This is a genomic window from Streptomyces sp. NPDC012935, assembly GCF_042900345.1.
Lineage (GTDB): Bacteria > Actinomycetota > Actinomycetes > Streptomycetales > Streptomycetaceae > Streptomyces.
This window is the reverse complement of sequence record NZ_JBIBBC010000007.1, coordinates 1-57,671: the sequence shown is the minus strand read 5'-3', so window position 1 is coordinate 57,671 and position 57,671 is coordinate 1. Positions and strand designations below refer to the sequence as shown.

Sequence of the window (57,671 nt, the reverse complement as noted above, 5' to 3'; positions counted from 1 at the left end):
CGTGGTGAACGACCCGGCGCTCGTGAACTCGGCCCCCTTCGAGGGCGGCTGGCTGTTCAAGGTGCGCATCACGGAGGAGCCGGCCGACCTGCTCTCCGCCGACGAGTACGTCGCCCACACCGCCGGCTGAGGAGTTACACCCCCTTATGTCTGACAAGTCGCTTCTGAACACGCCCCTGCACGAGCTCGACCCGGCGATCGCCGCCGCGCTCGACGCCGAGCTGGAGCGCCAGCAGTCCACCCTGGAGATGATCGCCTCCGAGAACTTCGCGCCGGTCGCGGTCATGGAGGCGCAGGGCTCGGTCGCCACGAACAAGTACGCCGAGGGCTACCCGGGCCGCCGCTACTACGGCGGCTGCGAGCACGTCGACGTCGCCGAGCAGATCGCCATCGACCGGGTCAAGGAGCTGTTCGGCGCCGAGTACGCCAACGTCCAGCCGCACTCGGGCGCCTCCGCCAACCAGGCCGCCCTGTTCGCGCTGGCCCAGCCCGGCGACACCATCCTGGGCCTGGACCTGGCCCACGGCGGCCACCTCACGCACGGGATGCGGCTGAACTTCTCCGGCAAGCAGTTCAAGGTGGTCCCGTACCACGTGGACACCGAGACCGGCCTGGTCGACATGGCCGAGGTCGAGCGGCTCGCCAAGGAGCACCGCCCGAAGGTGATCATCGCCGGCTGGTCGGCGTACCCGCGCAAGCTGGACTTCGCCGAGTTCCGCCGGATCGCCGACGAGGTCGAGGCGTACCTGTGGGTCGACATGGCGCACTTCGCCGGTCTGGTCGCGGCGGGCCTGCACCCGAACCCGGTCGAGCACGCGGACGTGGTCACCTCCACCACGCACAAGACGCTCGGCGGCCCGCGCGGCGGCATCATCCTGGCGAAGAAGGACTTCGCGAAGAAGCTGAACTCGTCCGTCTTCCCGGGCTTCCAGGGCGGTCCCCTGGAGCACGTGATCGCGGCCAAGGCGGTCTCCTTCAAGGTCGCCGCGAGCGAGGACTTCAAGGAGCGCCAGCGCCGTACGGTCGAGGGCGCGCGGATTCTCGCCGACCGTCTGACCGCCGCCGACGCCCGCGAGGCCGGTGTGAACGTGCTGTCCGGCGGCACCGACGTGCACCTGATCCTCGTGGATCTGCGTGAGTCGGAGCTGGACGGCCAGCAGGCCGAGGACCGCCTCCACGAGGTCGGCATCACGGTCAACCGCAACGCCGTCCCGAACGACCCGCGCCCGCCGATGGTGACCTCGGGTCTGCGGATCGGCACGCCGGCGCTGGCGACCCGCGGTTTCACGGCCGAGGACTTCGCCGAGGTCGCGGACGTCATCGCCGCGGCGCTGAAGCCGTCCTACGACGCGGACGCGCTGAAGGCCCGGGTCAGGGCGCTCGCGGACAAGCACCCGCTGTACCCCGGTCTGAACAAGTAGTTCCTTTCTGTGGGGTGTCCCGCACACTCGTAGGTGAGCGGGACACCCCACGCCCCTGTTCCACCCCGTATTGAGGAGTCCCCCGTGGCCATCTCGGTCTTCGACCTGTTCTCGATCGGCATCGGCCCGTCCAGCTCCCACACGGTCGGCCCGATGCGCGCGGCACGCATGTTCGCACGCCGTCTGCGCAACGAGGGTCTGGTGGACTCCGTCGCGTCCCTGCGGTGCGAGCTGTACGGCTCCCTGGGCGCGACCGGCCACGGACACGGCACCCCGAAGGCGGTGCTGCTCGGCCTGGAGGACGCCTCGCCGCGCACGGTGGACGTGGAGAGCGCCGACGAGCGGGTGGAGGCGATCAAGAGTGAGGGCCGGCTGCGGCTGCTCGGTGAGCGCGACATCCCGTTCTCCTTCGACGAGGACCTGATCCTGCACCGCCGCAAGGCACTGCCCTACCACGCGAACGGCATGACGCTGTGGGCGTACGACGCGTCCGGCGGGGAGCTGCTCTCCAAGACCTACTACTCGGTGGGCGGCGGCTTCGTCGTCGACGAGGAGGCGGTCGGCGCGGACCGGATCAAGCTGGACGACACGGTCCTGAAGTACCCCTTCCGTACGGGCGACGAGCTGCTGCGCCTGACACAGGAGACGGGTCTGTCGATCTCCGCGCTGATGCTGGAGAACGAGCGGGCCTGGCGCACGGAGGAGGAGATCCGCGCGGGCCTGCTGGAGATCTGGCAGGTGATGCGGGAGTGCGTGTCGCGGGGGATGTCGCGTGAGGGCATCCTGCCGGGCGGCCTGAAGGTGCGCCGCCGTGCCGCGAACACGGCCCGCAAGCTGCGCTCCGAGGGCGACCCCAAGGCGCTCGCCATGGAGTGGATCACTCTCTACGCGATGGCCGTGAACGAGGAGAACGCGGCGGGTGGCCGCGTCGTGACCGCCCCGACGAACGGCGCGGCCGGCATCATCCCCGCCGTCCTGCACTACTACATCAACTTCGTGCCCGGCGCGGACGAGGAGGGCGTGGTCCGCTTCATGCTGGCCGCCGGCGCGATCGGCATGCTCTTCAAGGAGAACGCGTCCATCTCCGGCGCCGAGGTCGGCTGCCAGGGCGAGGTCGGCTCGGCCTGCTCGATGGCGGCGGGCGCGCTGGCGGAGGTGCTCGGCGGTTCCCCGGAGCAGGTCGAGAACGCCGCCGAGATCGGCATGGAGCACAACCTCGGCCTGACCTGCGACCCGGTCGGCGGCCTCGTCCAGATCCCGTGCATCGAGCGCAACGGCATGGCCGCCGTGAAGGCGGTCACGGCGGCGCGGATGGCCATGCGCGGGGACGGCTCGCACAAGGTGTCCCTGGACAAGGTCATCAAGACCATGAAGGACACGGGCGCCGACATGTCCGTGAAGTACAAGGAGACGGCCCGGGGCGGGCTGGCGGTCAACATCATCGAGTGCTGATCCACGCTGACCGAGGGCTAGACGAAGAGCATCAGGGCGACTCCCAGGAGTACGGCGATCACGACGAGGCTGGTTGTGATGAAGCAGCCCGGGTTGTTCATCAGGTCGGAGACGCGTGCCATGGCGGTGGGCGGCTGCGGTCTGAAGGCGGACGGCTGCGCGGGTGCCGCTGGCGCCAGGGGCACCGTCGTGGGGCGGGGCAGGGCGGGTGCGGGCGGCAGCCCCTCGTTGCGGCTCATGGCATCGCGCAGGAGCTGCCTCCACAGCACCGGCGGCAGGTCGGGGATCTTGCCGTTCGCCGGTTCGATGATGCTCTGCCGGAGCCAGTTGCCGGTGGTGGGGTGGGGGTCGCGGCTCATGCGGTAGAGCAGTTCCTGCAGGTCGCGCAGATAGCGTTCGTCGCGGGTGAGCGGGGCGACGGCCCACGTGAAGAGGTCGGCCGAGAGATCGATCATGGCCTTCCTCGACGGGTGTTCCCCGTTGGCCGTCTGCGGGGTGAAGTACAGGTCCTTGCGCAGCACCTCGGCGCACAGCTCGTGTCGCAGGTCCGGGTGACGCACGTTGGCACGGTCCGGCCTGCCCAACTCGTTCAGCAGCAGTTCCACCGAGTCCCGCGGCAGTTCGCCGGAGCGCAGCTCACCGAGGAGCACCTCGTCGGGCCGCATGCGCAGGTCCGCCATCAGGATGCTGCGCCGACTCCCGTCCCCGCGGCGGTACTCGCGCAGGTCCCGGCGCAGGGCAGAGGGTGCTGACGCCGGGGAGGGTGCGAGTGCCGGGCTCGCATACGGTCTTCCGTACGGCTCCGGAGAGGGCTCGGCGTACGGCTCGGCGTACGGCTCCGAGCGTGGCTCGGCGTACGGCTGCGGGCGAGGCTCGGCGTACGGCTCCGGGCGAGGCCCGGTGTACGGCTGCGGGCGTGGCTCGGCGTACGGCTCCCGGCGAGGATGCTCGTACGACTCGGTGTGTGCCTCCGCGTGGTGCTCGGCGACAGGGTGCGGGTACGGCGCTGTCTGCGGCGCCGGGGCGACGGTGGCGCGGGCGGCGGCCGGTGTCGGGGGCCTCTCAGGGCCCGGATCCCGATCCCGCGCTCGTCCGGCTTCCCGATCCCGATCCCGATCCTGCTCCCGTTCCCGCTCCTCCCCCAGGATTCTCCAGAGCCGGTCACGGCGTCGCTCCCAGTCCAGGGCCGCCCCGTCGGGAAGTTCCTCGACGAGTTGCGGTACGCCAGGGGCCTCCTCCCGGTGCGCCAGGAGGTAGTCGACCAGCCGGGCCGCCGCCTTGTGCTCGAAGCGTGGATTGTTGTGCGGGCGGCCCATGACCCTGGCGAGCGGGCCGGAGCCGCCCGTGTCCGGTTCCCAGCGCGGGACGGCCATCAGCCGCAGGGCGTGGGTGTCGACGGAGTCGCAGGTGGCGAACGTCCACTCCTGCCCCAGCCAACGCCCGAACAGCAGGTAGAGCCCGAGACAGACCAGTGGTACGGCGTCCCGGTCCGGCCAGTCGCGCGGGGTCTCCTCCTCCAGGAGCAGCGACACCCGCTGCGTGGGATCGCGCAGCAACTCCGCGGTGGTGAGGATCAGCGCGTGCGCGACCTTGGGCAGCCGCTCCAGCATCTCCGGCAGCCGCTGGTGCGCGAGGTCGTCGAGTCTCGCGGGGTCGATCTCGGGCAGCCGGCCCGACGCCTGCTCGGCCTTCTCCTGCTTGCGCCAGCCGCGGTACGCCAGCCCCAGGCACTCCCGGACCCCGAGGGTGCCGCGGTCGCCGATGAGTACATGGCTGACCGTGCTGGGCCGGCCGCCCCGGTCGGTGGTGGGCCAGCGCTGGACGAGCAGGACGTCACCGTCGCGGGACACGGTGCGCACGACGCTCGGCCGTGCCGCCGCCGCGCCGGACACCCACAGCAACGGGCCCAGTTCCCGGCCGAGTTCCTCGGCACGCGCGGGCTCGCAGGAGTGTGCGACGGCGTTCATGCCGGTGCCCTGACGGCCGTGGTTGCCGTCCCAGCGGAAGACGGCCTGGTGCACCGGGCCCCGGTCCTGGAATTCGCTCACCGATGTTCCCCTCCCTCGGATCCCTCGGGCTCCTCGGGCCCTTCAGACCTCTCGATTCCTGCGGACATCGCCTCGAATGCCCCGGCTTCGTCCCACGGCACCGCCTCCAGCGCGGGCGCCTCGCCCACGGCCAACGCCTCGGCGCCGCCCGGCACTTGAATCAGCCCGTGCATCGCCAGCAGCGCGACCAGGGGCTCCAGCACCCGCCGGGGTCCCGCGCCCGCCGGATAACGGCCCTGGTCCTCCTGGCCGCCGGTGGCGGACGCGACGTGCAGGGTGCAGCGGCGGATCGCGTCGAAGGGGCGCAACCACGCCTGGCCGGCGTGCCGGCGCAGCAGCCCGTGCACGTCCCGGCTCTCCTCACGCATCAGTTCCGGGTCCAGGGAGGTGGCCGGCGGGCGGGTCAGCCACCGGTCGACGGGCGGCTGGAACCTGAGGAGGTCTGCCTTGCCCAGCACCATCGCGGCGGGCACGTCCACGTACGGGCCGTTCTTGGGCAGCCGGTCCAGGACGGTGCCGAAGGCGAGGTCGCCGTCCCGGTTCACCTCGACTCCCCAGCGTTCCCTGGCGTGGTCCAGCTGCGGCAGCGGAAGTGCCAGCGCCGGGTCGACGACGAAGACCAGGGCGTCGACGCCCAGCAGGAACCGCAGCGCCGCGTCGGTGCGTACGAGGTCCTCGCCGCCGAGGTCGAAGAAGGCGACGGGGCGCACCTGCCCGCGGGCGTCGGTGATGAGCAGGGACTCCACGAAGCGGGCGAAGTCGTCCAGGCCGAGCGCGGCCGTGTGGTCGAGGACCTTGCCGTTGCGCAGCGGCTGCACCCGTTCCCGTACGAACCGGGCGTGCTGCTCCGGGTTGACGGACTGCCACTTCAGGCCGTACGGCTCCAGCCCGCCGTCGGTGACGGCCGCGATCATCTGGGTCAGCAGATGACTCTTGCCGGTGGAGGACTGGCCGACCATCGCGACGGTCAGCGGGCGGCCGTACGTCAGATAGGGCACCGGGATGAAGTGCTCGGGGAAGTCCTGGTCCGCCGTGCACTTCTGGACGGCGCCGCGCATGATGTCGGTCCGCCGCACGGGGTTGGTGATGCCCGCGAGGTCCAGTGGCTGGTACTGCATGCGGCTGTCGGTGACGAACAGCTTGGTGAGGTCGAGCCGGATGGTCTCCAGGCAGTACGGGCACAGCACTTCGCCGTCGCCGCGCACCGCGCCGTCGCTGCGCCCGGCCGGTGCCTCGCGCTTGAGGCGCAGCGCCTCCTCGAAGGCCTCGTGGTGCGGGCGCGTCTCGTCGGGCGGCACCGCGAGCCGGACGCGGCGGGCGGCGCCCGGCTTCACCAGGTCGAGCACCTGGGCGGGTGTCGGCCGGTCGGCCGCCCGCGGCGCGAAGGCGTCCCGCAGGGTCCGGTCGAGCCTGCGGTGTTCGGCGAGGTCGGGAGGTGTCCGGTCGGCCGGTCCGGGCCGTCCGGTCACCAGCTGGTAGAGCACCTGGGCCGCGCTCCACACCGCGTCCCGGGAGTCGGCGAGCCCCTCGCCCCGTCGCTGTTCCGGCGGGCAGAACGGCGTCCGGCCCCACGGGCGCCTGGGCCGCCCGGTCCGGGTCACCGACTCCAGCCCCCACAGCTGCACCTTGGCGCCGTCCCAGCGCACGGAGTTGGGGGAGATGTCGCGTGGCACCAGGCCCTGGCCCTCCAGCAGGCACAGGGCCAGCATCAGATCCCTGGTGAAGACGTCCTGGTCGGTCGCGGACATCACGTGGATCCGTGCGACGGGCGTGCCACGCGGCGGGTCGTACAGCAGGAACGGCTCGGCCGTGTCCAGCTCGTAGCCGACGATCCTCGGGAAGAGCGCGGCGAACTCCGTGTCGCCGAGCAGTTGTTGCAGGTGCAGGGCGGTGCCCGCCTCCGTGTCCAGCAGGGCGCGCGCCGCTGGGTTCGCCGCGTCCTTGGCGCTCAGGCGCACCTGCACGCACTGCTGTCCCTCGTCGTCGAGCCTCGCCTTGCGGATCAGCTGGGGCAGCGGCCGGTCGCGGCGGACCTCCCGGCCCACGCGGACCGGGGTGACCCGGCGCCGCCCCGAGGGCACGGTGAAGGCGAGCTTGTCCGGCGGCGGACCGCCCGGCCCCTGCGGGGGATACGGGGTGCTGCTCACCGGCGGTCCTTTCGTTCGTGCGTGAGCACCGGAGTGTGCGGGTGCACCGGAGTGTGCGGGTGCACCCGGTCGGGGTGCGCGAGACGGATCACCAGGGGTCGCCGTCCGTGTCGGGCCAGTCGTACGACTCCGTCCGTCCCGGGCGGTCGTGGGAGCCGGTCCGCTCGTGGCGGTTCACCGGCTCGTCCCGGTCGGCCCTGTCGTACGCGGTCGTCGTGCCGTACGTCTCCGGCGCGTCGTCCGTGTCCAGTACCGCGTCGCTGTCGGCCCCGTCGGGCTCGGCGCCGTGCCGGGGGCGGACGGTGTGCACCACGCCGATCCGGAGCGGGGTGAGCCGTATCAGGCCGGCGTAGCGTCCCGACGACGTCCACCGGACGTCGTCCGGGTGGACCGAGCCGCTCGAACGCCAGGCCTTCTCGACCTCGTCGCGTACCGCCCTGGGGGCGAACCTGAGCCACACCGCGGCCGCCGGGTCGCGGCTGAGCAGTGCGCCCTGTTCGGGCGAGGACAGCTGCACGACGGCCTGCCGGTCGGCCTCGGCGCCGACCAGGTCGGCCGGTCCGTGCGGGTCGGTGCCGAGGAGGTTGGCCGAGGTGGCTCGGACGCGGCGGGCAGCGGCGAACGGGGGTGGGGCCAGAACGCCGTTGTGCTGCAGGTGATGACGGGCCGTCGACAGCAGCGCGCGGACCCGTTCCTCGGTGCGCCGGACGGCGAGGGTGCCGGCCTGGCCGCGTTCGACGGCACCCCAGTAGGGCTTCATCGCCTCCAGGGCGGCGTCCGTCAGATCGGCCGACAGGGTGGCGACCAGGTCGGGCCCACCCTCCCCGCTCTCCCGGTCCAGCCAGCGCGGAACCCCCTTGGAGCGGTCCGGCGACGGGGCGGCGTAACTCTGCTGCGGGGCCGTCTCGTTCCCCTTCTCCTGCGCGGGCTCCTCCCACGAAGGACCGTCGTCCCAGGCGTACACGCTCGCCCAGTCGCTCTCACCGTCGTCGGACCCGGAACCGGCGTCGTCCGGTCCGAGGTCCAGGTCGTCGGAGAGCCAGTCGTCGTCGGCGGGCGTGCGGGCCCCGGGCACGTCGAAGCCGCCGGGCACCCCGGCCGCCGAGAGCCGCGCCGGTTCGGGCACCGCCTCGGCCTGCGCCGCTGCCGCCGTCGCCCGCAGCATGCCGGCGACGGAACGGGCGGCGTCGGCGCAGTACAGGCGCTCCTCGACGGCCCAGTGCTCCCGGACCGCCTCCGCCAGCAGGGCGTCGAGCCCGTCAAGGGCCCGGCGCAGTACGGCGGTCGTGTGGCCCGGCGCCCAGTCGGCGGCCGCCGCCCGCCAGATCCGGCGCACCGTCTCCAGGGCGACGCCGAGGCCGAGCAGCAGCCCGATCGTGCCCAGCCAGACCGGGGGTTCGATGGCGTACGACACCCCGGCCCCGACGGCCGTGCCGCCGACCGCCGCGACCCTGGGGGCGACGGCCCAGCGGCCTGGGCGTCCCGCACCGCGCAGCCGGGCCGCCCCGAGCATGGCCATGCCGACGAACAGCAGCGGCACGACGACCGCCAGGGCGAGCAACGGCCCCCACCACAGCGCACCGAGCAGGCCCGCCCAGGCCGCCGCCAACGGCCCGGCCACCGGGAGGCCGGCGCCCGCGGCGTCCGCCGTCCCCGTCTGCCGGGCCACCGCCTCGGCGGAGTACGGGGCGAGCCTCGGCAGCAGCGCCGTACCCGGCAGTGGCTCGGCGCGCCCGGCCAGGCCGGTGAAGCGCTGCGCCACCGACCGCAGGGCGAGCCCCTGGCCGAGCAGTTTCTGGGCGAACTCCTTCAGCCCTTCGCCGATCCGCTCGCCCATGCCCTCGGCGGACGGCACCCGCAGTCCGAGGGCCGCGAGCCGGGTCGCCGACTCGGCGGCGGACGCTGCCGTGCCGCCGCCGCTGCGCAGGGCCGTGGCGACGAGATCCCGGTAGTTGTCGAGCGCCTGGCGTGCCTGGTCGACGTCCGCCTCGAAAGCCTCCCGGCGCGAGGCGCGCAGCAGCCCGGGCAGGGTCCGCAGCCCGGCCAGCGCGTCCTCTGCGTGGTCGAGGGCGTCCGCGCAGGCGCGGTGGGCGTCGTCCGCCACTCCGCCGGGCTCCCGGTGTCCCAGGTCCTGCCCGCCGCGGCCCACCACCAGGCGGCGCAGCGGCTCCGGCAGATCGGCGCCGGAGGAGGCGGTCAGCACGACGTCCGGGGCGAGTTCGGTGTCATCGCCGGCGAACCGGGTGAGCGCGTCGCGCCAGGCCCGGTCGCGCACCTCCGGCGGCAGGTCCTGCTCCAGCAGCCGTACGCCGGGCGCGGCGACGGCCTCGGGCAGCGACTGGACGCCGTGCAGCACGCTGAGGTAGACGTCCGGGACCGACAGCACGTCGACCAGGACCGCCAGCGCGTCCGGGTCGTCGGCTGCGGGCTGCTCCAGCGCGGTGCGCGCGGAGCGCAGATCGCCGGCCCACAGCAGCCCGCTGCCCGGCGCCCGCAGCACCGAGGGGCGCAGCAGCCGGCGGTCGGGCTGGAAGCCGCCTTCCTCGCCCGCGAACGAGCCCGGCGCGCTGCCGACCAGCAGCACCAGAAGCCTGACCTCGCCCACGGCCCGGTAGCCGGTGATGAGTTCGTACTGCGGCCGGTGATCGGTCAGCCCGGCCGGGGTGTCGACGACCAGGAACAGCGGGTCGTCGGGTTCGGGCAGCCCGGCCCGGCCCAACTCCTGGGCGACCCTGGCCCGCAGCGCCGACGGGCTGTGCAGCGCGGCCGCCCCGGCCCGCAGGTCGAGACGGATGACGGCACCGAAGTCCTGCGACACGCTCACAGCACGTCACCGTCCCAGGAGCCGGTGCGCCGGGCGGAGTCGTCGTCCCACGGCGCCGGAGGCAGGTCGTCACGGTTTCGGGCAGTGGTCCTGGTCCCGTACTCCTCGCCGCCCTCGCGCCGCCGAGCGCCCGGTCCCTCGCGGTCCTCGTCGTCCCGCCGGTCACCGTCCCGCCGGTCGTCGCCGCCGGGCTCGTCGTGATCGCCGTGTGCGCCTCGACGGCTGTCGTCGCGGACCCCGGCGCGGCCACTGTCACGAGGGTCGCCCCAGAAGTCCCGCTCCTCGCCCGGTTCGGCACGACGGCGCTCACTGCCGTGCGGCCGGTCGTAGTCGTCGTCACCCTCGTGGCGGCTGTAGGCGCGGGTCCCGGTCTCGCCGGCGCGGCGGGTGCCCCGGTCGTCCCGGCCTTCCGGGTCCCCGTGGCCGCGCTCGTCGCCGAACGGCCGGTCGTAGGCGTCGCTGTGGTCACCGGCACGCGGTTCGGCGTCGCTGTCACGACGCGTGCCCCGCCTGTCCCGGCGGTCCCGCTCCGCCTCGCCGCGTTCGCCGCCGTACGGCCCGTCGTCGCCGCCGTACCGCGCCCCTGCCCGCGTGCCCCGCTCGTCGGCGTCGTCGTCCCGGTCACCCTGATCGCGTCGGGAGGTGTCGAGGGAGTCGAACGAGTCGACCGGGGCGGTGCCGAAGTCGTCGTCCCGGGGGCGGCGGCGGGGTTCCGCGAGGCCGTCCGGGGTGCGCGGGCGGGCCGGGGTGCCGCCTCGGACGTGTTCCAGCAGGGTGCGCAGGGTCGGCTGGACGGCACGCTGGTCGCCGAACTCGGTGTCCAGGGCGGCCGGGAGGGTCTCCGCCCAGAACTCCCACAGCGGCCGCACCCAGCCCTCGACCCGCTCGCCGCCCTGTTCCCGGCGGTCCGCCAGCAGCTCCAGCTGACGCGGGGCGATCTTCTCGACGAGGTCAATGAAGAGGGGGTGCGGTTCGCTGCCGGTCCGGGCGAGGCCGGACGGCTGCGCCCCCATCAGCTCACGGCAGTAGTCCTCGACGGTCCGCTCGTCGTCGAGCACCGTCCAGCGTTCGTACGCGCGCAGCAACTCGGCCCAGCTGGACACCCCGCCGGGGTAGTCCCCAAGCCGCAGCCGCACGCCCGGGACATGGGCGCCCTTCTCGGGGAACAGCCGCAGCCGCACCCGCTCCGGCGACGCGGGGTCGCCGTCCACCACGTCGACCTGGCCGTTCCACATGCAGCACAGCAGCCGGTGCATGATGACGCGCCGGTCCTCCTCGCTGCTCACCATCCAGCTGTCCCGGAAGCCGAGCCGCTGCCGCCACCGCAGGACGTCCTGGGCCTGCTCGGAGTCCTTCGCGCGGGCCCACTGCCGCAGCACCTTGCGGGCCTCGGGCACCTGGGTGAGGCTCATCTCGCTGCGGAAGAGGACCACGGTGACGGAGTCGCTCTCCACGCCCCGGTACTCCACGGAGTTCTTCGCGTCCGTGGGCAGCCGCAGCGTCTTGCCGAGGTATTCCTGCACCTCCTCCACGGCCTGCACCCGTGGATGGGTCACCAGCACCCGCAGCAGTCCGGTGCCCTCCGGGGTGAACCCGACCGGCAGCAGCCCGGCGAGCTTGCGGCCGAAGAGGTCGAGGGCCTCCTTGCTGACCTGTTCGGTGGCGTCCGCGTCGCCCGCCGCGGCGGCCAGCAGCATGCCCATCGACGGCAGCAGCGGCCGCTCCTCCAGGTGCGCGCCGCTCTCCGCGAACAGCCGGGTGATCCGGGCCTCCAGCTGCCCCTTGACCCGGGCCACCGCGCCCTCCGGGTCGCGCCGGCTGAGCGTGTGGACCTGACGCCAGGTGTCGCCGTCGACCAGCTTGAGCAGCAGCGCGGCCTCGTCATCGTTCTCCCGCAGGCCCTCCCGGCGGATGAGCCGGGTGACGACGTCCTCGTAGAAGTGGTTCAGGGTGCGCTGCGGCGGCAGCAGATACGAGATCCCGGTGCGGTCCTCGTACAGTTCGCGGCCCTTCTGCTCGGCGGTCTTGCGCTCCTGGTCGCTGTGCGTGCGGAAGGCGTTCACCAGGCGCACGATGTCGGCGCCGGCCGCGTCCGCGTGGGGCTGCCAGTGCTGTTGCTGCTCCCGCCAGGCCTCGTGCCACACCGTGCGGCAGCGCCACTGGTACCAGGCGTCCTGCTCCTGGATGGCCGCCTGGACGTCGTCGTCACCCCAGCGGGCCGGTGCCAGGCCGCCCAACTGGCCCTTGATCCGGGGGATCTTGGGCGGCTGCTCCTTGACGCCGGGCGGGCGCTGCGGGGTGCGGGCGCGGTTGTCCAGCATGCCGAGGAAGCCGAGCCGGGCGATCGGCTCGTCGCTGTCGGGGACGCCCCTGACGACGCGCTCGGCGAGGAAGGGGTCCACGCTCTGCAGCAGTTTGTCGATGGCGGGGCGCGGGGCGAACCGGTCGGCCATGGCGGTGGCCGCGCGGTCGGCCTCGGCCCGCAGGTCGGACAGCAGCCGCTGCATGTCCGCGACCCGCTCCCCCAGCGCCTGCTCGATGTTCTTGCCGCCGCGAGGCAGCGGATCGGGCTCGGGCACCGGCAACTGCCTGCGTTCCCATAGCTCTTCGAGGTGGGAGTCGGCGAACAGCTCCCGGATCATCGGCACCGCCCCGTCCCGCAGGACGGCCCGCGGCCGCGCCACGAGATCGGTGACCGCGAGCCGCAGCAGCCGCCCGGCGACCAGGTCGGCGAGCTGGTCCATCGGCGCGGTCATGGAGGCCACCAGGCTGGTGGAGACGCCTTGGCGGCCGATGCCGGTCGGGGACACGGCGCTGCGCTGCACACCCCGGTTGATGAAGCTCGCGGCGAAGGTCGTGAAGTCGTCGTCGGAGGCCTGCTTGCGGCCCTGGACGCGGCCGTCGCCCAGTTCGGTGCCGATCAGCGACATCACCAGGGAGACGATGGAGCGGCGCAGGTCGTCGGCGCGGATGCCCGCGGTCGGGCTGAACAGGAACGCCGTGGGCAGGATGCCGGTGCGCAGCCGGATCGGCATCATGCCCGGGTAGCGGATGCCGAGGCCGACCTCGTGGTCGAGATCGCCGATCTCGGCGCCCTCCGACGGCGCGTTCTGCGTGTCGACGAGCCGGAACAGGTCGACCAGCGCCCGGGCCGCGTTGAGTTCGGCCTCCCTTCCGCCACCGGTGGCGGCGGAGAACGACGACGGCATCACGACCAGCGGGTAGATCTTCACGCCGTCGAAGCGGCGCAGCTGGAAGGCGTGGTTGATCAGGTGCAGATAGTCCAGGAAGATCCCGGCGCCGGTGCCGCCGGCCACCGAGAAGGCGACGAAGACGTCGCAGCCGTTGACCTTGCCGCCACCGAGCTCGCTCAGCTCGCCCGCCGCCCTGGCCATCGAGTCGATCGCCTGCAGCAGCGGCTCCAGGACGGGGGCCAGGCTGTGCCTCAGGGTGGCGAACAGGGCGGCGCGGCCGACGGTGGGCAGCTGGCCGGCACCGGCGTGCAGCGGGGTGACCTTGGGTTCGTCGATGCGCGGCGGCAGCCAGTCGGCGACCTCGTCGCGCAGGACGGCCCGGAGCATCTTGGTGACTTCGGGTGAGGCGTCGAAGTTCGGCAGCAGGTTGTGGGTGGCCCGGGAGGTCCGGGCGTACGCCGCCCGCAGGGACGGGTCCACGTTGAACTGCGGCAGCCGGTGGAGGTCGCTCTCGCTGTAGTCCGCGTACACGAACTGCAGGCAGTCGGGCAGTTGGAAGGGGGCGTGACCGTTCTGCCTGCTGAGCGCCATGCCGTCGGGGCCGCACAGTTCGGCGCGCAGTCTGCGTTCCAGTTCGGCGCCGACCAGGCCCCCGGTGCCGCCCAGGCCGACGAAGAGCATCGGCTGGAAGATCTTCATGGGTTTCCTCCCCGCTCTACGGCCGACGCGGCCGCAGGTTCGTGCTGGGTACGTCCGTGGATGTGCGGGTCACAGGTACGAGGTGAAGGGGCTGTCGTTGCCGCCCTCGCCGGGGCCGGTCGAGGAGCCGGCGCCGACGGTGGCCCCAGCGGCGGTCGGCCTGCGGCGGTTGTTGCGGCCCGGCCGGGTGTCCTCGCCCAGGGCGAGGCTCAGGGTGTCGGTCAGCTGGACCTGACCGCCGGTGGTCAGCGCGGTGCGGCCGGCGCCCTTGGTGCGCAGCACCGCGCCGCCCTCACGGCTGCGCTGCACGGCGTACTGGCCGTGCGGGCGCCGCTCGATACGTGGGCTGCGATGGGCCTCGACGACGGCGAACTCGTACCAGTGCTTGCTGTTGCCGTGTCCCGCCGGGTGCTCGTTGAGGATTCGGCCGTCCTCCGACACCAGTTGCAGCATCAGGCCGTAGGGGTCCTTGCGCCGGTTGCGCAGCTGCCGCCAGGCGACTAGGGCCGCGCCGGCGAGGGCGATCAGGACGGCGGCCGACACGAACGCCCACCAGTACCTCTCCCAGATCCCGGGCTCCGGCACGACCCGCACCGACAGCGGTGCCCGTACGAGGGTGCGGTCGCCGTCGGTGGTGTCGACGGCGGTGACGGTGCCGGCGAGGTTCAGCCCGTCGTCGCCGAGGCGGTCGCCGAAGACGTCCGCGGGGGCGACCTCGACCTGCACCTCGCGGGTGCCGGACTCGCCGGGCTTGAGCGTGATCTCGGCGGGCTTGACGGTGAGCAGCCCGGACCGCAGGTCGGCCACGGACAGCCGCAGGGTGTGCGGGGTGTCGGTGGTGTTGTGGACGGCGAGGGTGCCGGTGACCGTGGCGCCGGGGTGGGTGTCGGCGGCGGGCAGTTCGAGAGCGGCGGTGACGGGCAGCTCGCCGGGCGCGACCGTGCTGCCCTCGCTGCGGGTGTCGGCGCTGAGCCCGGAGGCCGTCAGGGTGGCGCTCACCTTCAGCGCGCCGTCGGCGTCCTTCGGGATCGTCACCGTGCCGGTGAAGGAGCCGTCGCTCGCCTTCGGATCGGTTCCCTTGCCACCGTCGGCGAGGTCGAGCGCCAGCGGGGAGAAGCCCTCCCCGGTCAGCTCGCTGCGTACACGCAGCCCCTCGTAGTCGCGCGGGTCCTTGATCTCGTAGCCCTCACGCGTCTGCAGCCGCATGGTCACGGTGACCTTCTCGCCGGCCTGCGGCGAGGGCGGGTCCATGGTGATGGCGCCGCGCAGCTCGCCCTGCCACAGCACGCTGACCGCGACGGGCAGCGAGCGATGTCCCTCCGGTGCCTCGGCCTTCACCTTCCAGGTGCCGGGCAGCGGGTCGACGATCTTCAGCGCCTCGACGGGGCCGGTGCCGCCGGCCAGCTCGAAGCGGGACTTCTTGTACGTCCCCGAGGTGGGGACCTTGTCGCCGCTCGGGTCGATGTAGCTGATCTTGACCTCGGGGTCGCCCTTGTCGACGACGATGCTGCCCACGGTCGCCAGCGGGGAGATGCCGATCTCCAGGGTGGCCGGTGGCCGTTTGCTGGGGCCCTCCTCGTGGCGCAGGCAGTGGGCCGCGGCGAAGATCCGCTCCAGGGTGGGGCCGACGTCCTTGGCCCCGTTGACCTTGTGGGCCTTGGGGGTGGCGGAGGGCAGTTCGACGCAGCCCTTCTGGTATCCGCCGGCGGCGATCTGGTCGAGCTGCGCCTTGTCCGGGTCGGGGCCGAAGCCCAGCGGCCAGATCTGCACGTTCTGCGCGGCGGCGTCCTTCAGCGCCTGCTCCAACTGCCGTTCACCCTCGGCCTGGCGGTGCGCGGGATCGCCGTACTTGGGGCTGTCCTTGACGTCCAGCTTCCCGTCGGTCAGCAGGAACAGCACCCGGGGCTGAGAGGCGTCGGAGCCGTCGGTCAGGTCGTGCACGCCCTGCCGGATGGCGCTCGGGAGGTCGGTGCCGGTGCCCTCGCTCTCCTTGCGGCTGCGCAGCTTGCCGACGCACCTGCCGATCGTCTCGCGGCCCGCCGCGTCCAGCGCGGTGCGCGGGCAGACCGGGTCCACCGCGCGCTGGTCGGCGTTCTCGGCCGCGGCGAAGCCGAAGACCGTGACATGCGAGGACGAGGACACGTCGCCCAGCGCGATGCGCGCGGCGGCTGCCTTCTCGGCCTTCATGTCCTCGGGCGCGAGGCTGGCCGACTCGTCCACGGCCACCGCGTAGTTGACCGCCGGGAACGCCGGTTCGGAGTCCGCCGCGGGCACCGGATCCTGTGCGGCCGGCGCCAGCAGGGACGCGAACACCGCGGTGCCGCCCAGCAGCGAGACCGCGGCGCGGCGCGCCCGGCCCCTTCGTGATTGCCGTCTTCCCGTGACTCTTTCCACGGCCGTCCCCTGTTTCTCGGAGAGTCTCTGCTCTGCGTTGCGTCGATTGCTTGGGGTGCTTGCGTCTGCCTGCGTTTGCTTGCGTTGCCTGCCTCGTGCGTGCCGGCCGGTCGCGCGTCAGCGCGCGGTCAGCCCCCAGACCACGGCCAGCGCCGCCGAGGGGGCGAGCGAGCCCACTCCCCAGCGGATGGCGCGGTACTTGGCGGTGAGGATCGAGCTGACGTCCACGGCCTGGACGAGCAGCCACGCCGCCGGATCGCGCCCGGCCTCGGCGACCCGGGCGGACAGCTCCGCCAGGTCGCGGGCGGCCACCAGATCGCCGAAGTACGTCACCTCGTCCCGGCCGCGGACCGTGCCGGTGCGCGGCATCAGGGCCCCGACCAGCGCGGACACCGCGACAGCCCAGAGCACCCCGGAGAGGACCAGGGTCACGTCGGCGAACCCGTCCCACCTCGGGGTGCCGTGCCAGCCGACCAGGAACGCGGGCAGCGCGAGCGTCCCCGAGAGCAGCACGGCCGCCTTGGAGTCGGCCCGGCCGACGTCCTCCCGGACGGAGTTCAGCAGCCGTTCCGCGATGTGCTCCCCCGCCCGGTCGTGGCAGTGCCGACCCCCGTCCGGCACGGGCACGACCGGGTCGGGGGAGGTGCGTGCCGCCCCGTCGGCGCTCATCGGTCCTCGTCCGCCCAGGACCAGCCGTCGTCCTCGGCACGTCGGCGTCGGCGCGGCGGCTCCCGGTCGTCGTCCACCGGGTAGAGCTCGGGCCGGTGGGTCTGGCGCCGGGATGCCCGGGTACGCGGGTCGTCGTAGTCGGGTTCGTCCTGCGGGTAGTAGGGCTCCGGCCGGTAGGTCTGCCGGGACGTGCGGGTACGCGGGTCGTCGTCCTGGGGGTCCGCTCCCGGGTACGGCTCGGGCCGGTAGGTCCGCTGCCGGGCCGGCACGCGCGGCTCGTCGTAGTCGGCGTCGTCGCGCGGCGAGTAGGGCTCGGGCTGGTACGACGGACGCCGCGCGGGGACGCGCCGGTCGCCGTGATCGCGGTCGTCGCCCGGGTAAGGGTCCGGCCGGTGCACCCGGCGCTGGACCGGGTCGCGCCCGTCGTCGTGAACGCGGTCGTCGCCCGGGTAGGGGTCCGGCCGGTGGCTCGCGCGCCGGGTGCGGGTGCCCTGGGTGTCGTACTCGGCGTCGTAGTCGGCGTCGTAGTCGGCCTCGCCTCCCCGGTACGGCTCCGCCCGGTCGGGGCCTCGCCGGTCGGGTCCCCGCCGGTCGGCGCCTCGGCCGTCGGAGCGCCGGTCGTGCTCGCCCCGGGAGGGCTCTGCCCGCTGAGGGCGCCGTCTGGGCGGCTCGTCCGACGCCCAGTCCGGGTTGAACGGACGGCCGGAGGACGCCTCCAGCTCCCGGGGCCGACGGGCCGGCACGGTTCCGATGGGGCCCACCATGGGCCGTCCGTCGCCCTGGTTCAGCAGGTTCAGGACCTGCGTCTCCACGTCCACGGTGGCGAGTTCGCCCCGCTGGGCCATGGTGAACAGCCGGGCGACCCGGTCCTTCTCGTCCTGCCTGCCCTCCTGGCGGATCTTCTCCAGGAAGTCCTTGGCGCCCTCGGGGTCGGCCGCGAGCATGAAGCTCAGCTGCTCCAGCTCCCCGCCCTGCAACATGCGCCGGTACGACTCCTGCCGCAGCCGGATCACCTTGGCCTGGGCGTGCGCGTCCCGTTCCTCGTCCGCGTGCTCGATGGTCCGGTCGTCCACGCGCAACCGGACGTACAGCCGTACGCGCAGGCCGAGTTCGGAGCCCAGGTCGGCCCAGCGGCCGCCCGCGCACTCGCGTGTGATGGCGCGGTTGGCCTGTTCGGCCTCGGTCACCCGGTAGGTGGTGGTGACCTCACGCAGCCGTTCCAGCACAGGGGAGGTGAGCCGGCCCGCGACGTCGGTGACGACCTCCAGGGCCGCCAGGTGCGGGTCGGTCACGGCCCACTGGATGTCCACCTCGGCCTTGAAGAAGGTGGTGCCGCCGGCGGCCGGGAGTTCCATCCGGAGCGGCGTCACATAGGTGCCGAGCGCGATCTCGCACATGCTGTGCGTCCGGGCCAGCACCGGCCTGTCGACATGCTGGACCCCGGAGGCCCTCTTCACCGTGTAGCCGCCGTTCCGGTAGAACTGCACCAGCGCCGACCGGGGACTCACCTTGGGGAACCCGTCCGTCAGCGTGCTGAAGTCCCGAAGGAACGGACCCGCGGGCCCCGCGGGGTCGGCGCCGACCGCCTCGTCCCCGTCGCGTGCCTCGTCCTCGTTGTCAGCCATAGCTCTCCTCCTCGCGGGTCCGCTCCCGGCTCAGCCGGTCCTGTCGTGGCCACTCCTGACGCGGCCCGCCCGGACTCGGCCGGTGCGGACCCGGCCACTCCTGACGCCGCCGGTCCTGGCGCGGCCCGTCCGGCCTCGCCCTCTCCTCCGGCACGACAGCGAGCCACCACAGGTCGCGTGCGTCCGCGTCGGGGAGCGGCTTCTCCGGGTCGCTCATCATTCGGCGCAGCAGCCAGTCCAGCCGCCGCCGGTCGTGCTCCTCGGTCGCCAGCGCGGGCAGCAGCTCCGCCAGCCCGGGCCGGGTCCACTCGGTGCCGTCCTTGCGCACGGCCGACCGCAGCAGTTCCTCCAGCGCGTCCAGCGCCACGTCCTTCGACCGCGCCGTGTTCAGCGCGGTCCACATCAAGTCGGCCATCGGCTCGACGAGTTCGGGCCGGATGGCGGCGAGGGCGAGCGCGACCGGCCAGTCCCCGCGGTCCGCCCAGGGAGAATCGCTGTCGTCCCCCAGGGAGTCGGGATCCATCAGCAGCTCGTCCACGGTCGTCAGCGCCAGCCGGACGGTGGCCGCGAGCCCCAGGTCCTGATACGGCTCCCGCTTGTGGTGGGTCCACTCGGCCATCCGCGCCAGCACCTCGGCGGCGTCCGGCAGCACCAGCAGCCGTACGACGTTGTGGGAGGCGACCGTGACCAGTTCCCCCTCGTCACGGACGCCGATGCGCGCGAGGGCGTCCAAGGTGTCGTCCATGGTGGCCGCGGCGTTGCCGTAGCCGAGCGCCCAGGCCGCGCTCCAGCGCTGCGACGGGGTGCCCTTCTTGCTCCAGTCGCCGATCAGCCGGTGCACGGCCTTGCGGTGCGAGGCGTGGCCGGCGGCCTGGTCCAGCGTGGTGGCCGCGAAGATCAGCCGGCGGTTCGTGGTCGCCTCGGCGAGCGGGCGGATCAGTTCCGTGTAGCCGTGGTCGAAGTCCCGTACGCACAGCTCCCCGGCGGCGACCGCGGCGCGCATCCACACCTGGTCGCGCGGGTCGTCCGCCAGCAGCCGCAGCCAGCGCACCACCGGCGCCCGGACCGGGAAGTGCCGGTCCCACAGCTCGGTGAGCACCGCGGACGGCAGGGCGGAACCCCGATACCAGATCAGCCGGGCCGGCACCTCGTGCCCGTCCACCTCGACCTTGCCGTCGGTGAGTTCGGCGCGCGAGAGCGCCCGGTCGGCTTCCGGGTCGTCGCAGAACAGGGGGCGTGCCGGGGTGCTGTCCGGGTCCGACTGCACGGACAGTTCCCAGGTCAGCAGGTGTGCGGCGGCGGCCACGGCGCTGTGCGATGCCCCGCCGAGGACGGCGAGCGCGATCCGGAACGCCACCGGGTGGAACAGTGTCGCCGTACCCGAACGCCCCGGGTTCCGGTCCCCGCGCTCCGTCTCGGCCGGCCGGGCCGTCAGCGCCCGGTCCACGCCGGCGAACCACTCCTGGGCCTGTACGGCGGCCAGGCTGCGGCAGCCGGCCAGCAGCGCCTCGTAGGTGATATCCCCCAGCACGTGCCCGGCCAGCAGCGAAGCCAGCAGCTCGGCCTCGGCGGGGCGCAGGTCCTTCAGCCCGACCGCGTCCCTGATCTCTTCCCGGCCGGCGAGCTGCTCCGCTCGGGCAAGCAGGCCGGCCGGCGGGGTGTCATCCTCAGCGGCCCCACCGACGTGCTCCTCCAGAAGCTCGCGCAGCCGGGTGGTGAGCAGTTCCCGGGTGGGCGCGGGCGGGCAGATCATGCCGTACCGCCCGGTGAGGAGCGGGTTCGCGGCCGACCCGACGGTCACGACGATCACGGCGAAGGCGTCGCAGCGCGCGAGGGCGGCGGCGAGTTCGTCGAGGTCCATCTCGTCCGGGGGCAGCGCGCCGGGCCGGGTGAGGGACAGCGCCAGCAAATACCCGGTGCCGGGCCGCGCCTCCTCGCCCTCGCCGCCCCGCGAGTCGTCGAGCGACGCGGCCAACTGCCGTACGCCACCGTCCGGGTCGACCCGGCGGACCCGGGACCCGGCCGTGGGCTCGGTGTCCGTGCCCAGTGCCGTGGAGGTGGTGACCTCGTCGAGGAGGGAGAGCGCCGTACTGGTGCGCCCGGTGCCGGGCGCGGCGCCGAGCACGAGCAGCCGCCGGGCGCGCAGCGCGTTGCGCAGCTGTACGTACCCCGCCGGTTCCACATGGCCCCGGCGGAGCCTGCGCAGCTCTTCCTCGGGCACGGGACCGCTGCGCATGCCCGCGCCGAACCGGGACGTGCCGAGCCGGAGGTTGATGTCGCCGATGTGGGCGCTGTTGAAGTACGAGCGGTCGAAGCGGTGCAGGTCCCGGCCGACGTCGAAGAGCAGGCGGGTGGCCCGGCGGGTGCGTGCGGCGGCGGCGAGGTCGGTGGGCCCGTCCTCGCCCTGGTCCTCGGCGAGGGGATCACGGGTGTACGCCTTGAACCGCCCGGCGGCGCGCTCCCGTTCCCTCTCCCGCTCGTCCTCCTCGTCGTCCGCCCCGTCCTCGGCGGACTTCTCGTCGTCGTCCTCGCCCTCGTCGTCCCGGTCCTTGTCGTCCCGGGCCTGCTTCTTGCCGTCCTTGGCCTGCTTCTTGTCGTCGCCGGCCTTCTTGTCACCGGCCTTCCGGTCACCGGCCTTCCGGTCACCGGCTTTCTTGTCGTCGGCCTTCTTGTCGTCGGCGTCGGACGACCGGCCGCCGGCCGGCTTCTCGGGGGCGTCGTCGGACGCGCCGCCCGCCTGCTCGTCGTCGCTCACCCGGCTCAGCCCCTCCCCTGCTCGGCGTCGCGGTCGGTGTTCCGGCCGATGTGCACGTTGCCCTGGTAGTCGTTGTGGTGGTGATGGGACATGTCGCCGGCGACGTTGTAATGAACGCCGACGCCACCGGGCCGATGACCGGACATGCCGTCGCCGACGACCTCGAACTCGTCGTTGTCGTCGAAGCCCTCGCCGTCGTCGAACTCGTCACCGTCGACGGCGTGCAGGGGGCCGCCGACGGCAGCCGATGACGACGGTGATGGTGACGGCGAAGGTGACGGCGAGGGCGGTGCAGGCTCGGGCTCCGGGATCACCGGCGCGGTCCGCCCGGGCAGATGGAACCAGGCGGTGACCTCGCCCTCCTTCAGCTCCAGGCGAGCCGGCGAGTAGTGCGCGGGCTCGATGAACTTGCCGCCGGCGCCGACCACGTCGTCGTACAGGGATTGGGACGTGACCAGCACCAGGTCGGCCTGCTCCGCGTCGAGCAGCCCGCGGGCGACCGAGGAGTCGGCCAGCCGGCAGGCGAGATCGACGGCGCGTCCGCTGATGCCCCGCCCGTCATGCCGGACGGGTCCGACATGCATGCCGATACGCAGCCCGAGGGGCACGGCCAAACCACGGTTCTCGTCCCGGAGCTTCTCGTGCACCTCGATCAGCCACAGGCCGAGCAGCCGGCTCGCCGCGATCCGGCCCGGCACCGACAGCAGCACGCCGTCGCCGCGGTCCTCCAGGTGTACGGCGTCCCGGGCCACCTTGGCGTGGGCGAACGCCGTCTCCAGCACGCGGTAGATGCGCTCACGCATCCGCACCTTGTCGACGTCGTCGTAGGCGCCGGAACGTCTGGCGTCGACGCTGATCACCAACTCGTAGTGCGCTTCGGTGATTTCCAGAGCGTCGTCATTCACCCGTGCCCCCTGCATGTTCCGTCCTTGCCGAAGAGTGGTTCGCCGTGCCGAAGAGATGGTTCGCCTTGCTGAAGGGAGGTGGTTCGTCTCGCTGAAGGGAGGTGGTTCGTCTTGCCGAAGGGAGGTGGTTCGCCCGGCGAAGAGGCCGTTCATCCCGCCGGGGAAGTGATTCGTCCCGGCGAGTGCTTCGTCCGTCCTGCCGGAGAAACGCTCCGTCCCTTCAGCCTCGGGCCGGGGAGGAGTGGCGTCTGTAGCCGTTTACACACGGCGGGGCGGGGGTCTACTCCTGATGACCGTCCGCGAGAAGGGCCAGCAGAGCGGGGTCGAGGATCTCGACCATCCGGTTGCCGGTACGGACGATGTGCTGCGTGCGCAGAAGGCGCAGCGCCTTGGCGACGGCTTCCCGGGTGGCGCCTATGGTGGCGGCCAGCTCGTCCTGGGCCAGGTGCACGACGGGGCCGGAGGCCGAGGGGTCACTCGAAGGACCCGCTCCGGAGGGGGTGTAGGGGCCGGCGGGTTCGGCTCCCGAGAGTTCTATGAGCCGGCTGGCCAGGCGCTGGAGCACGGTGAGCGAGGCGAGCGCGGACCGCTCCTGGTCGGAGCTGCGCAGGCGGAAGGTGAGCTGACGTATCACCAGGCCGCTGACCCTGGGGTGCAGGGCGAGAAAACGGCGAAACGCATCCCCGGATATGAGCTGGGCCTCTATGGCGCCCAGCGCGCGCACGGTGGCGCTGCGGGGATGCGGGTCCAATGCGGCCATCTCCCCGAGGAGTTCACCCGGGCCGCGCAGGCCGAGTATCAGCCGGGTGGCCCCGCGGTCCGTCACCACGGACACCGTCACCCACCCCCGAATGATGATCACGACATGACTGGACCGGTCGCCCTCCGTCAGGAGGTGGGCGTCGGCCGGGAAGCGCTTGCGGCTGCCGAGGGCCATGACGCTCTCGCGCTCCTGAGCAGTCAGAGCGTGAGCGAATGCCAGCTCATTGCCGAGCAGCCCCATGGCCGGTCCCCCGCCGCATTCCGGACGCCTGGATTTTCGATGGGTGTAGATGCTGGCAGAACGATGTTCCGGCTCGAGTCAATTGCGCCACACCGGGGGTACTGACCGGTACTTGAGGAATGCCAGGTAGATCACCCTGTCCTCGACACCCCCGCCCCACCTCACACAGGGGGCGCACACCACGGAGCATGCGCCCCCCGTCTGCGCCTTTGGGAATGACCTTGAGGTCAAACCCGGCGCACGAACGATCGTCAGCCTCGGGGCCGCTGGTCGGCCGACCGAGAAGGAGTTGGCGAAAACTCGGGTTTGTGGCGTGGAAGCCTTGGTGGCGAGGTGAGGGCGGTGTGAGCGGGCGGTGAGTCGCCCGATCCCGGGACGCCCGCCCAAGGCCCCTTCTAGGCTGGGCACTTCGAGCACGAGGGGGTGAGCGGCATGGCAGGACGGCCGGAGAACGCCGCCGGGGTTGTGGCGGCGGTGCAGCGGATCTTCCGGGACGGGCTGCTGAGCGGGCAGTCGGCCCTCGCGCCGGAGCTGGAGTCGTGGACCGCGGCGACCGCCTCCGACCTGCGGGCCCGTTTCGTGGACCAGCCGGACTCGTCGTCGGACACGTTCCTCGTCAAGCTGCGGCGTCAGCTCGACGGCGCACCCGCCGCGACGATCGCCCTCGCGGCCGAGCTGCTGTTCGTGAACATGGCCCCGCTGGTGCCCGAGCAGATCGGGATCAGGAAGAAGCTCCAGATCCTGGACGAGGTCCTGTCCTGGGCCGGCCTGGACGCGACGGTAATCGACGTCGACCTGGAGACCTCGCTGGCAGGCTTCCTGCACGGCGGACAGGGCTTCCTGAACTACCGGTGGGCGCAGTTCCAGATCCTGGTCCTGCTGGTGGAACGGATCGCCGCGAGGCCCCTCCCGGAGCGGGAGGCACTGCTGGACGACCCGTGGGCACTGCGGGACGAGTGCCTCGACGTGCAGCGGTCGGTGGGACACAAGAAGGGCCGCGCCCAGATCCACGTCCTGCTGTACACGCTCTTCCCGGACACCTTCCAGCCGATCGCCAGCGCCTACCACAAGCAGGAGATCGTCAAGGCGTTCGCGGACGAGCTGCCGCAGCCCTCCGGCGACGACGACCGCGACCTGCTGGACCTGCGCAGGACCCTGGAGGAACAGACCGGCGAACGCGTCGACTTCTACGACGAGCCGTGGGTACGCCGCTGGCGGGCAGGCGCCGTCGAGCACGAGCAGCGCGGCTGGCTGGTGCGCGGCTACAACGTCGACGGACGCAACCTCATCCCGGCCTGGATCGAGCAGGGCTACTGCTCGGTGTCCTGGCGCGAGGTACCGCAGATCCCCGCCGGCTCCACCAAGCAGGAGGTCCAGCGGGCGGTCGCCGACGCGATGCCGGACGCCAGCACCCAGATGCGCGGCCAGGCCGCGTACCAGCTGCACGTCTTCCTCACCGTCATGCAGCCGGGCGACCTCGTGGTCACCGTCACCCCCGACGAGGTCCACGTCGGCACGGTCCAGGGCCCCGCGACGTACGACCCCTCGGACGGCCTCGACAACGCCCGCCGCCGACACGTGAGCTGGGCGACGACCGGGCGGCCCCTCAACCGCGCGGAGCTGCCCGAAACCGTGCAGGCCCGGCTCCCGCTGCCGCCCACGGTGTACGACATCAGCAGCGTGGCCGCCGAGCTGGCGGAACGCGCGGGGCTGGAGGACGTCGTGGCCGAGGAACTAGTCGACGTCGATGTCACCAAGCCGCTCGAGCTGCCACCCGTCACCGAGGAACTCGCCACGCGGCTGCTGATGCCGCTGGACTGGCTCCGGGAGACGGCCGAACAGCTCCACGAGCAAGGGCAGCTCGTCCTGCACGGCCCGCCCGGCACCGGCAAGACCTACCTGGCCCGCGCTCTCGCCCGGCACCTGGCCAGCCCCGACCGGGTGGAACTCGTGCAGTTCCACCCCTCCTACACCTACGAGGACTTCTTCGAGGGGTTCCGGCCCGTACGGGGCGAGGACGGCTCGGTGGTGTTCGACGTCCTGCCGGGCCCGTTCAGGCTGCTCGCCGAGCGTGCCGCCAAGGACCCGGCGAACCCGTACATCCTGATCATCGACGAGATCAACCGGGCCAACCTGGCGAAGGTCTTCGGCGAGCTGTACTTCCTGCTGGAGTACCGCGAGGAGCCGGTCACCACCCAGTACAGCCCGCACGACCCCTTCCACCTGCCGGGCAACCTCTTCCTCATCGGCACGATGAACACCGCCGACCGCTCGATCGCGCTCGTCGACGCGGCCATGCGGCGCCGCTTCGCCTTCCGCCGGCTCTCCCCCGAACAGCCGCCGGTCCACGGCCTTCTGGACCGCTGGCTGCGCGACCGCGGCCTCTCCGGCACCCCCGCCCGGCTGCTGGACGAACTCAACGCGCGACTGGGCGACGCCGACCGGGCCATCGGACCGTCGTACCTGATGCGACGGGGCGTGGACCGGCCCGAGGTGCTGGACCTCGTCTGGCGCACCCAGATCCTGCCCCTGCTGGAGGACCAGCTGTACGGCACGGGAGTCGACGTGGACAAGGAGTACGGCCTCGACTCCCTGCGCGCGGCGATCGGCTCGTGAACCGTCTGGACCTGGAGGTACGGGAGACCGGCACCGGCACCGTCCGGGACCTCACAGCCGACCAGATCGCCGGCCTCATCCGCGTGCCGGGACTGCTGCGGCTGACCCCGGCGGCGGGCGGCCGCTGGCGGCTGACCGGCAACCAGAAGGTCGGCCTCGTCCGGCTGCACACCCCGGCCGGCGAGGCGATCCGGCTCCACCTCCGCCCCAAACTGGCCGTAAGCGACCTGCTGTTCCTGCTCACCTACTCCCCGACCGACCCCTGGCACCCGGACGAGGTCACGGCCGCCACCGCGGACGACCTGCTGACCGCCGCCCTGGCCGGCCTCCTCGCCCGCACCGCACGCCGCACCCTGGACGCCGGAGTGCTGCACGGCTACCGCACGGTCGAGGAGGAACTGCCCCTGCTGCGCGGCCGGATCCGCACCGCCGACCAACTGCGCCGCGTGGGCATGCCGCTCCCGGTGGCCGTCCGCTACGACGACCACACCGCCGACATCGCCGAGAACCGCATCCTGCTCACCGCCCTGGATCTCGCCGCCCGGCTCCCGGGCGTCCCCGTCCGCACCAACCTTGCCCTGCGCCACCTCGCCGACCACCTCAGCGGCGTCCAGCCACTGCACCCCGGCGCACCACTGCCGCACTGGACCCCGACCCGCCTCAACTCCCGCTACCGGCACGCGCTACGCCTCGCGGAGCTGCTGCTGTCGGCGCGTTCCGTACGACCGGACGGCGAAGCGACCGTGACCGTGGACGGCTTCCTGCTCGACATGCCGAGGGTCTTCGAGCACTTCCTGGAGGCCACACTGCGCGCGGCCCTCTCGCCACTGGGCATCCGATGCGCCGCCCAGGAGGGCCACCACCGCCTCGACGAGGCCGGGCAGGTGCGCTTCCGGCCGGACCTGGTGCTGTACCGCTCCGGCCGCCCGGTCTCGGTCGTCGACGCGAAGTACGCCCACCTCGACGCCACGCCCCGCACGGAGCACATGTTCCAACTGCTCGCCTACTGCACGGCACTCGGCCTCCACCAGGGCCACCTGGTGTACGCGGCCGCGTCCCAGGGCTGCCCGAGCGCCCCCACCCACCACACCGTCCGCCGAGCCGGCATCACGGTCACGACCCACACCGTCGACCTGGCCCAATCCCCCGCGGCCCTCCTCAGGACGGTCACGGAACTGGCTGCACGCATGGTGATGTTCCGCCCTCATGAAGCAGGGGCATACACCAATTCCAACTCCTATCCCCCCACTGACACTTGAAGGAGCCTCCCCCATGCTCCGAGGCATCGACGTGAGCGCGTACCAGTCCTCGTCCTACGACACGGACGGCCTCTCCTTCGTCTTCATCAAGGCGACGGAGGGCCGCTCCTACATCAACCCCAAACTCACCGCCCAGACCAAACGCGCCCGCGACGCCGGCCTGGTCGTCGGCTTCTACCACTTCCTGTGGCCCGGCAACCTCTCCGCCCAGGCCGACTACTTCGTCAGCAAGGCCCCCGAGAAGGCGGGCGACATCCTCGCCGTCGACTGGGAGACGACGAGCGAGGGGACGCATGCGAGCAACGCGGAGAAGGATCTCTTCATCAGGAAGGTGAAAGAGAAACGACCGAACAATCCGGTCATTCTGTACTGCAATCGCAACTACTGGCTGAATGTGGACACCACCTCCTACGCCGGCGACGGCCTCTGGATCGCCGACTACGTCACCGCGGGCAAGCCCCGCATCCAGGCCAAGTGGCGCTTCCACCAGTACACGGACAACCCGCTGGACAAGAACGTGGCCAATTTCTCCAGCAAGGCCGCTCTGCGCGAGTGGGCGGAGAACGCCTGACGACGCTCGACAGACAGATTGCCCGAGCCGAGGCTGCTTCTCCTGGACGAACCGGCCACCGGCCTGGACCTGCCGGGCCGGGAGCTGCTGATCGAAGCGTTGGACGAACTGCGCCGGGGCCACCCCCGGCTGGCGACAGTCCTGGTCACCCACCACCTGGAGGAACTCCCGCCCGGCACCACACACGCCCTGCGGCCGCTGGACGGTGTCGATCCGGCGCCCGCGTTGACGAGACATGACGAAGGGGTGCCCGTCCGCCGGGCAGGCGGATGGGCACCCCTCCCACGCGTCACTTGTTCAGGTAGGACCAGAACTCGTCGAACGACAGCAGCTTGTCGCCGTTGAGGTCACGGCTCTTGATGATCGCCTCGGCGACCGCCTCGGTCACGTTCCAGTCGCCGCCCTGAGCCAGGGCGGTCCTGAACTCGGCGGCGGTGATGGTGCCGTCCCCGTCCGCATCGATGCGCTCGAACTGCTTGCGTGCTTCCTCGATGTCGATGTGCGCCACCGGTCCGCCCCTTTACTCGCGTTTTGCTCGCGTCTGTCGTGTTGTGCTGGCTTACTGCCGCAGGTCAGATTAACCGCCCGCCCGCGCCTCCAGCCCGGCGACCACCCACCGAACTCCACGCGGTACCCGGTGCCGGCGTCGGTGATCTCTGGGAGTGTGGGCCTTGCGACGGGTGACGACTCAGGACTCAGGGAGCGGGACGGGGGCGGCCGTGGCGGGGACCTTGCGGGAGATTCTGGAGGCGGCGGGGCGGGGTGTCTTCCCGCCCGAGGACGGCCGTACGACGGTGGTGCCCCAGCCCTCGGCCCGGAACGCGGGCGTCCTTGCCTTCACGGCACACTCCGTGGTCTTCACGGACGAGGATCCGGACTGGGTGTACGCCGCACTGCGCGACGTCGGCTGCGACGGGCTGGCCGCGGCGATGAATCCGCGTTTCCTGGCGGCGCTCATGGAGCGGACGGGGCGTGCGTCCGAGACCATCGACGCGGTCCTGGCCGGCTCCCCGCTGCCGGGTGAGCCGCCGCTCGCCCTGAAGGAGATCGAGGACACCGAACACCCCCGGGTGGTCTATGCCCGACGCCGGCGGGACGACGTACGCGCGTGGGCGGCGGAGGGTGGCGTACTGGTGACGGGGCGTGGGGTCGCGGGCCGCCTGGAGGTCTCGGTCGAGGTGGACGAGGGCGCACGGCACCGGGGGCTGGGGCGGCTGCTGGCGACGGCGGCGCGGCATCTCGTCACGGAGCCGCTGTGGGCGCAGGTCGCGCCGGGGAACGCCCGCAGTGTGCGGGCGTTCCAGGCGGCCGGCTACCGGCCGGTCGGCGCGGAGCTGCTGCTGCACGCCCGGTAGGCGTCAGCGCCCGGCTACCGGGGTCGGGCCGTCAGTGCCAGGCCTCGAAGTGCGGGTTGCTCAGGCAGTCGCTCATGATCTCGACCTTGGTGGCCTTGTCCACCGGGCAGGCGCCGATGACGTACGTCCGGTCGATGCCGCCGGGGAAGGCGACCTCCACCTGGTCGGCCCATTTGTGGGTGTCGCCGATGGTCTTGTTGACGTCGATGCCGCCGGGGGCGTCGATGTAGTAGTTCCAGCCCGACTTCCACCATTTCTTGTACAGGTCGTGGTCGTAGGTCGTGGAGACGTACGGGGAGCGCTGGTTGACGAGGACGTACTGCTCCAGGTCGTACTGTCCGTTGACGACGTCCCTGGGCTGGAAGCCCTCCTCGAAGACGATGTCCGGACCACGGCCGTCGGCCCGGTAGAGCGTGCCGCAGCTGGTGCGCCAGGCCGGGTCGGGGGTGATCCGGTCGACGTCGACACGGCGGTCGGCGGCGGCCTTGATCCTGTCGTCGTACTGGACGGGACAGGCTGCCGGGACCGGGGCGGCGGCCGCAGCGGAGGCAGGGCCGGCGACCCTGGCGGCGGCCGCGCGGGCCGGGGCGGGGGACTCGGGAGCCGTGGCGGCCGTCGTGGCGAGGACGGCCGCGAGGGACAGGACGGCGGCAGCGGCCCGCCGCCGCAAACGAGTTGTGATCATGGGAAGCACGATCCCCGGCCCATGACGGCGCGCCGCGCATCGTCACCCGTACGGCGGCGTGTCCGCTGACCGCCGGTCAACTGCCCTCCTGTCAGCGGAAGATGCCCGTGTGGCCGAGGGAGTAGCGGCCCGGCTGCGGGTAGACGGCGAGGCCGTGGGGGCCGCTGCCGACGGAGATGCGGGCGAGCTGTTCGCCGGTGCGGGTGTCGATGGCGTACACCTCGGCGTCGTAACGCCCCGACAGCCACAGCACTTTGCCGTCCGCGGAGACGCCACCCATGTCGGGGCTGCCGCCGTCGGGGAGGTGCCACTTCTTGGTGATCTCGTTCTTGGTGAAGTCGAAGACGGAGACGGTGCCCTCGCCGCGGTTGGAGACGTACATCTCGCGGGAGTCGCGGCTGACGTAGAGGCCGTGGCAGCCCTTGCCGGTGGGCAGGAGGGTGGGTTCGGTGAACTTGTCGCCGTCCAGGACCCACATGCCGTGGGCCATCATGTCCGCGATGTAGAACCGCTTGCCGTCCGGGGAGACCTTGACGTCCTGCGGCATGGCCCCGTCGAAGGGCAGTTTCTGCTGTCCGACGACCTTCATCCTCTCGGTGTCGACCTTCAGCAGCTCACCGCTGAACTCGCAGGACACGATGAAGTACCTCCCGTCCAGGGAGAAGTCGGCGTGGTTGACGCCGTAGCAGGTGACCGGCTCGGTCTTGAGCCGCTTCATGGTGTGCGGGTCGCGGAAGACGAGTTCGCGGTCGAGGGAGGCCATGACGACCGCGTACTTGCCGTTGGGCGTGAAGTAGAGGTTGTACGGGTCGCGGACCTCGACCGCCTTGCCCGCCTTGCCGGTCTTCGGGTCGATGGGGGTGAGGGTGTGGCCGCGGTTGTTGTTGACCCAGAGGGTCTTCAGGTCCCAGGACGGGACGACGTGCTGGGGCTGGCGGCCTACGGGGATGGTCTCGACGATCTCGTACGTCTTCGGGTCGATGACGGAGACGGTGTCGGACTCGGTGTTCGGGACGTAGACGCGGGACGGGAAGTCCTTGACGACGGGGGAGAGCTTGTTGGGGCGGTCGGCGGCGTACACGTCCTTCGGGTCGAGTACGGGGGGCATGCCGGGCAGTCCCTGGACGGTGTCCTTCTTCGCCGGGGCGGGGATGGCGGCCCGGGTGCCGTGGGGGGCTGCGGTGGGGCGGCTCCTGTCCCTGGCGGAGTCGGTGCCGCAGGCGGCAAGGGCCACGAGGCCGATGCCTGCGATCAGGGTGCGGGACGTGAGGTTCATCGGCAGTTCTTCCGGGGGCTGGGAGGGCGGCGACTGCGACTATTTAATGATCACGGAGTCGGAAAATGTGTCATTTGCCCGATAGCGGGTGCACGCGGGTCGCCATCGCCCAGTTCGCTTTCGCCCCGCCGCCCCTACGCGCCCTCAAACGCCGGACGGGCTGGAATGCCGGAGCCGGTGCCAAGAGGCCCCTGGTACTCGGCGGCAGGGGCGCGCCGCCGTACTCGGCTCAACCGCCGGAGGCAACCGTCAGCGGTCCGCCACCCGCATCTCGAACCATGTCGTCTTGCCGCGCGGCAGAAGGTCCACGCCCCAGCGGTCGGAGAGCTTGTCGACCAGGAACAGACCCCGGCCGCTGATGTCCATCTCCTGGACCGGCATCAGGCAGGGCAGCCCCCGGGACGGGTCGCGGACCTCGATGCGGATCCAGCCGCGGCGACGGCGCATGCGCAGGCCGAAGACGCGGGCGCCGGTGTGGCGGACGGCGTTGCCGACCAGTTCCGAGACGAGCAGGACCACGTCCTCCGTCATCTTCGGGGTCAGGCCCCACTGGCGCAGGACCACGACCTGCGCCAGTCGCCGCGCCGTGGCGGCGGACTCCGGACGGGACGGGAGCGGAACCTCAGCCTCCGTGGGATTGCCGAACAGCTCCAGCGCCTTCGCAGCAGTTTCGTCCTCGACCGCCGGCGACCAGCGCGCCGCGGTCGCACGGCCGTGTCCCCGCGGCTGTTCGATACCCTCCAGCCCCGCCATGCCCCCATCATGGCCGCCCGCGCGGCGCTCCGGGGCCGTTCCGCAGGAATACATCCCCCGGAAGCGGTCATTCCGCAGAGCTCGGTTGGCATATGACGGGGGCAGTTCAGGGCTACCCACAGCCCACTTGGCCTGCAACGAAGGGTCCGTTGGAGGCAATCGACAGGCTTCCTCGCCAAGGCACGCTTAAGGCTGCCTTAAGGCTGCCATAAACCGCCCCATCGAGGGACGCCGGATCAGACGTCCTGTCAATTGCAAGTGATCCGGCGGAGTTTCAGAGGCCAGTTTCCCGACGGTCAGAGGAACTTGGCCTTACCCGGCCCCTCCTCCACGAAGCTCCGCATCCCCCGCTCCCGGTCCTCCGTGGCGAACAGGCCCGCGAACCAGCCTCGTTCCACCGCAAGGCCCGTCTCGATGTCCGTCTCCAGGCCCGTGTCGATCGACTCCTTCGCCGCCCGCAGCGCGATCGCCGGGCCCTGCGCGAGCTTCGCGGCCCAGGCGTGCGCCTCGGCGTAGACCTGGTCCGGCGCCACCACGCGGTCCACGAGGCCCAAGTCCCGCGCCTCGTCCGCCTTCACCATACGCCCCGTGAAGATCAGGTCCTTCGCCTTCGACGGGCCGATCAGCCGGGCCAGCCGCTGAGTGCCGCCGGCACCCGGGATCAGGCCCAGCAGGATCTCCGGCTGGCCCAGCTTGGCGTTGTCACCGGCGATGCGGTAGTCCGCGCACAGCGCCAACTCGCAGCCGCCGCCGAGCGCGTAGCCCGTCACGGCAGCCACCACCGGCTTCGGGATGCGGGCCACCGCCGTGAACGACTCCTGCAGGGCCCGGGCGCGCAGGACCATCGCCGCGTGGTCCATGGCCTGCATCTCCTTGATGTCCGCGCCCGCCGCGAACACCTTCTCCCCGCCGTAGATCACCACGGCCCGTACGTCGTCCCGACGGCCGGCCTCCTCGGCGAGCTCCTTGAGCCGGTCCTGGGTGGCGACGTCCAGCGCGTTCATGGGCGGTCGGTCGAGACGGAGGGTACCGACACCTTCGGCGACTTCGAGATTCACGGTCATGCCAGCAGGTTAACGGGGACTAACGGCTATCGCTGCGGTGCCGTCGATCACATCCGGCCGGGGGTCCGGGGGTTGCTTCCAGACAGGCACAGCACGGGGAGTATGGGGACCAACGCGGTCGGCCCCGGTGCCGTGCCTCGCGTCGAGGTCGTGCACCGGGGCCGTGTGCCGTCATGCGGGAGTTACGACTTCCACTTCTCCCACGACATGTTCCAGCCGTTGAGGCCGTTCTCCGGGGCCACCGTCCCGTCCGCGGAGTTCTTCACGACCACCACGTCGCCGATCATCGAGTGGTTGTAGAACCACGCCGCCGGGGTGTCCTTGCTCCAGGCGCCCTTGACGTCGCGCAGGCCGACGCAGCCGTGGCTGGCGTTGGTGTTGCCGAAGGCTCCGCCGGCCCAGTAGTTGCCGTGGATGAAGGTGCCGGAATCGGTCAGGCGGATGGCGTGCGGCACGTCCTTGATGTCGTACTCGCCCTCGTAGCCGACCGTGTCGCCGTTCATGCGGGTCTGGACGAACTTCTCGGTCATGACCATCTGGCCGTTCCAGGTCTCGTACCCGGGCGCGCCGGTGGTGACGGGGATGGTCTTCACGACCTTGCCGTCCTGCGTGACCTTCATCTTCTTGGCCTTGGCGTCGACGACCGAGACCTGGTTGCGGCCGATGGTGAAGGTGACCTTCTTGTCCTGCTCGCCGTAGACGCCGTCGCGGCCCTCGACGCCGTCGAGGTTGAGGTCGACCGTGACCTTCGTGCCGGCCTTCCAGTACTTCTCCGGCCGGAAGTCGAGGCGGTCGTTGCCGAACCAGTGGCCCTCGACCTCGACGGCCGGCTCGGTCTTGATGCTGATCGCCTTCTCGACGTCCTCGGGGCTGGTGATGCCCCGGTCGAAGCGGATCGAGAAGGGCATCCCGACGCCGACCTTGGAGCCGTCCTCGGGGGTGAACCGGCCGAGGAAGGTGTTCTTCGGGGTCAGGGTGGTGAAGTCGCCCTCCTTGGCCGCCTCCAGGCCGTCGGAGTCCTTGGCGACCGCGTGCACCGTGTACTTCGTGGAGGCGGCGAGGTGCGTGGACGGCGTCCAGGTGGCGCCGTCGCCGGATATCTTCCCGGCTATCGCGTTGCCCTTGGTGTCCTTGACCTCGACGTCCGTCAGCCTGCCCTTGGCCGCGGTCACCTTCAGCGCCCCGCTGGTCTCGACGGACTTGGCACCGTCGCCCGGGGCTATGGTCACCACCGCCTGCGACTTCCCGGCCTCCGCTGTGGAGGAGTCGCCGCCCTTGCCGTCACCGGCCCCGGAGTCCGATCCGCCGCTGCCACCGCACGCGGTGAGGGCGAGCAGCAGCACACCGGCCATCGCCGCCAGCCCCTTGCGCCCACGCCTCCCGCGCGCGTCAACCGACGCCCCCGATATCGGCCGCACGTTCAAGTCCTTCTCCCCTCCCCCGGGCCTGGTCAGGCCCGCGCGCCCGCGCATGTGCCACGCGCATCGGCGCATATTAACCACAAGGCCAGGGCGCCGACGCCGCGCGTTTGTCACCGTTCCGTTCCAACATCGACGGACGGCCGGCCGGTCGAGCAACCAACCCCCCTGTCCTGTTACTTCACCGCACTCCCCGCCTTCCACTCCTTCCAGCCCATATTCCATCCTCCGAGGCCATTGTCGGGAGCGACCTTTTTGTCATTGCTGCGGACGACCTCGACGACGTCCCCGACCAGGCTGCGGTCGAAGAACCAGCCCGCCGGCGTCTCCGACCCGCCGCCCTTGACGTCCCTGAGCCCCACGCATCCGTGGCTGACATTGCTCCGTCCGAAGATGGACGCGTCCGCCCAGTAGTTGCCGTGCAGGAAGGTGCCGGAGTTGGTCAGGCGCATGGCGTGCGGGACGTCGGGGATGTCGTACTCGCCCTTGCCGTTGGCCTTCTTGAAGCCGACCGTGGCGCCGTTCATCCGGGTCAGCTCCAGCATCTCGGTGACCACCATCTTGCCGTTGTAGGTGGTGGTCTTCGGGGAGCCGGCCGTGATCGGCACGGTCGTCAGCAGTTCGCCGTCGCGGCGGACCTCCATGGTGTGCTTGGCCGCGTCCACCACGGAGACCTGGTGCCGGCCGACGGTGAAGGAGAACGTCTTGTACTGCTGCCCGTACACCCCGGGCGCCCCTTCGACGTCCCGCAGCCGCAGCGCGACGGTGACCTGGGTGCCGGGCTTCCAGTAGTGCTCGGGACGGAAGTCGAGGCGGCCCGGGCCGAACCAGTGCGGGCGGATCTCCACGGCTGGCTCGGCGGTGACCTGGATGGCGCGTTCGACGGCGGCGCGGTTCTCGATCTCGCGGTTGAAGTCCAGCGAGACGATCATTCCGGTGCCGACGGTGGAGCGGTTCTCCGGGGCGACGTATCCGATGAACCGCTCCTCGGGGACGTACGTGGTGAAGGTCGTGTGCCGTGCGCTGCGGCGTCCCTGGCCGTCGACGGCCACCGCGTCGACCGTGTACTTGGCGGCCAGCGCGAGCCTGGGGTCCTCGGGCTCCCAGCGCCGGCCGTCCCCGGAGATCTGCCCGGGCACCGGGGTGTCCTGGGCGTCCTGGGACTTGACGACCTTCACCGACTCCAGGCGTCCGCTGAGTACGCGGACAAGCAGCGGGTCGTCGGGGCGTGCGCCCTTGGTCTCGTCGTCGGGCGTGACCCGGATGACGTCCTCGGGTGCCCGGGGTTTGCCCGGCATCCGGTCCACGCCACCGCCGTCCGAAGTGCAGCCGGCAGCACCGGCCAGCAGTCCTGCCCATGTCAGTACGGCGGCCAACACGGCCCCCGCGCGCCGCGCGCGCCCTTGTACGTGCCTCACGAAGACCCCAACGACCGGGGTGGCCCTGGGGAAACGTGAGTGCGAGCCCGGCGGTGGGCAGAACAGTGGGGAGGACGACGCGATGGGGAGCCGCGGACCGGGACACCGTGGGCTCTCTTTCCCTGTGCGTGGGGTCCATGAGCCGTGGGAGGCCGACAGGTGTCGAGCGCAGCCGAGCAGGAGGCGGTGGCCCAGGCGGTCGCCGCTGAGGAGGGGCGCCCGGCCGCCGTCGTGAACGGGCAGCGCAAGACCCCGGCCGTGCCGGTGTGGCCGGGCGCGCCGATGCCGCTCGGCGCCCGCTTCCGGGTCGGCCCGGACGGGGTGGCGGGCACCAACTTCGCGCTGTGGGCGGGGGGAGCGGAGGCCGTCGAGCTGTGTCTGTTCGACGCGCAGGGCAAGGAGACCAGGGCCCGGCTCACCGAGCTGACGCACGAGATCTGGCACGGCTTCGTGCCGGGTGTCATGCCGGGGCAGCGCTACGGCTACCGGGTGCACGGCCGCTGGGACCCGTGGACCGGGGGTCGCTGGAACCCGGCGAAGCTGCTTCTCGACCCGTACGCGCGGGCGGTGGACGGCGACTTCAGCCTGCCGCCCGAGGTGTACGGGCATGTCCGCGACTGGCCCCAGCAGCATGTCGCCGACACCGTGCGCGACGACCGGGACTCGGCGCCGTACGTCCCGAAAGGCGTCGTCGTCCATGACGACGCCCCCGAGGACGAGTGGATGGACGACCGCCGGCCGAAGACGCCGTGGGCGGACTCGGTGATCTACGAGGTGCATGTCCGGGGCTTCACCGAGCTGCATCCGGGGATACCGGAGGAACTGCGGGGCACGTACGCCGGTCTCGCCCACCCGGCGGCGATCGAGCACCTGGTGAAGCTGGGCGTGACGGCGGTGGAGCTGCTGCCGGTGCACCAGTTCGCGCACGAGGACCATCTGCTGCGCAAGGGCCTGCGCAACTACTGGGGCTACAACTCCATCGGCTACTTCGCCCCGCACGCCGCCTACGCCGCCTCCGGTACGACCGGGCAGCAGGTCGGCGAGTTCAAGCGGATGGTCCATGCTCTGCACGCGGCCGGGATCGAGGTCATCCTCGACGTGGTCTACAACCACACCGCGGAGGCGGGCGAGCTGGGCCCGATGCTGTCGCTGAAGGGCATCGACAACCGCGGGTACTACCGGCTGCAGTCGGACGCACGCCGGTACGCCGACTACACGGGCTGCGGCAACACGCTCCACGTCGTGCAGCCGCACGTGCTGCGCCTCATCACCGACTCCCTGCGCTATTGGGTGACCGAGATGGGCGTGGACGGCTTCCGTTTCGACCTGGCGGCGGCCCTGGCCCGCTCCATGCACGACGTCGACATGCTCTCGCCGTTCCTCGCCGTCATCGCGCAGGATCCGGTGCTGCGGCGGGTGAAGCTGATCGCCGAGCCGTGGGACGTGGGCTCGGGCGGCTATCAGGTGGGCGCGTTCCCCCCTCTGTGGACGGAGTGGAACGACCGCTACCGCAACGCCGTGCGGGACTTCTGGCGGGGCGCGCTGCCGGACGTAAGGGATCTCGGGTACCGCCTGTCGGGGTCGAGCGACCTGTACGCGTGGGGCGGGCGGCGGCCGTACGCCTCGGTCAACTTCGTGACGGCGCACGACGGTTTCACGCTGCGGGACATGGTGTCCTACGAGCGCAAGCACAACGAGGCGAACGGCGAGGGCAACCGGGACGGCTCGAACGACAACCGGTCCTGGAACTGCGGGGCCGAGGGCGAGACGGACGACGAGCGCGTACGGGCGCTGCGGCGGCGGCAGTTGCGGAACCTGCTGACGACCCTGTTGCTGTCGACGGGCGTGCCGATGCTGGTCGCGGGCGACGAGCTGGGGCGGACGCAGCGGGGCAACAACAACGCCTACTGCCAGGACAACGAGATCAGCTGGCTGGACTGGGGGCTGCTGGAGGACCCGGGCTGGAAGGCCCTGTTCGACCTGACCGCCCGGCTGATCGAGCTGCGCCACCGGCATCCCGTGCTGCGCCGCCGCGCCTTCTTCTCCGGACGGGCCCATTCGGCCGACGGCCTGCGGGACCTGGCCTGGTTCACCCTGCGCGGCACGGAGATGACGGAACGGGACTGGTACGCCCCCGCCGCCACGCTGGGCATGTACCTCTCCGGCCGGGACATCCCGGGCCGCGACGACCGGGGTGCGCCGATCCTCGACGACAGCTTCCTGGCCGTCCTGCACGCCGGCGACCGTCCGGTGACCTTCGTCCTGCCGGGGCCGCCGTGGGCGGAGCGGTACGAGGTGGTCGTCGACACCTCACGGGAGGAGCAGGGGGAGGCGCCGGGGGTGGAGCACCGGGCGGGGGCGGCCATCACGGTGCCGGCGCGGGCGGTGCTCTTGCTGAGGGTGGAGGCGTGACGGGCCAGGGCCTGCTGCGACAGTGGCCTGGCCGAGGATCCCCCGCTGATACGCCGTGGCCACCGCCGCCGCCCGGTCCTTGACGCCCAGCTCGGCGTAAGGATGCCGAAGATCTCACCCTCGTCGACGGTGAAGGAGACGCCGTGGCTCGAAGCGGCATCGGCCGATCGGTTGATGCCGCCCTACGCCCCCCGGTCCTCGGGCTGTACGACCCCTCGAACACGCAGGTCGTAGGACCAGCGGCCGATCGCGGACCGGCCAAAACTCGGTGGGCAGTGTCAGTGCCGATCCGTAGGCTCGCTGCTGATGGTGACGACACGTGCAACCGCCGAGGACAGCCCTGACCGATCCGAGCGATCCGACCGATCCGCCGTGCGGACGCTGTTGCGTCTGTGGCCGTACGTGCGGCCCGTGCGGGTGCGGTTGTTCAGTGCTGCCTTCGTGGCGATCGTCGCCTCCTGCCTGTCGCTGGTCATTCCGCTCGTCCTGAAGTGGATGGTGGACGGGCCCGTCGCGGACCGTGATCCGGCCGGGGTCTGGCTCGGGGCGCTGTATCTGCTCCTGCTCGGGTTCGCGGAGGCGCTGCTGTTCGGGGTGCGGCGGTGGCTGGTGGCCCGACCGCTGGCCGGGGTCGAGGCGGGGATGCGCGCGGATCTGTACCGGCACCTGCAGCGGCTGCCGGTGGCCTTCCACGACCGGTGGGCGTCGGGCCAGCTGCTGTCGCGGGGCACGACCGACCTGATGCTGCTGCGGATGTTCCTCGCGTTTCCGCTGACGTTCCTGCTGGTCAACGCCGTGACGATCCTCGTGGGCGTGATCATCATGCTGCTCCAGGACTGGACGCTGGGGCTGGTGATCCTGATCCCGGCGGTGCCCGTGATGGTCACCTGCGTGATCTTCGAGAAGCGGTACGCCACGGTGGCGCGCCGCGCGCAGGACCAGGTGGGCGATCTGACGACGGTCGTCGAGGAGAGCGTGCTCGGCATCCGGATCATCAAGGGGTTCGGCCGGCACCGCAGCCAGGCCCGCGCGTTCCGCGAACTGTCGCGGACCCTGCGTGGCACGGAACTGCGCAAGGCCCGGCTCCTCGCCACGATCTGGGGCGTCATCGTGACGCTGCCCGAGGTGGCCATCGGGGCGGCACTGGTGCTGGGCGCGATCCAGGTGGCGGACGGTCACCTGTCGGCGGGCACGCTGGTGGCCTTCCTGTCAACGGCACTCGCGCTCCGCTGGCCCGTCGACTCGATCGGTTTCCTGCTGGCGATGAGCCAGGAGGCGGCTACGGCGACCGAGCGGTACTTCGAGGTGATGGACGCCGAGCAGGAGCAGCCGGTCGCGGCTGGTACCACTGCGCCGGCCGCCACCGCTACCGGCTCAACTGGTCTCAAGGACAGGGGACTCCGCTTCCACGACGTCTCGTTCCGCTACCCCGACGCCCCCACCGGCTCCCCTCCCGTCCTCACCCGCATCGACCTCCACGTCCGCCCCGGCGAGTCCATGGCCCTGGTCGGCGCGACGGGCAGCGGCAAGACCACCCTCACCGCCCTCGTCCCCCGCCTCCACGAGGTGACATCCGGCCACATCACCCTCGACGGCAAGGACATCGCCGAACTGCCCCGAGACACGCTGCGCGAACTCGTCGCCGTCGCCTTCGAGGAGCCCACCCTCTTCTCGGCCAGCGTCGCGGAGAACGTGCTGATGGGGGCCTCGGCCGGCGCGGGAGAACCCGAGTTGGAGCGGGCGCTCGGCGTCGCGCAGGCCGACTTCGCGCACGCCCTGCCGCACGGCACCGGCACCCAGGTCGGCGAGCAGGGCCTCAGCCTCTCCGGCGGCCAGCGACAGCGACTGGCGCTCGCACGGGCGGTGGTCGGAAGGCCCCGCTTCCTGGTGCTGGACGACCCCTTGTCCGCCCTGGACGTGCACACCGAGGCCGCCGTCGAGGCCGCTCTGCGGGACGTGCTCGCGCAGACCACCGCCCTGATCGTCGCCCACCGCCCCTCCACCGTGCTCCTCGCGGACCGCGTCGCCCTGCTCTCCGGCGGCCGTATCGCCGCCGTCGGCACCCATCACGAACTGCTGCGCACGAACGCCGAATACGCCCACCTCATGGCCGGGACCGAGGAGGCCGACCGATGACGGCGACGACCGCCACCGCACCGGGCAGGGAAGAGCCGGACAAGGAAGAGCCGGCCGGGAAAGGGCCCGAATCCCCCCGGCCCGACGACCCCTTCGACCACGACGTCCTGCCCACTCCGCCGGGCGCCACCGCCGCCCTGCTGCGCTCCCTGCTGGCCCCGATGAAGGCGCGCGTCGCCGTCACCACACTGCTCCTGCTGCTCCAGCAGGCGGCGGTGCAGGCGGGCCCGCTGCTGGTGGCGTACGCGATCGACACGGCCGTGCCGGCGTTCCGCCGCGACGATCTCGGGCCGCTGGTCGCGGTCGGGGCCGGCTATCTGCTGTGTGCGGTGGTGTCCGGCGTGCTGCAGTACGCGTTCATCCTGCTCTCCGCCCGCGTCAACCAGGACGTGCTGCTCGACCTGCGCGGCCGTATCTTCCGCCACGCCCAGGCACTGAGCCTCGACTTCCATGAGCGCTACACGTCAGGGCGGCTCATCTCGCGCTCCACGACGGACGTGGAGTCCCTGCGGGAGCTGCTCGACGAAGGCCTGCAGGAGCTCGTCACCGTCATCCTCTCGTTCGTCTACATCTCGGCGATGCTGCTCTGGCTCGACCTCGGCCTCGGTGCGGTCGCCGTGGCCTCCTTCGCGCCGCTGTATCTCCTCGTACGGCTCTACCGGCGGCGCGCCGCGCGCGTGTACACCGTGCGCTCGACCGCGATCGCCGCCGTGATCGTGAAGTTCGTCGAGACGATGAACGGCATCCGCCCGGTGCGCGCCTTCCGCCGCGAGGCCGTCAACGACGCCGACTTCCGGGTCCTCAACACCCGGCACGAGCGGACGAACGGCGACGCGCTGCTGGAGATGGCCCGTTACGTCACCGGCTCCCGGCTCGTCGCCAACACGGCCGTCGCGGGGATCGTGCTGTGGGGTGCCTACCGGGTCGCGGGCGGCACGCTCGCCCTCGGCGTGCTGGCGGCGGCGGTGCTGTATCTGCGGCGGCTGTACGACCCGATCGACCGGCTCGGCATGTTCCTCAACTCGTACCAGTCGGCGGCGGCCTCCCTGGAGAAGATCGCCGGACTGCTCGCCCAGACCCCGTCCGTGCCCGAGCCGCAGGCTCCCCGGCAGCTTCCGGCCCTCGAGTCGGCACACCCCGGCCGCGAGGTCGTCTTCGACGGCGTCCGGTTCGGCTACCGCACCGGCGGCGAGGTGCTGCCCCGCTTCGACCTCACGTTCCCGGCCGGCCAGACGGTCGCGGTCGTGGGCTCCACGGGCGCCGGCAAGTCGACGCTGGCCAAGCTGCTCGCCCGCTTCTACGACCCCTCGGACGGCCGGGTCCTCCTCGACGGCGTCGACCTGCGCGAGCTCGCCGTGCCGGAACTGCGGCGTGGGGTGGTGATGGTGACGCAGGAGGCGTTCCTGTTCTCCGGCACGGTCGCCGAGAACATCGCCATCGGCCGCCCCGACGCCACCCGCGAGGAGATCGAGCAGGCGGCGAAGGCCATCGGCGCGCACGACTTCATCAGCTCGCTCCCCGACGGCTACGACACCGACGTACGCAAGCGGGGCGGCCGGATCTCCGCCGGTCAGCGCCAACTGGTCGCGTTCGCCCGGGCGTTGCTCGCCGACCCGGCCGTACTGATCCTCGACGAGGCGACCAGCTCCCTCGACATCCCCGGCGAACGGGCCGTGCAGCGCGCGATGTCGACTGTGCTGCACGGGCGCACGGCGGTCGTCATCGCCCACCGGCTGTCCACGGTCGAGATCGCGGACCGCGTGCTGGTCATGGAGCACGGGCAGATCGTCGAGGACGGCACACCTGCCGAACTCGTCGCGGGGACCGGCAGGTTCGCGGATCTGCATCGGGCGTGGCGGGACAGTCTGGCGTAGTCGAGCGGCACGAGGGACGACGAACGGGGTACGGGCACGATGATCGACGCGTACGAGGATCCGGGGACACCCGACTGCCGCGGCGGATGGCGATATCTGTGGTGGCTCGTCATGCGCCAGTCCATGCGGTCCGCCATGGGGGCGCTGATCTCCAGCGTGTGGATGGTACTGCTGGCGGCGACCCCGTACCTGATGTCCCGTGCCGTCGACGACGGGCTGGCGGCCGGTGACCAGGGCGCGTTGGCGGGGTGGACGGGTGCGCTGGTCGCGGTGGGGGCGTTCAACGCCTGGCTGAGCATCATGCGGCACCGCACGATGACGCGGGTGCGGATGGACAGCAACTTCCGCACGGTCAAGGTGCTGATCGGCCATGCGGTGCGACTGGGTGCCACGCTGCCGCGCCGGATCGGGGCCGGGGAGGTCGTCACGATCGGGGTGGGCGACGTCCAGACCATCAGCCAGTCCCTGACCGTCGTCGGCCCGGGTGTCGGCGCTGTCGTCGCCTATCTGGTGGTCGCCGGTCTGCTGGTGTCGGTGTCGGTGCCGATCGCCGTCGTGGTGCTGCTCGGGATGCCGCTGGTCGGCGTGCTCGTCGGGCCGCTGCTGGGGCGGTTGCAGGGCACGGAGACGGAGTACCGGGAGCGGCAGGGCGTACTGACCGCACGCATCGCCGACCTCGCGGGCGGCCTGCGCGTCCTCAACGGCCTCGGCGGCAAGGGCCTGGTGGCCGACGCCTTCCACCGCGACTCGCAGCGGCTGCGGGCCCAGGGCTACCGGGTCGGGGCGGTGACCAGCTGGGTGCAGGCGCTCGGCGTGGGACTGCCCACGCTGTTCCTGGCCGTGGTGACCTGGCTGGCGGCGCGGCTGGCCGCCCAGGGCAGCATCACCGTGGGTGAGTTGGTCGCGGTGTACGGGTATGTCGCCGTGCTGGTGGGGCCGGTGGCGTTCTTCATCGAGTGCGGCTACCAGGTCAGCCGTGGCGTGGTGGCGGCGCGGCGGGTCGTGGGGTTCCTGCGGCTGGAGCCCATGGCGGACACCGGCACGCGGGACGCGCCGGCGGAGCCGGCGACCCTGCACGACCCCACGTCCGGGGTGCGGGTGCCGCCCGGCCGGCTCACCGCACTGGCCGCCGCGCTGCCGGCCGACGCCACGGCCGTCGTCGACCGCCTGGGCCGCTACGTCCCGTCGGCGGCGACCTGGGGCGAAGTGCCCCTGAGCGAGATCGCGTTACCGCAGGTCCGGGCGCGCATCCTGGTCGCCGACCATGAGGCCGACCTGTTCGCGGGCACGCTGCGCGAGCTGGTGGCCGCCGGGTCCGCGGACCGGGACGAGCGGGCGATCACGCGAGCGGTGCACACGGCGGTCGCCGAGGACATCGTCCGTGGCCTCCCCGACGGCCTCGACACCCCGATCGACGCCCAGGGCCGCAACCTCTCCGGCGGCCAACGCCAGCGCGTCCGCCTGGTCCGCACACTGCTGGCGGACCCGGAGGTGCTGCTGGCGGTGGAACCGACGTCGGCACTGGACGCCCACACCGAGGCACGTGTCGCCGAACGCCTGCACACGACGAGACGGGGCCGTACGACCCTGGTGACGACGACGTCCCCGTTGGTCCTGGCCCGAGCGGACACGGTCCACTACCTGGTCGACGGCAAGGTGGCGGCCACGGGCACCCATCACGAGCTGCTGGAAGGGGAGCCGGGCTACCGGTCCTTGGTGGCCCGGGACGAAGACGCCGAGGAGCTTGCCAAGTGACGGAAGCCAAACGCCCCTCAGGGGCGCGGGGCAGTATCGACAAGCGGCTCCGCCGCGGGGCGCGACAAGCCACGAAGCACCCGCACCCGGCACGCAACCCCAAGTCCCGAGCTCGTAGCCGCACAACCCTCCCCATCGCCGAACGGCAAGACGTCCGCAGAGCCACCGCACGCCTGATCCGAGCCGACGCCCGCTCCTTCACAGCGGTACTCGCCCTGAACTCCCTCGCGGCGCTCGCCGGCCTGGCAAGCCCCTGGCTGGTGGGCCGCATCATCGACGAAGTCAGACGCGGCGCAGGCGTCACGACCGTGGACAAACTCGCCCTGGCCATCCTGACAGCCGCAGCGGCCCAGCTGTTGCTGGCCCGCTGGGCCCGCTACGTAGGCCACCGCTTCGGCGAACGCACCCTCGCCCGCGTCCGCGAGGAGTTCGTGAACCGCACGCTGGCGCTGCCCGCGTCGGTCGTGGAGCGGGCCGGCAGCGGCGACCTGACGGCGCGCGGCACCGCCGACGTGGCGGCCGTCGGCACCACCCTGCGCGACGCCGGTCCCGAGCTGCTCATCAACTCCGTACAGGTCCTGTTCCTGCTGGGCGCCGTGTTCGCGCTCGACCCCCTGCTCGGCGCCTGCGGTCTGCTCGGCCTCGGCGGCCTGTGGCCGGTGCTGCGCTGGTATCTGCGCCGCGCCCGCACCGGCTACCTCGCCGAGGGTGCGGCCACCTCGGACGTCGCGGAGATCCTCGCGGCCACCGCGTCCGGCGCTCGCACCGTGGAGGCGCTGCGCCTGGAGCGGCGGCGGGTGACGGCGAGCCGGGACGCCCTGGAGCAGTCCCGCCGGACCCGCCTGCACACGCTCTTCCTGCGCACGGTGTTCTTCCCGTCGGTCGAGATCGCCTATCTCGTCCCCGTGGCGACAGTCCTGCTCGTCGGCGGGGCACTGCACGCGCGGGGCACCATCAGCCTGGGCACCGTGGTCGCGGCGGCGCTGTACCTGCAGCAGATGGTCGGTCCGCTGGACGAGATCCTGATGCGGGTCGAGCAACTCCAGAGCGGCGGCGCCTCGTTCGCCCGCGTGGAGGGCCTGGCCCGCGCCCCGCAGGCGACGGACGCCGACTCCCCCACCCCCACGGACGACCGCATCGACGTGGCCGGCGTGCGCTACGCCTACGACCGCGGCGGCGAGGTCCTCAGCGATGTCGACCTGACCGTACGGCCGGGGGAACGGCTGGCGGTGGTCGGCCCGTCCGGTGCCGGCAAGACGACCCTGAGCCGGCTGCTCGCCGGTGTCGACGCACCGACCGCCGGCTCGGTGACGGTCGGCGGCGTCCCGGTCGTCGCGCTCGGCCCGGAGCAGCTGCGCCGTCAGGTCGTCCTGGTCACCCAGGAGCACCACGTCTTCCTCGGCACGGTCCGCGACAACCTCCGTATCGCCGAGCCCTCCGCCACGGACGAGGAGGTGTGGGCGGCCCTCACCGCGGTCGGCGCCGACACGTGGGTACGACAACTGCCCGACGGCCTCGACACGGCGCTGGGCGACGGCAGCCACGGCACGGACGACTCGCAGGCCCAGCAGCTGGCCCTTGCCCGCGTGGTGCTGGCCGACCCGCACACCCTGATCCTCGACGAGGCGACGGCACTGCTCGACCCCACGACCGCCCGGCACACCGAGCGCGCCCTGGCCGCCGTACTGCAGGGCCGTACCGTCATCGCCATCGCCCACCGCCTGCACACCGCGCACGACGCGGACCGCGTGGCCGTGATGGAGAACGGCCGCCTCACCGAGCTCGGCACCCACGACGAGCTGGTCGGGGCGGACGGGGCGTACGCGGCGCTGTGGCGGTCCTGGCACGGGGAGCGGCCCGCCTCGCCCGGAACGGCGCAGGCCTGATCAGGCGATCTATGCTCGATGCCAGCACTGTCCGCTTCTCCTGGGGAAGTCCGTTGAACTTCTGGTCGCTCTACCAGCACGGCTTCGCGCGCGTCGCCGCGTGCACCGGCCACACCGTCATCGCCGACCCGCACGCCAACGCGGAAGCGGTGCTGCGGCAGGCGCGCCGGTGCGCGCAGGAGGGCGTCGCCGTCGCCGTCTTCCCGGAGCTGGGCCTGACCGGGTACTCGATCGAGGACCTGCTGCTCCAGGACGCGGTGCTCGACGAGGTGGAGCAGGCGCTCCAGTCGGTCGTGGCCGGGTCGGCGGACCTGCTTCCGGTGCTGGTCGTGGGCGCTCCGCTGCGCCACCGCCACCGCATCTACAACTGCGCGGTGATCGTGCACCGCGGCCGGATCCTCGGTGTCGCGCCCAAGTCGTACCCGCCGAACTACCGGGAGTTCTACGAGCAGCGGCAGATCGCGTCCGGCGAGGACGAGCGCGGCGGGACGATCCGGGTCGGCGACGCTGAGGTGCCGTTCGGCGTGGACCTGCTCTTCGCGGCGCAGGACGTCCCCGGTCTCGTGCTGCACGCGGAGATCTGCGAGGACATGTGGGTGCCGGTGCCGCCGAGTGCGGAGGCCGCCCTGGCCGGCGCGACCGTGCTGGCCAACCTCTCGGGCAGCCCGATCACGGTCGGGCGGGCCGAGGACCGGCGGCTGCTGTGCCGCTCGGCGTCCTCGCGCTGTCTCGCGGCGTACGTGTACTCGGCGGCCGGTCTGGGTGAGTCGACCACCGACCTGTCCTGGGACGGGCAGACCATGATCTACGAGAACGGCGCCCTGCTGGCGGAGACGGACCGGTTCTCGCCCGACGAGCAGTACGCGGTCGCCGACGTCGACCTCGACCTGCTGCGCCAGGAGCGGCAGCGGATGGGCACGTTCGACGACAACCGGCGCACGCACGCCGGGCGCACCGGTGACTTCCGGCGGGTGGACTTCCGGCTCGACCCGCCGGCGGCGGACCTGGGTCTCAAGCGCCGGGTCGAGCGTTTCCCGTTCGTGCCGGCCGACGCCGAGCGCCTGGCCCTGGACTGCTACGAGGCGTACAACATCCAGGTCGCGGGCCTCCAGCAGCGGCTGAGCGCGATCGGCGGCCCCAAGGTGGTCATCGGGGTGTCCGGCGGGCTGGACTCCACGCACGCGCTGATCGTCGCCGCCCGGGCGATGGACCGTGCGGGCCGCCCGCGCAGCGACATCCTGGCGTTCACCCTGCCGGGCTTCGCCACCAGCGACCACACCAAGGGCAACGCCCACAAGCTGATGAACTCGCTCGGCGTCACCGCGGCCGAGCTGGACATCACGCCGACGGCGCGGCTGATGCTTCAGGAGATGGGCCACCCGTTCGCGTCCGGCGAGCCGGTGTACGACGTCACCTTCGAGAACGTGCAGGCCGGCCTGCGCACCGACTACCTGTTCCGCCTCGCCAACCAGCGCGGCGGCATCGTGCTCGGCACCGGCGACCTGTCGGAGCTGGCGCTGGGCTGGTCCACGTACGGCGTGGGCGACCAGATGAGCCACTACAACGTCAACGGCGGGGTGCCGAAGACGCTGATCCAGCACCTGATCCGCTGGGTCATCACCAGCGGCCAGTTCGACGAGGAGACCGGCGAGACGCTGGCCGCGATCCTGGACACGGAGATCAGCCCGGAGCTGGTGCCGGGCGAGGAGATGCAGTCGACCGAGTCGAAGATCGGCCCGTACGCGCTGCACGACTTCACGCTCTTCCAGGTGCTGCGGTACGGCTTCCGGCCCTCGAAGATCGCCTTCCTGGCCTGGCACGCCTGGCACGACCCGGACGCCGGCGCGTGGCCGCCCGGTTTCCCCGAGGCCAAGCGGGTGGCGTACGACCTGGCGGAGATCAGGCGCTGGCTGGAGGTCTTCTGCCGTCGCTTCTTCGCGTTCGCACAGTTCAAGCGCTCGGCGATGCCGAACGGGCCGAAGGTGTCGGCCGGCGGTTCGCTGTCCCCGCGCGGCGACTGGCGGGCGCCGTCCGACGGCAACGCGGCTGCGTGGCTGCGCGATCTCGCGCGCTTCGACGACTGATGCGTCTGATCCGTTTATCGAACGTGAACTCCCGGACAACGAACGATTTCTGGCCAACTTCCTGACGCGGTCCTGACAGAAACCGCAACCACCTGCCACTCTTCCCACGGCCGCGACACAGCAACCCCACAGCACCGTCACACCGCGGTGCCCGCGGCCGAGCTCCCGCACGCGCACGTCGTTCTGCGTACCACTTGCTCTGCCCGGACGGCCCACCCGCCGGCCGGTCTCCCCTGGCCGCGTGATCCGCGGCCGCGCAGAAGGAGTCAGTGTTGAGAGACAGTTCCTCCCACAGACGCACCTCCCACACGTCGCGTCACACCACGCACCGCCGGGCCGCCGCCGTCGCCCTCGTCGGCGTCTCCGCCCTGATCGCGGCGGCCGTCCAGTCGGGCGCCGCCACCGCAGCCCCGGAGAAGGCACCGTCGGCCGCGGGCAAGGTCATACCGGGCGCCGAGTCGGTCAAGCTGTCCCCCGCCCAGCGCGCCGAGCTGATACGCGAGGCCAACGCCGGCAAGGCGGACACCGCGAAGGACCTGGGCCTCGGAGCCAAGGAGAAGCTGGTCGTCCGTGACGTCGTCAAGGACGGCAACGGCACGGTCCACACCCGCTACGAGCGCACCTACGACGGCCTGCCCGTCCTCGGCGGCGACCTCGTCGTCGAGACGGCCAAGTCAGGCGCGACCGAGGCCGTCGTCAAGGCGACCCGGGCCGCCATCAAGCCGGCCACCACCACCGCCGCCGTTCCCGCCGCCAAGGCCAAGGAGCAGGCGCTGGCCGCGGCGAAGGCGGAGAAGGCCAAGAGCCCGGACGTCAACAAGGCGCCCCGCAAGGTGATCTGGGCCGCGAACGGCAAGCCGACCGTGGCGTACGAGACGGTCGTCGGCGGCTTCCAGCACGACGGCACCCCGCAGGAACTGCACGTCGTCACCGACGCCACCACCGGCGCGAAGCTGTACGAGTGGGAGGCCATCGAGACCGGCACCGGCAACACGGTCTACAGCGGCACGGTCACCCTGGGCACCACCCAGTCCGGGTCGACGTACAACCTCACGGACGGCGCGCGCGGCGGCCACAAGACGTACAACCTGAACCGCGGCACCTCCGGCACCGGCACCCTCTTCTCCGGCCCCGACGACGTCTGGGGCAACGGCAGCCCGTCCAACCTGGAGTCGGCCGGTGCGGACGCGCACTACGGCGCCGCGCTGACCTGGGACTACTACAAGAACGTGCACGGGCGCAGCGGCATCCGCGGCGACGGTGTGGGCGCGTACTCGCGGGTCCACTACGGCAACAACTACGTCAACGCGTTCTGGTCCGACAGCTGCTTCTGCATGACGTACGGCGACGGCTCGGGCAACGCCAACCCGCTGACGTCGATCGACGTGGCCGCGCACGAGATGACCCACGGGCTCACCTCGAACACGGCCGGCCTGATCTACAGCGGCGAGTCCGGCGGTCTGAACGAGGCCACCTCCGACATCTTCGGCTCGACCGTCGAGTTCTTCGCCAACAACTCCTCCGACGTGGGTGACTACCTCATCGGCGAGGAGATCAACATCAACGGCGACGGCACCCCGCTGCGCTACATGGACAAGCCGAGCAAGGACGGCGCGTCCAAGGACAGCTGGTACTCGGGCATCGGCTCGATCGACGTGCACTACTCGTCGGGCCCCGCGAACCACTTCTTCTACCTGCTGAGCGAGGGCAGCGGCACCAAGACGATCAACGGTGTCACGTACAACTCGGCCACGTCGGACGGCCTTCCGGTCACCGGGATCGGCCGGGACAAGGCGGAGAAGATCTGGTTCCGCGCGCTCACCACGAAGTTCACGTCCACGACCAACTACGCGGGCGCCCGCACCGGCACCCTCGCGGCCACCGGTGAGCTCTACGGCACCGACAGCGCCGAGTACAAGGCGGTCCAGGACGCGTGGGCGGGCATCAACGTCGGCTCCCGGCCCGGCGGAGGCGGCGGCACGTCCTTCGAGAGCGGAACCGACGTGGCGATCCCGGACCGGGGCGCGGCGGTCACGTCGCCGATCACCGTCTCCGGGCGGACCGGCAACGCACCGTCCAACCTCCAGGTCGCCGTGGACATCGTCCACACCTACATCGGTGACCTCAAGGTGGATCTGGTGGCCCCCGACGGTACGGCGTACACGCTGAAGGGCTACGGCACCGGCGGCAGCGCGGACAACCTCAACGCCACCTACACCGTGAACGCGTCCTCCGAGGTCGCCAACGGCGTCTGGCAGTTGCGGGTCCAGGACAACGCGGCCATCGACACCGGTTACATCAACAGCTGGAAGCTGACCTTCCCGTAGGCCAGTTGACGGTCTGACCCAGACAGGGCGTCGTCTCGGTGGGTTCAACTCCCGCCGGGACGGCGCCCGTTCACGTTTCTGAAACATTCACCCAACAGTCAAATCTTTGCCAACATCATCGCCCGCTCCTGACATGTACGCGCCCCAGGTGTCACGCTTCCCCCACCCGCCGCACCAGCACCACTGCACTTCCCCCACAAAAGGAGCTCGTGTGACCCCCCTCTACGCGCGTCGCAAGCGCACCACCCTGGCCATCGCCACCACCGTGGCCGCCGGGGCCCTCCTCACCACCGCGCTGACCACCGGTGGTTCGGCCGCAGCGGCCCCCGCAGGTGCCGGTACCAAGGCCGCCCCGCTCGCCGTACCGGTCGCGCTCGCCCCCGCGGCCCGCACCACCCTCATCAAGGACCAGCAGGCCAAGGCGGCCGACACCGCGGACGAAATAGGCCTCGGCACCCAGGAGAAGCTGGTCGTCAAGGACGTCGTCAAGGATGCCGACGGCTCGGTCCACACCCGCTACGAGCGCACCTATGCGGGCCTGCCCGTCCTCGGCGGCGACCTGGTCGTCCACGAGTCGGCGTCCGGCGCGAGAGCGGGCGTGACCAAGGCGACGAAGGCCACGATCAAGGTCGCCTCGCTGAAGCCGGCGATCACCGCGGCCAAGGCCGAGGGCCAGGCGGTCTCGCTCGCCAAGTCGGCCGGCTCGAAGAAGACCGAGGCGGACAAGGCCCCCCGCAAGGTGATCTGGGCCGCGAACGGCAAGCCGACCCTCGCCTACGAGACGGTCGTCGGCGGCCTCCAGGACGACGGCACCCCGAACGAGCTGCACGTGATCACCGACGCCGCCACCGGCAAGAAGCTGTTCGAGTACCAGGGCATCGAGACCGGCAGCGGCAAGAGCCTGTACTCGGGCACGGTCACGCTCGGCACGACCAAGTCGGGCTCGACGTACCAGCTCTACGACACCACGCGCGGCGGCCACAAGACGTACAACAAGGCCCGCAGCACCAGTTCCTCCGCCGGAACGCTGTTCACCGACGCGGACGACACGTGGGGCACCGGCAGCGCCTCCAGCTCCTCCACCGACCAGACGGCCGCCGTCGACGCGGCCTACGGCGCGCAGGAGACCTGGGACTTCTACAAGGAGACCTTCGGCCGCAGCGGCATCAAGAACGACGGCAAGGCCGCGTACTCCCGCGTCCACTACGGCAACGCCTACGTCAACGCGTTCTGGGACGACAGCTGCTTCTGCATGACGTACGGCGACGGCGAGGGCAACACCAACCCGCTGACGTCGATCGACGTGGCCGCGCACGAGATGACCCACGGCGTCACCTCCAACACCGCGGGCCTGAACTACAGCGGCGAGTCGGGCGGCCTGAACGAGGCCACCTCCGACATCTTCGGCACGGCGGTGGAGTTCTTCGCCAACAACTCCGCCGACGTCGGTGACTACCTCATCGGCGAGGAGATCGACATCAACGGCGACGGCACCCCGCTGCGCTACATGGACAAGCCGAGCAAGGACGGCGCGTCCAAGGACAGCTGGTCGTCCTCGCTGGGCGGCCTGGACGTGCACTACTCGTCGGGCCCCGCGAACCACTTCTTCTACCTGCTGTCGGAGGGCAGCGGCGCGAAGACGATCAACGGGGTGAGCTACAACTCCCCGACCTCCAACGGCTCGACGGTCACAGGCATCGGCCGCGCCAAGGCCGCCGCGATCTGGTACAAGGCCCTGACCGAGTACATGACGTCGACGACGAACTACAAGGCCGCCCGCACGGCGACCCTGAGCGCGGCGTCCGCCCTGTACGGCTCCACCAGCACGGAGTACAAGACGGTGGCGGCCGCCTGGTCGGCCATCAACGTCAGCTGACACCGCGCGTGGTTGCAGGGGCGGCACCCGGGAGGAAGGCATCCCCGGGTGCCGCCCTACGCTTGGGCCCATGTCCTTCACGTACGACGACGTCGGCGCGACCCGGGAGAACGGCTTCTGCCCGCCCGGCTTCCACCCCCTGCACGTGCGCAGCCGCATAGGCGAGGGCGAGGAGGTCTTCCGCAGAGCCTCCGAAGCGGTCATGACCTGGGAGATGCACCGCTCGATGGGCGTCGGCATAGAGGCGTCGGCCGACCGCGCGGCCCCCGAGGTCGACGTCACGGTCACCCTGGCCGGGCTGATCAGGGCCCCGTGCCGGGTGGTCTGGACGGCGGAGGAGTACCGCCGGGTGGGCTGGGCGTACGGCACGCTTTCCGGTCATCCTGAGTGCGGCGAGGAGGCCTTCCTCGTGGACCGCACGGGGGACGGGACGGTGTGGCTGACCGTGCAGGCCTTCAGCCGCGCGGCCAAGTGGTACGCGCGCGCGGGGGGACCTGCGACAAGGGGGTTCCAGCACGCGTACGCGCGACGGTGCGGCAGTGTGCTGCGGCAGCTGTGCGAGGCCGAGGGGGACTGAGGGACACCGCAGCCCCCCTCGACGACGTCACCGCAGCAGGACCCCCGCCGCCCCCTCACCCACATCCTGGGAAGGCACCGCCACCAACCCGAGCTCCGCACTCGACGCCAGCAGCCGATGCGCCGGCAGGATCCGGACGGTGTAGCCGTAGGGACCCGTCCGGTCCAGGGACAGCGGGCCCTCGTACACCCAGCGGCCCTCCGGGTCCGGGCTCCCCATCGGCTTCAGCGGCACCGTCGAGGCGTCCGCGATGCGGTCCTGTGAGTCGACGCGGCCAGAGACCGCCTGGACCTCGACGTCCTCCGGCCCGAGGTCGCCGAGGCCCACGCGGACCCGGAGGCTGAGCGTCGAACCGAGTTCCGCGGTGGGGGTCGCCGCCGACGTCTCCACGTGGTCGACCGTGACGCCGTGCCAGGCCGAACGCACCCGCGCCTTCCAGTCCGCGAGCTCACGCGCCGCGTCCGGCGTCATCGCGCGGTGGGCGTGGGCGGCCGGGGTGTACAGGCGCTCCACGTACTCGCGGACCATCCTGCCCGCCAGGACCTTCGGGCCGAGCAGGGAAAGGGTCTGGCGGACCATCTCGATCCAGCGGTCCGGCAGGCCGCCCTGGCCCTGCTCGTAGAACCGCGGGGTCACCCGCTGCTCCAGCAGGTCGTACAGCGCCGCCGCCTCCACGTCGTCCCGGTGGTCCGGGTCCGTGCCCGTGCCGTCCGCCGTGGGGATGGCCCAGCCGAAGTCGGGCTGGAACCACTCGTCCCACCAGCCGTCCAGGACGGAGAGGTTGAGGCAGCCGTTCAGTGCCGCCTTCATGCCGGAGGTGCCGCAGGCCTCCAGGGGGCGCAGGGGGTTGTTGAGCCAGATGTCGCAGCCCGGGTAGAGCTTCTGGGCCATCGCCATGCCGTAGTCCGGGAGGAAGACGATCCGATGCCTGACCCGCGGGTCGTCGGCGAACCGCACCAGCTCCTGGACCAGCCGCTTGCCGCCGTCGTCCGCCGGGTGCGCCTTGCCCGCCACCACGATCTGGATGGGCCGCTCCGGGTGCAGCAGCAGGTCCATCAGCCGGTCGCGGTCCCGCAGCATCAGCGTCAGCCGCTTGTACGACGGGACCCGCCGCGCGAATCCGATCGTCAGGACGTCGGGGTCGAGGACGCCGTCGATCCAGCCCAGCTCGGCCGTGCCGGCGCCGCGTTGCCGCCAGGAGGTGCGCAGGCGGTCCCGTACCTCCGTCACCAACTGCTCGCGCAGGTTCCGGCGCAGCTCCCACACGTCCTGGTCGGGGATCTCCGCGACCGCGTCCCAGCGGTCCGAGCCGCCGACGGTCATGGCGTCCTCAGTGCGCTGGGCGCCGATCTGGCGGGCGCCGAGCCGGAAGACCTCGGGAGCGACCCAGGTCGGGGCGTGGACGCCGTTGGTCACGGAGGTGATCGGCACCTCGTCGGGGTCGAACCCCGGCCACAGGCCCGAGAACATCTCGCGGCTGACGTTGCCGTGGAGCAGCGAGACGCCGTTCGCACGCTGCCCCAGGCGCAGGCCCATCACCGCCATGTTGAACAGGTTGGGCTCGCCGCCCGGGTAGGTCTCCATGCCGAGCTGCAGGATCCGCCCGACCTCGATGTCCGGGAGCTCGGCGTCGGGGCCGAAGTGGTGGGCGACCAGCTCACGGTCGAAGCGGTCGATGCCGGCCGGGACGGGCGTGTGGGTGGTGAAGACCGTGCCGGCGCGGACGGCTTCCAGCGCCGGATCGAAGTCCATGCCCGCGGCGCAGAGTTCGGCGATGCGCTCCAGGCCGAGGAAGCCGGCGTGGCCCTCGTTGGTGTGGAAGACCTCGGGTTCGGGATGGCCGGTCAGACGGCAGTACGTCCGGACCGCCCGCACTCCTCCTATGCCCAGCAGCATCTCCTGCAGCAGCCGGTGCTCGCTGCCGCCGCCGTAGAGCCGGTCGGTCACGCCGCGTTCGCCGAGGTCGTTCTCCTCGACGTCCGAGTCGAGCATCAGCAGCGGGACGCGGCCGACCTGGGCGAGCCAGACGCGGGCGTGCAGCTGCCTGCCACCGGGCAGGGCGATGGAGACCTGGGCGGGGGTGCCGTCGGCTTCCTTCAGGAGCGCGACCGGCAGCTCGTTGGGGTCCAGGACCGGGTAGTGCTCCTGCTGCCAGCCGTCGCGCGACAGGGTCTGCCGGAAGTAGCCGTGCCGGTAGAGCAGGCCGACCCCGATGAGGGGTACGCCGAGGTCGCTGGCCGCCTTGAGGTGGTCGCCGGCCAGGATGCCGAGGCCGCCGGAGTACTGGGGCAGGGCGGCCGTGATGCCGAACTCGGGTGAGAAGTAGGCGACGGCGGTGGGCAGTTCGGACGACTGGTCCTGGTACCAGCGCTCGCCGGTGACGTAATCGTGCAGGTCACCGGCGACCGCGGCCAGCCGACGCAGGAAGCGGCGGTCCTCGGCCAGTTCCGCGAGCCGCCCGGGCGACACGCTGCCCAGCAGCCGTACGGGGTCGTTGCCCGAGGCGGCCCAGCACTCGGGGTCGACGGACTGGAAGAGATCGCGGGTCTCCGCATGCCAGGACCAGCGCAGGTTTCGCGCCAGATCGCTCAGGGGCCGGAGGGGTTCGGGGAGCACTGGACGGACGGTGAATCGACGGATCGCCTTCACATTCCACCTCGGGCAGCGCGTGGCAGGGGGACCCACGGCGGTGTGGGTCCCGTCATCGCCACCGACAGTATCGGTATGCGGGGGTTCGCAACCACCGTGCGTTTTTGTGGGTGTCAAGCGCGGCGAACAGAGCGCGTACGTCCGGAAAAAGCCGCAACCTTTACGGATTCCGGGTGCCCGGTATGGCCGATTCCGCCCCCGTAGGCCTCCTTGTGGCGACTTCTCACGCCACGAGAGGCTGACTGGTGGCGCACCGGCCCGAACGGGGTGCACCCCGTGGTCCAGGGCTGTGGTGCGCCGAGTTGAGGAGGGGAACTCACACCATGGCACGGACGCGCACACGGCGTCTGCGCCGGGCCGGTGGTCTGACTGCGGTGACCTGTGTCGTCGCGCTTTCGGCCACCACCATGCCCGCGCACGCCGCACCGGAGGGACAGATACTCGGCGCCGGGGACCCCGGCTCCGTCAGCGGCAGTTACCTGGTGACGCTCAAGGGGGGAACGACGGCTCCGTCGGCGGCCGGAAAGAGCCTCGCCGAGAAGTACGGGGCGAAAATAAGCCATACCTACGGCACGGTCCTCAACGGCTACGCCGTCCAGGCCGACGAGAGACAGGCCAGGCGGCTCGCGGCGGACTCCAAGGTCGCGTCGGTCGTCCAGGACACCCGGGTGACCCTGGACCACACGCAGAAGAATCCGCCGTCCTGGGGGCTGGACCGCATAGACCAGCGGAACCTGCCGCTGGACAGGAGCTACACCTGGCCGGAGTCGGCGGGCAGCGGTGTGACGGTGTACGTGATCGACACCGGCATCCGCATCTCGCACAAGGACTTCGGCGGCCGGGCGAGCTACGGGTGGGACTTCGTCGGCGACGACAGGACCGCGAGCGACGGCAACGGCCACGGCACCCATGTCGCCGGCACCATCGCGGGCAAGCAGTACGGCGTCGCCAAGAACGCCAAGGTCGTCGCCGTGCGGGTCCTCGACAACGCCGGCGGCGGCAGCACGGCCGACGTCATCGCCGGAATCGACTGGGTGACCAGGCACGCAAAGAAGCCTGCGGTCGCCAACGTCAGCCTCGGCGGCTACCGCAACACGCAACTGGACGCCGCCGTACGCAACTCCATCGCGTCCGGCGTGACCTACACGGTCGCGGCGGGCAACGACGGGCTGCCGGCCGGCCGGTACTCCCCCGCTGCCGTGCGGGAGGCGATCACCGTGGGCGCCACCGACAGAAAGGACGCACGGGCGGGCTTCTCCAACTTCGGTTCGGTTCTGGACGTATTCGCCCCGGGCGTGTCCATCACTTCGGCCTCGTATGCAAGTGACACCGGCAAGGCGACCTATTCGGGTACGTCGATGGCGTCGCCGCACACGGCGGGCGTGGCCGCGCTCTATCTGGCCGGCCATCCCAGGGCGAAACCCGCGCAGGTGTCCAAGGCGCTGGTGGCACAGGCCGCCTCCGGCAAGGTCTCCTGGCGGGGGCTCGGTTCGCCGGACAAACTCCTGCAGGTACCGGGCTCATAGCGGCCTCTTCACGCCGAATTACCGGCACCGGCCCCGTTCTTGAGGAACGGGGCCGGTCTTGTGTGTAGACATACGCGTGAGTAGTTAACAAAGTGCCGGATTGCGTACCCGAATAGGGTGGGAAGGCTCCAGCGGTACACCCCACCCGTGCGCCCCCGGGCGCGCGCCGGAACGACCACGCAGGACCCACCTCCCCACAGCCATCCGCCCACCCAAGATGACGCGGACAGGAGCGGTCATGCCCGCCATGCACCACCAGTCGTCCTCACCCCCGACGTCGCGCACCGAAGCACCCCCAGCCCCCCGCACCGTCACCGCCGACCCCGGACCGCCGGCTCCGGAGCGACCCTCCGCGCACGACACGGCGAGCGGTGTCGGGCGCATACCCGTCCTCGACGTCCGCCCGGTCGTCCAGCACGGGCGCAGGCCCGCGAAGGCCGTGTCCGGCGAGACCTTCGAGATCTCGGCGACCGTGTTCCGCGAGGGACATGACGCCGTCGCCGCCAATGTCGTACTGACCGACCCGGACGGCCGGCCCGGCCCGTGGACGCCGATGCGTGAACTCGCCCCGGGCACCGACCGCTGGGGCGCCACCGTCACCGCCGGCGACCCGGGCCGCTGGACCTACCGGGTCGAGGCCTGGGGCGACCCGGTGGCCACCTGGCGGCACCACGCCCAGATCAAGATCCCGGCCGGGATGGACACGGAACTGGTTCTGGAGGAGGGCGCGCGGCTGTACGGGCGTGCGGCAGCCGAGATCCCCGGGAGCGAGGGGCGGTCGGTTCTCCTCGCGGCCGTCGAGGCGCTGCGGGACGTGAACCGCCCTGCCGCCTGGCGGCTGGCGGCCGCGTTGACGCCCGAGGTCGACGCGGTGTTGGGGCGGTATCCGCTGCGGGACCTGGTCACCGCCTCGGACCCGCTGGCCCTGCTGGTGGAGCGGGAGCGGGCCCTGTTCGGCTCCTGGTACGAGTTCTTCCCCCGCTCCGAGGGCACCCCCGAGCAGCCCCACGGCACCTTC

General features: G+C 71.7%; 36 protein-coding genes and 2 pseudogenes (1 of these 38 running past the window's edge). 19 read left to right on the top strand and 19 right to left on the bottom strand.

All coding sequences use genetic code 11. The features are described 5' to 3' along the window. The 3 genes from gcvH to ACFY5C_RS18725 all read left to right on the top strand — a co-directional run. Positions 1–130 carry the 3' end of a glycine cleavage system protein GcvH gene (gene gcvH, locus ACFY5C_RS18735; RefSeq protein WP_328423188.1) on the top strand. 248 nt of this gene lie to the left of the window's left edge, so the window shows 130 of its 378 coding nt (coding positions 249–378); its start codon lies off the left edge, out of view; its stop codon occupies positions 128–130. A gap of 16 nt (positions 131–146) precedes the next feature. Continuing rightward, positions 147–1,421 carry a serine hydroxymethyltransferase gene (glyA, locus tag ACFY5C_RS18730; protein WP_389445536.1) on the top strand — a complete coding sequence of 425 codons (1,275 nt, stop codon included), beginning with the start codon at positions 147–149 and terminating at the stop codon, positions 1,419–1,421. Between the two features lie 84 nt (positions 1,422–1,505). Next, complete coding sequence (locus tag ACFY5C_RS18725; RefSeq protein ID WP_389445534.1) at positions 1,506–2,873, top strand: L-serine ammonia-lyase; 1,368 nt, start codon at positions 1,506–1,508, stop codon at positions 2,871–2,873. A gap of 17 nt (positions 2,874–2,890) precedes the next feature. On the opposite strand, the gene ACFY5C_RS18720 is transcribed toward ACFY5C_RS18725, so the two are convergent. The 10 genes from ACFY5C_RS18720 to ACFY5C_RS18675 form a co-directional block, all read right to left on the bottom strand. Continuing rightward, the gene (locus ACFY5C_RS18720; protein ID WP_389445532.1) at positions 2,891–4,921 is read right to left on the bottom strand and encodes a hypothetical protein; all 2,031 of its coding nucleotides are present in this window, start codon (positions 4,919–4,921) and stop codon (positions 2,891–2,893) included. After that, positions 4,918–7,068 (bottom strand): hypothetical protein, encoded by a 2,151-nt coding sequence (locus ACFY5C_RS18715; RefSeq protein WP_389445530.1) that lies wholly within the window; start codon positions 7,066–7,068, stop codon positions 4,918–4,920. Before ACFY5C_RS18715 ends, ACFY5C_RS18720 begins: the two co-directional genes overlap by 4 nt. An 88-nt stretch (positions 7,069–7,156) precedes the next feature. Continuing rightward, the gene (locus ACFY5C_RS18710) at positions 7,157–9,892 is read right to left on the bottom strand and encodes a hypothetical protein (RefSeq protein ID WP_389445528.1); all 2,736 of its coding nucleotides are present in this window, start codon (positions 9,890–9,892) and stop codon (positions 7,157–7,159) included. Beyond that, complete coding sequence (locus tag ACFY5C_RS18705; protein WP_389445526.1) at positions 9,889–13,785, bottom strand: tubulin-like doman-containing protein; 3,897 nt, start codon at positions 13,783–13,785, stop codon at positions 9,889–9,891. The genes ACFY5C_RS18710 and ACFY5C_RS18705 overlap by 4 nt, the downstream gene beginning before the upstream one ends. Positions 13,786–13,854: 69 nt before the next feature. Continuing rightward, positions 13,855–16,179 (bottom strand): VWA domain-containing protein, encoded by a 2,325-nt coding sequence (locus ACFY5C_RS18700; RefSeq protein WP_389445524.1) that lies wholly within the window; start codon positions 16,177–16,179, stop codon positions 13,855–13,857. Positions 16,180–16,296: 117 nt separating this feature from the next. Beyond that, on the bottom strand, positions 16,297–16,848 hold the full coding sequence (locus ACFY5C_RS18695) for a Pycsar system effector family protein (protein WP_389445522.1): 552 nt from the start codon (positions 16,846–16,848) through the stop codon (positions 16,297–16,299). Then, positions 16,845–18,473: a hypothetical protein gene (locus tag ACFY5C_RS18690; protein ID WP_389445520.1), complete on the bottom strand. Its 1,629-nt coding sequence runs from the start codon at positions 18,471–18,473 to the stop codon at positions 16,845–16,847. The genes ACFY5C_RS18695 and ACFY5C_RS18690 overlap by 4 nt, the downstream gene beginning before the upstream one ends. Beyond that, positions 18,466–21,228, bottom strand: a complete 2,763-nt coding sequence (locus tag ACFY5C_RS18685) for a hypothetical protein (protein WP_389445519.1) — start codon at positions 21,226–21,228, stop codon at positions 18,466–18,468. The genes ACFY5C_RS18690 and ACFY5C_RS18685 overlap by 8 nt, the downstream gene beginning before the upstream one ends. Before the next feature lie 5 nt (positions 21,229–21,233). Then, entirely contained in the window at positions 21,234–22,133 is a 900-nt protein-coding gene (locus tag ACFY5C_RS18680; RefSeq protein ID WP_389445517.1) for a hypothetical protein, read from the bottom strand. A gap of 280 nt (positions 22,134–22,413) precedes the next feature. Next, a complete protein-coding gene (locus tag ACFY5C_RS18675; RefSeq protein WP_389445516.1) occupies positions 22,414–23,136 on the bottom strand; it encodes a Crp/Fnr family transcriptional regulator in 723 nt (240 codons plus the stop codon). Positions 23,137–23,568: 432 nt separating this feature from the next. On the opposite strand from ACFY5C_RS18675, the gene ACFY5C_RS18670 reads away from it, so the two are divergent. The 4 genes and pseudogenes from ACFY5C_RS18670 to ACFY5C_RS18655 all read left to right on the top strand — a co-directional run. Further along, the gene (locus tag ACFY5C_RS18670) at positions 23,569–25,752 is read left to right on the top strand and encodes an McrB family protein (RefSeq protein ID WP_389445515.1); all 2,184 of its coding nucleotides are present in this window, start codon (positions 23,569–23,571) and stop codon (positions 25,750–25,752) included. Then, the gene (locus ACFY5C_RS18665; protein ID WP_389445513.1) at positions 25,749–27,011 is read left to right on the top strand and encodes an McrC family protein; all 1,263 of its coding nucleotides are present in this window, start codon (positions 25,749–25,751) and stop codon (positions 27,009–27,011) included. Before ACFY5C_RS18670 ends, ACFY5C_RS18665 begins: the two co-directional genes overlap by 4 nt. A gap of 13 nt (positions 27,012–27,024) precedes the next feature. Continuing rightward, positions 27,025–27,582, top strand: coding sequence for a glycoside hydrolase family 25 protein (locus tag ACFY5C_RS18660; protein ID WP_389445512.1), 558 nt, complete (start codon positions 27,025–27,027; stop codon positions 27,580–27,582). Positions 27,583–27,600: 18 nt separating this feature from the next. Continuing rightward, positions 27,601–27,789, top strand: a pseudogene (locus ACFY5C_RS18655) (ABC transporter ATP-binding protein); the annotation flags it as partial. Positions 27,790–27,871: 82 nt separating this feature from the next. Here ACFY5C_RS18655 and ACFY5C_RS18650 read toward each other — a convergent pair. Then, a complete protein-coding gene (locus ACFY5C_RS18650; RefSeq protein ID WP_389445511.1) occupies positions 27,872–28,090 on the bottom strand; it encodes an EF-hand domain-containing protein in 219 nt (72 codons plus the stop codon). A 211-nt stretch (positions 28,091–28,301) separates the two neighbouring features. Here ACFY5C_RS18650 and ACFY5C_RS18645 point away from each other — a divergent pair, with 211 nt between their 5' ends. Beyond that, positions 28,302–28,937: a GNAT family N-acetyltransferase gene (locus ACFY5C_RS18645; RefSeq protein ID WP_389445509.1), complete on the top strand. Its 636-nt coding sequence runs from the start codon at positions 28,302–28,304 to the stop codon at positions 28,935–28,937. Positions 28,938–28,968: 31 nt separating this feature from the next. On the opposite strand, the gene ACFY5C_RS18640 is transcribed toward ACFY5C_RS18645, so the two are convergent. The 6 genes from ACFY5C_RS18640 to ACFY5C_RS18615 form a co-directional block, all read right to left on the bottom strand. After that, positions 28,969–29,622, bottom strand: a complete 654-nt coding sequence (locus tag ACFY5C_RS18640) for an ADP-ribosyltransferase (protein WP_389445507.1) — start codon at positions 29,620–29,622, stop codon at positions 28,969–28,971. Between the two features lie 91 nt (positions 29,623–29,713). Beyond that, the gene (locus tag ACFY5C_RS18635) at positions 29,714–30,898 is read right to left on the bottom strand and encodes a YncE family protein (RefSeq protein WP_389445506.1); all 1,185 of its coding nucleotides are present in this window, start codon (positions 30,896–30,898) and stop codon (positions 29,714–29,716) included. 249 nt (positions 30,899–31,147) lie between these two features. Further along, entirely contained in the window at positions 31,148–31,651 is a 504-nt protein-coding gene (locus ACFY5C_RS18630) for an ATP-binding protein (protein WP_389445505.1), read from the bottom strand. Positions 31,652–31,947: 296 nt separating this feature from the next. Continuing rightward, positions 31,948–32,715 carry an enoyl-CoA hydratase/isomerase family protein gene (locus ACFY5C_RS18625; protein ID WP_389445504.1) on the bottom strand — a complete coding sequence of 256 codons (768 nt, stop codon included), beginning with the start codon at positions 32,713–32,715 and terminating at the stop codon, positions 31,948–31,950. Positions 32,716–32,897: 182 nt separating this feature from the next. After that, entirely contained in the window at positions 32,898–34,139 is a 1,242-nt protein-coding gene (locus tag ACFY5C_RS18620) for an Ig-like domain-containing protein (RefSeq protein WP_389445502.1), read from the bottom strand. 170 nt (positions 34,140–34,309) lie between these two features. Then, a complete protein-coding gene (locus tag ACFY5C_RS18615; protein WP_389445500.1) occupies positions 34,310–35,551 on the bottom strand; it encodes an Ig-like domain-containing protein in 1,242 nt (413 codons plus the stop codon). 159 nt (positions 35,552–35,710) lie between these two features. Between ACFY5C_RS18615 and glgX the strand changes: the two genes are divergently transcribed. Then, complete coding sequence (glgX, locus tag ACFY5C_RS18610) at positions 35,711–37,963, top strand: glycogen debranching protein GlgX (protein ID WP_389445499.1); 2,253 nt, start codon at positions 35,711–35,713, stop codon at positions 37,961–37,963. 30 nt (positions 37,964–37,993) lie between these two features. On the opposite strand, the pseudogene ACFY5C_RS18605 reads toward glgX, so the two are convergent. Continuing rightward, positions 37,994–38,074 (bottom strand): annotated as a pseudogene (locus ACFY5C_RS18605) (DNA-binding response regulator); the annotation flags it as partial. Between the two features lie 195 nt (positions 38,075–38,269). Between ACFY5C_RS18605 and ACFY5C_RS18600 the strand changes: the two are divergent. The 8 genes from ACFY5C_RS18600 to ACFY5C_RS18565 all read left to right on the top strand — a co-directional run bounded on the left by ACFY5C_RS18600 (position 38,270) and on the right by ACFY5C_RS18565 (position 52,478). After that, positions 38,270–40,099: an ABC transporter ATP-binding protein gene (locus ACFY5C_RS18600; RefSeq protein ID WP_389445498.1), complete on the top strand. Its 1,830-nt coding sequence runs from the start codon at positions 38,270–38,272 to the stop codon at positions 40,097–40,099. Further along, the gene (locus tag ACFY5C_RS18595; protein ID WP_389445496.1) at positions 40,096–41,973 is read left to right on the top strand and encodes an ABC transporter ATP-binding protein; all 1,878 of its coding nucleotides are present in this window, start codon (positions 40,096–40,098) and stop codon (positions 41,971–41,973) included. Before ACFY5C_RS18600 ends, ACFY5C_RS18595 begins: the two co-directional genes overlap by 4 nt. Before the next feature lie 39 nt (positions 41,974–42,012). Further along, complete coding sequence (locus tag ACFY5C_RS18590; protein ID WP_389445494.1) at positions 42,013–43,728, top strand: ABC transporter ATP-binding protein; 1,716 nt, start codon at positions 42,013–42,015, stop codon at positions 43,726–43,728. A 134-nt stretch (positions 43,729–43,862) separates the two neighbouring features. Then, positions 43,863–45,614, top strand: coding sequence for an ABC transporter ATP-binding protein (locus tag ACFY5C_RS18585; protein ID WP_389446101.1), 1,752 nt, complete (start codon positions 43,863–43,865; stop codon positions 45,612–45,614). Between the two features lie 53 nt (positions 45,615–45,667). Then, entirely contained in the window at positions 45,668–47,698 is a 2,031-nt protein-coding gene (locus ACFY5C_RS18580) for an NAD(+) synthase (protein WP_389445493.1), read from the top strand. A gap of 272 nt (positions 47,699–47,970) precedes the next feature. Beyond that, the gene (locus ACFY5C_RS18575) at positions 47,971–50,025 is read left to right on the top strand and encodes a M4 family metallopeptidase (RefSeq protein ID WP_389445491.1); all 2,055 of its coding nucleotides are present in this window, start codon (positions 47,971–47,973) and stop codon (positions 50,023–50,025) included. A gap of 211 nt (positions 50,026–50,236) precedes the next feature. Then, entirely contained in the window at positions 50,237–51,901 is a 1,665-nt protein-coding gene (locus ACFY5C_RS18570) for a M4 family metallopeptidase (protein WP_389445489.1), read from the top strand. A gap of 70 nt (positions 51,902–51,971) precedes the next feature. Then, the gene (locus tag ACFY5C_RS18565; RefSeq protein WP_389445488.1) at positions 51,972–52,478 is read left to right on the top strand and encodes a DUF1990 family protein; all 507 of its coding nucleotides are present in this window, start codon (positions 51,972–51,974) and stop codon (positions 52,476–52,478) included. A gap of 27 nt (positions 52,479–52,505) precedes the next feature. Here the strand turns inward: ACFY5C_RS18565 and ACFY5C_RS18560 are convergent, their stop codons facing one another. After that, positions 52,506–55,127, bottom strand: coding sequence for a glycosyltransferase family 1 protein (locus tag ACFY5C_RS18560; RefSeq protein ID WP_389445486.1), 2,622 nt, complete (start codon positions 55,125–55,127; stop codon positions 52,506–52,508). Positions 55,128–55,450: 323 nt separating this feature from the next. On the opposite strand from ACFY5C_RS18560, the gene ACFY5C_RS18555 reads away from it, so the two are divergent. Both ACFY5C_RS18555 and ACFY5C_RS18550 read left to right on the top strand, forming a co-directional pair. Next, on the top strand, positions 55,451–56,653 hold the full coding sequence (locus ACFY5C_RS18555) for a S8 family peptidase (RefSeq protein ID WP_389445485.1): 1,203 nt from the start codon (positions 55,451–55,453) through the stop codon (positions 56,651–56,653). Positions 56,654–56,891: 238 nt separating this feature from the next. Beyond that, a partial coding sequence (locus ACFY5C_RS18550; protein ID WP_389445484.1) for a maltotransferase domain-containing protein occupies positions 56,892–57,671 on the top strand: 780 nt, incomplete at its 3' end.

Excerpts from the sequence above, each read along its gene's own strand:
- glyA (WP_389445536.1), top strand. The coding sequence starts at position 147 with ATGTCTGACAAGTCGCTTCTGAACACGCCCCTGCACGAGCTCGACCCG.
- ACFY5C_RS18705 (WP_389445526.1), bottom strand. The coding sequence starts at position 13,785 with ATGAAGATCTTCCAGCCGATGCTCTTCGTCGGCCTGGGCGGCACCGGG.
- ACFY5C_RS18695 (WP_389445522.1), bottom strand. The coding sequence starts at position 16,848 with ATGAGCGCCGACGGGGCGGCACGCACCTCCCCCGACCCGGTCGTGCCC.
- ACFY5C_RS18690 (WP_389445520.1), bottom strand. The coding sequence starts at position 18,473 with ATGGCTGACAACGAGGACGAGGCACGCGACGGGGACGAGGCGGTCGGC.
- ACFY5C_RS18675 (WP_389445516.1), bottom strand. The coding sequence starts at position 23,136 with ATGGGGCTGCTCGGCAATGAGCTGGCATTCGCTCACGCTCTGACTGCT.
- ACFY5C_RS18670 (WP_389445515.1), top strand. The coding sequence starts at position 23,569 with ATGGCAGGACGGCCGGAGAACGCCGCCGGGGTTGTGGCGGCGGTGCAG.
- ACFY5C_RS18660 (WP_389445512.1), top strand. The coding sequence starts at position 27,025 with ATGCTCCGAGGCATCGACGTGAGCGCGTACCAGTCCTCGTCCTACGAC.
- ACFY5C_RS18640 (WP_389445507.1), bottom strand. The coding sequence starts at position 29,622 with ATGATCACAACTCGTTTGCGGCGGCGGGCCGCTGCCGCCGTCCTGTCC.
- ACFY5C_RS18635 (WP_389445506.1), bottom strand. The coding sequence starts at position 30,898 with ATGAACCTCACGTCCCGCACCCTGATCGCAGGCATCGGCCTCGTGGCC.
- ACFY5C_RS18630 (WP_389445505.1), bottom strand. The coding sequence starts at position 31,651 with ATGGCGGGGCTGGAGGGTATCGAACAGCCGCGGGGACACGGCCGTGCG.
- ACFY5C_RS18625 (WP_389445504.1), bottom strand. The coding sequence starts at position 32,715 with ATGACCGTGAATCTCGAAGTCGCCGAAGGTGTCGGTACCCTCCGTCTC.
- ACFY5C_RS18600 (WP_389445498.1), top strand. The coding sequence starts at position 38,270 with ATGGTGACGACACGTGCAACCGCCGAGGACAGCCCTGACCGATCCGAG.
- ACFY5C_RS18595 (WP_389445496.1), top strand. The coding sequence starts at position 40,096 with ATGACGGCGACGACCGCCACCGCACCGGGCAGGGAAGAGCCGGACAAG.
- ACFY5C_RS18590 (WP_389445494.1), top strand. The coding sequence starts at position 42,013 with ATGATCGACGCGTACGAGGATCCGGGGACACCCGACTGCCGCGGCGGA.
- ACFY5C_RS18565 (WP_389445488.1), top strand. The coding sequence starts at position 51,972 with ATGTCCTTCACGTACGACGACGTCGGCGCGACCCGGGAGAACGGCTTC.
- ACFY5C_RS18555 (WP_389445485.1), top strand. The coding sequence starts at position 55,451 with ATGGCACGGACGCGCACACGGCGTCTGCGCCGGGCCGGTGGTCTGACT.